This is a genomic window from Enterococcus sp. AZ079 (assembly GCF_050547255.1).
In the GTDB taxonomy this organism is placed as follows: domain Bacteria; phylum Bacillota; class Bacilli; order Lactobacillales; family Enterococcaceae; genus Enterococcus_D; species Enterococcus_D casseliflavus.
Map to the genome: position 1 here is coordinate 874557 of NZ_CP172955.1, position 56513 is coordinate 931069.

General features: G+C 38.5%; 67 protein-coding genes, 1 tRNA gene and 1 pseudogene (2 of these 69 cut by a window edge). 57 read left to right on the forward strand and 12 right to left on the reverse strand.

Annotated features, from left to right (window positions below; translation table 11 throughout):
• Positions 1–418, forward strand: the 3' portion of a protein-coding gene (locus tag IGJ15_RS04225; RefSeq protein ID WP_010749693.1) for a TetR/AcrR family transcriptional regulator. It extends 149 nt beyond the left edge of the window; the window shows 418 of its 567 coding nt (coding positions 150–567); its start codon lies off the left edge, out of view; its stop codon occupies positions 416–418.
• Positions 419–502: 84 nt separating this feature from the next.
• A tRNA-Ser gene (locus tag IGJ15_RS04230) sits at positions 503–590 on the forward strand.
• 142 nt (positions 591–732) lie between these two features.
• Here the strand turns inward: IGJ15_RS04230 and IGJ15_RS04235 are convergent.
• The 4 genes from IGJ15_RS04235 to IGJ15_RS04250 all read right to left on the reverse strand — a co-directional run bounded on the left by IGJ15_RS04235 (position 733) and on the right by IGJ15_RS04250 (position 3732).
• A complete protein-coding gene (locus tag IGJ15_RS04235) occupies positions 733–1866 on the reverse strand; it encodes a tyrosine-type recombinase/integrase (protein WP_154694574.1) in 1134 nt (377 codons plus the stop codon).
• Positions 1867–1975: 109 nt separating this feature from the next.
• On the reverse strand, positions 1976–2686 hold the full coding sequence (locus tag IGJ15_RS04240; RefSeq protein ID WP_154694573.1) for an Ltp family lipoprotein: 711 nt from the start codon (positions 2684–2686) through the stop codon (positions 1976–1978).
• Between the two features lie 93 nt (positions 2687–2779).
• A complete protein-coding gene (locus IGJ15_RS04245) occupies positions 2780–3256 on the reverse strand; it encodes an ImmA/IrrE family metallo-endopeptidase (protein WP_154694572.1) in 477 nt (158 codons plus the stop codon).
• An 8-nt stretch (positions 3257–3264) separates the two neighbouring features.
• Positions 3265–3732, reverse strand: a complete 468-nt coding sequence (locus IGJ15_RS04250; protein ID WP_154694571.1) for a helix-turn-helix domain-containing protein — start codon at positions 3730–3732, stop codon at positions 3265–3267.
• A 153-nt stretch (positions 3733–3885) separates the two neighbouring features.
• On the opposite strand from IGJ15_RS04250, the gene IGJ15_RS04255 reads away from it, so the two are divergent.
• From IGJ15_RS04255 to IGJ15_RS04315, 13 genes are all read left to right on the forward strand, one after another.
• Positions 3886–4149 carry a DUF739 family protein gene (locus IGJ15_RS04255; RefSeq protein WP_194186166.1) on the forward strand — a complete coding sequence of 88 codons (264 nt, stop codon included), beginning with the start codon at positions 3886–3888 and terminating at the stop codon, positions 4147–4149.
• Complete coding sequence (locus IGJ15_RS04260) at positions 4149–4475, forward strand: DUF771 domain-containing protein (RefSeq protein WP_041120560.1); 327 nt, start codon at positions 4149–4151, stop codon at positions 4473–4475. Before IGJ15_RS04255 ends, IGJ15_RS04260 begins: the two co-directional genes overlap by 1 nt.
• A 13-nt stretch (positions 4476–4488) precedes the next feature.
• On the forward strand, positions 4489–4626 hold the full coding sequence (locus tag IGJ15_RS04265; protein WP_170927549.1) for a hypothetical protein: 138 nt from the start codon (positions 4489–4491) through the stop codon (positions 4624–4626).
• Between the two features lie 4 nt (positions 4627–4630).
• A complete protein-coding gene (locus IGJ15_RS04270) occupies positions 4631–4885 on the forward strand; it encodes a hypothetical protein (protein WP_154694569.1) in 255 nt (84 codons plus the stop codon).
• A complete protein-coding gene (locus IGJ15_RS04275) occupies positions 4878–5171 on the forward strand; it encodes a hypothetical protein (RefSeq protein ID WP_430599301.1) in 294 nt (97 codons plus the stop codon). Before IGJ15_RS04270 ends, IGJ15_RS04275 begins: the two co-directional genes overlap by 8 nt.
• Positions 5172–5189: 18 nt before the next feature.
• Positions 5190–5411, forward strand: a complete 222-nt coding sequence (locus IGJ15_RS04280; RefSeq protein ID WP_201705190.1) for a hypothetical protein — start codon at positions 5190–5192, stop codon at positions 5409–5411.
• Positions 5412–5580: 169 nt separating this feature from the next.
• Positions 5581–6405 carry a rolling circle replication-associated protein gene (locus IGJ15_RS04285; RefSeq protein ID WP_230209406.1) on the forward strand — a complete coding sequence of 275 codons (825 nt, stop codon included), beginning with the start codon at positions 5581–5583 and terminating at the stop codon, positions 6403–6405.
• 14 nt (positions 6406–6419) lie between these two features.
• Positions 6420–6827 (forward strand): hypothetical protein, encoded by a 408-nt coding sequence (locus IGJ15_RS04290; protein ID WP_154694565.1) that lies wholly within the window; start codon positions 6420–6422, stop codon positions 6825–6827.
• Complete coding sequence (locus tag IGJ15_RS04295; protein WP_412059275.1) at positions 6802–7302, forward strand: Holliday junction resolvase RecU; 501 nt, start codon at positions 6802–6804, stop codon at positions 7300–7302. The genes IGJ15_RS04290 and IGJ15_RS04295 overlap by 26 nt, the downstream gene beginning before the upstream one ends.
• A gap of 4 nt (positions 7303–7306) precedes the next feature.
• Positions 7307–7609: a hypothetical protein gene (locus IGJ15_RS04300; protein ID WP_154694563.1), complete on the forward strand. Its 303-nt coding sequence runs from the start codon at positions 7307–7309 to the stop codon at positions 7607–7609.
• Positions 7569–7943 carry a hypothetical protein gene (locus tag IGJ15_RS04305; RefSeq protein ID WP_230209405.1) on the forward strand — a complete coding sequence of 125 codons (375 nt, stop codon included), beginning with the start codon at positions 7569–7571 and terminating at the stop codon, positions 7941–7943. Before IGJ15_RS04300 ends, IGJ15_RS04305 begins: the two co-directional genes overlap by 41 nt.
• Positions 7918–8916 carry a tyrosine-type recombinase/integrase gene (locus tag IGJ15_RS04310; protein WP_430599302.1) on the forward strand — a complete coding sequence of 333 codons (999 nt, stop codon included), beginning with the start codon at positions 7918–7920 and terminating at the stop codon, positions 8914–8916. The genes IGJ15_RS04305 and IGJ15_RS04310 overlap by 26 nt, the downstream gene beginning before the upstream one ends.
• Positions 8917–8953: 37 nt before the next feature.
• Positions 8954–9181 carry a hypothetical protein gene (locus IGJ15_RS04315; protein ID WP_154694561.1) on the forward strand — a complete coding sequence of 76 codons (228 nt, stop codon included), beginning with the start codon at positions 8954–8956 and terminating at the stop codon, positions 9179–9181.
• 96 nt (positions 9182–9277) lie between these two features.
• On the opposite strand, the gene IGJ15_RS04320 is transcribed toward IGJ15_RS04315, so the two are convergent.
• Complete coding sequence (locus IGJ15_RS04320) at positions 9278–9688, reverse strand: YybH family protein (RefSeq protein ID WP_154694560.1); 411 nt, start codon at positions 9686–9688, stop codon at positions 9278–9280.
• A 499-nt stretch (positions 9689–10187) separates the two neighbouring features.
• On the opposite strand from IGJ15_RS04320, the gene IGJ15_RS04325 reads away from it, so the two are divergent.
• Entirely contained in the window at positions 10188–10580 is a 393-nt protein-coding gene (locus IGJ15_RS04325; RefSeq protein WP_151196344.1) for a hypothetical protein, read from the forward strand.
• Between the two features lie 69 nt (positions 10581–10649).
• Here IGJ15_RS04325 and IGJ15_RS04330 read toward each other — a convergent pair whose 3' ends face one another.
• Positions 10650–11201, reverse strand: coding sequence for a PBECR4 domain-containing protein (locus IGJ15_RS04330; RefSeq protein WP_010749262.1), 552 nt, complete (start codon positions 11199–11201; stop codon positions 10650–10652).
• A gap of 443 nt (positions 11202–11644) precedes the next feature.
• Between IGJ15_RS04330 and IGJ15_RS04335 the strand changes: the two genes are divergently transcribed.
• From IGJ15_RS04335 to IGJ15_RS04450, 24 genes are all read left to right on the forward strand, one after another.
• A complete protein-coding gene (locus IGJ15_RS04335) occupies positions 11645–11836 on the forward strand; it encodes a hypothetical protein (RefSeq protein WP_154694559.1) in 192 nt (63 codons plus the stop codon).
• A 2-nt stretch (positions 11837–11838) separates the two neighbouring features.
• Entirely contained in the window at positions 11839–12081 is a 243-nt protein-coding gene (locus IGJ15_RS04340; protein WP_154694558.1) for a hypothetical protein, read from the forward strand.
• Between the two features lie 14 nt (positions 12082–12095).
• On the forward strand, positions 12096–12233 hold the full coding sequence (locus tag IGJ15_RS04345) for a hypothetical protein (protein ID WP_189372320.1): 138 nt from the start codon (positions 12096–12098) through the stop codon (positions 12231–12233).
• Between the two features lie 181 nt (positions 12234–12414).
• Positions 12415–12894, forward strand: a complete 480-nt coding sequence (locus IGJ15_RS04350) for a hypothetical protein (protein WP_142972060.1) — start codon at positions 12415–12417, stop codon at positions 12892–12894.
• Between the two features lie 285 nt (positions 12895–13179).
• Positions 13180–13359: a sporulation protein Cse60 gene (locus tag IGJ15_RS04355; protein ID WP_195907741.1), complete on the forward strand. Its 180-nt coding sequence runs from the start codon at positions 13180–13182 to the stop codon at positions 13357–13359.
• Positions 13360–13418: 59 nt separating this feature from the next.
• Positions 13419–13613 (forward strand): hypothetical protein, encoded by a 195-nt coding sequence (locus tag IGJ15_RS04360; protein ID WP_154694555.1) that lies wholly within the window; start codon positions 13419–13421, stop codon positions 13611–13613.
• Positions 13610–13957 (forward strand): hypothetical protein, encoded by a 348-nt coding sequence (locus IGJ15_RS04365; protein WP_142972057.1) that lies wholly within the window; start codon positions 13610–13612, stop codon positions 13955–13957. Before IGJ15_RS04360 ends, IGJ15_RS04365 begins: the two co-directional genes overlap by 4 nt.
• 33 nt (positions 13958–13990) lie before the next feature.
• Positions 13991–14323: an HNH endonuclease gene (locus IGJ15_RS04370; RefSeq protein WP_154694554.1), complete on the forward strand. Its 333-nt coding sequence runs from the start codon at positions 13991–13993 to the stop codon at positions 14321–14323.
• A 147-nt stretch (positions 14324–14470) separates the two neighbouring features.
• The gene (locus IGJ15_RS04375; RefSeq protein ID WP_154694553.1) at positions 14471–15712 is read left to right on the forward strand and encodes a phage portal protein; all 1242 of its coding nucleotides are present in this window, start codon (positions 14471–14473) and stop codon (positions 15710–15712) included.
• Positions 15705–16466 carry a hypothetical protein gene (locus tag IGJ15_RS04380; protein WP_154694552.1) on the forward strand — a complete coding sequence of 254 codons (762 nt, stop codon included), beginning with the start codon at positions 15705–15707 and terminating at the stop codon, positions 16464–16466. Before IGJ15_RS04375 ends, IGJ15_RS04380 begins: the two co-directional genes overlap by 8 nt.
• Positions 16467–16525: 59 nt before the next feature.
• Positions 16526–17935 carry a DEAD/DEAH box helicase family protein gene (locus IGJ15_RS04385; protein WP_154694551.1) on the forward strand — a complete coding sequence of 470 codons (1410 nt, stop codon included), beginning with the start codon at positions 16526–16528 and terminating at the stop codon, positions 17933–17935.
• A gap of 80 nt (positions 17936–18015) precedes the next feature.
• Positions 18016–18477 (forward strand): capsid assembly scaffolding protein Gp46 family protein, encoded by a 462-nt coding sequence (locus IGJ15_RS04390; protein ID WP_142964707.1) that lies wholly within the window; start codon positions 18016–18018, stop codon positions 18475–18477.
• A gap of 4 nt (positions 18478–18481) precedes the next feature.
• Positions 18482–19384 carry a phage major capsid protein gene (locus tag IGJ15_RS04395; RefSeq protein WP_142964708.1) on the forward strand — a complete coding sequence of 301 codons (903 nt, stop codon included), beginning with the start codon at positions 18482–18484 and terminating at the stop codon, positions 19382–19384.
• A complete protein-coding gene (locus IGJ15_RS04400; protein WP_154694550.1) occupies positions 19384–19710 on the forward strand; it encodes a hypothetical protein in 327 nt (108 codons plus the stop codon). Before IGJ15_RS04395 ends, IGJ15_RS04400 begins: the two co-directional genes overlap by 1 nt.
• Positions 19711–19714: 4 nt before the next feature.
• Positions 19715–20158 (forward strand): phage Gp19/Gp15/Gp42 family protein, encoded by a 444-nt coding sequence (locus IGJ15_RS04405; RefSeq protein WP_154694549.1) that lies wholly within the window; start codon positions 19715–19717, stop codon positions 20156–20158.
• A complete protein-coding gene (locus tag IGJ15_RS04410; protein WP_154694548.1) occupies positions 20100–20438 on the forward strand; it encodes a hypothetical protein in 339 nt (112 codons plus the stop codon). The genes IGJ15_RS04405 and IGJ15_RS04410 overlap by 59 nt, the downstream gene beginning before the upstream one ends.
• Positions 20431–20667: a hypothetical protein gene (locus IGJ15_RS04415; RefSeq protein ID WP_041120510.1), complete on the forward strand. Its 237-nt coding sequence runs from the start codon at positions 20431–20433 to the stop codon at positions 20665–20667. Before IGJ15_RS04410 ends, IGJ15_RS04415 begins: the two co-directional genes overlap by 8 nt.
• The gene (locus tag IGJ15_RS04420; protein WP_154694547.1) at positions 20668–21003 is read left to right on the forward strand and encodes a hypothetical protein; all 336 of its coding nucleotides are present in this window, start codon (positions 20668–20670) and stop codon (positions 21001–21003) included.
• Between the two features lie 11 nt (positions 21004–21014).
• A complete protein-coding gene (locus IGJ15_RS04425) occupies positions 21015–21596 on the forward strand; it encodes a phage tail protein (protein WP_154694546.1) in 582 nt (193 codons plus the stop codon).
• Positions 21593–21856: a hypothetical protein gene (locus tag IGJ15_RS04430; protein WP_154694545.1), complete on the forward strand. Its 264-nt coding sequence runs from the start codon at positions 21593–21595 to the stop codon at positions 21854–21856. Before IGJ15_RS04425 ends, IGJ15_RS04430 begins: the two co-directional genes overlap by 4 nt.
• 11 nt (positions 21857–21867) lie before the next feature.
• A complete protein-coding gene (locus IGJ15_RS04435) occupies positions 21868–22251 on the forward strand; it encodes a DUF5361 domain-containing protein (RefSeq protein ID WP_430599307.1) in 384 nt (127 codons plus the stop codon).
• Positions 22251–24620 (forward strand): phage tail protein, encoded by a 2370-nt coding sequence (locus tag IGJ15_RS04440; protein WP_430599309.1) that lies wholly within the window; start codon positions 22251–22253, stop codon positions 24618–24620. The genes IGJ15_RS04435 and IGJ15_RS04440 overlap by 1 nt, the downstream gene beginning before the upstream one ends.
• A gap of 3 nt (positions 24621–24623) precedes the next feature.
• Positions 24624–26129, forward strand: a complete 1506-nt coding sequence (locus IGJ15_RS04445; RefSeq protein ID WP_154694542.1) for a distal tail protein Dit — start codon at positions 24624–24626, stop codon at positions 26127–26129.
• Position 26130: 1 nt separating this feature from the next.
• The gene (locus IGJ15_RS04450; protein WP_430599311.1) at positions 26131–29916 is read left to right on the forward strand and encodes a hypothetical protein; all 3786 of its coding nucleotides are present in this window, start codon (positions 26131–26133) and stop codon (positions 29914–29916) included.
• Between the two features lie 64 nt (positions 29917–29980).
• On the opposite strand, the gene IGJ15_RS04455 is transcribed toward IGJ15_RS04450, so the two are convergent.
• A protein-coding gene (locus IGJ15_RS04455) for an IS3 family transposase (RefSeq protein ID WP_142429341.1) occupies positions 29981–31122 on the reverse strand; the annotation gives its coding sequence in 2 pieces (ribosomal slippage) (positions 29981–30894 and positions 30894–31122; 1143 coding nt in all).
• Between the two features lie 120 nt (positions 31123–31242).
• Here IGJ15_RS04455 and IGJ15_RS04460 point away from each other — a divergent pair.
• The 4 genes and pseudogenes from IGJ15_RS04460 (at position 31243) to IGJ15_RS04475 (ending at position 33359) form a co-directional block, all read left to right on the forward strand.
• Positions 31243–31713, forward strand: a complete 471-nt coding sequence (locus IGJ15_RS04460; protein WP_430599312.1) for a hypothetical protein — start codon at positions 31243–31245, stop codon at positions 31711–31713.
• A 13-nt stretch (positions 31714–31726) separates the two neighbouring features.
• On the forward strand, positions 31727–31930 hold the full coding sequence (locus tag IGJ15_RS04465; RefSeq protein ID WP_154694540.1) for a hypothetical protein: 204 nt from the start codon (positions 31727–31729) through the stop codon (positions 31928–31930).
• A gap of 113 nt (positions 31931–32043) precedes the next feature.
• Positions 32044–32412 (forward strand): annotated as a pseudogene (locus IGJ15_RS04470) (phage holin family protein); the annotation flags it as partial.
• A gap of 167 nt (positions 32413–32579) precedes the next feature.
• Positions 32580–33359: a peptidoglycan recognition protein family protein gene (locus IGJ15_RS04475; RefSeq protein ID WP_154694538.1), complete on the forward strand. Its 780-nt coding sequence runs from the start codon at positions 32580–32582 to the stop codon at positions 33357–33359.
• A 69-nt stretch (positions 33360–33428) separates the two neighbouring features.
• On the opposite strand, the gene IGJ15_RS04480 is transcribed toward IGJ15_RS04475, so the two are convergent.
• Positions 33429–34424, reverse strand: coding sequence for a glycosyltransferase family 2 protein (locus tag IGJ15_RS04480; RefSeq protein ID WP_154694537.1), 996 nt, complete (start codon positions 34422–34424; stop codon positions 33429–33431).
• 422 nt (positions 34425–34846) lie between these two features.
• On the opposite strand from IGJ15_RS04480, the gene IGJ15_RS04485 reads away from it, so the two are divergent.
• Positions 34847–36940, forward strand: coding sequence for a YfhO family protein (locus tag IGJ15_RS04485; RefSeq protein ID WP_230209404.1), 2094 nt, complete (start codon positions 34847–34849; stop codon positions 36938–36940).
• A 1000-nt stretch (positions 36941–37940) separates the two neighbouring features.
• On the opposite strand, the gene IGJ15_RS04490 is transcribed toward IGJ15_RS04485, so the two are convergent.
• Complete coding sequence (locus tag IGJ15_RS04490) at positions 37941–38600, reverse strand: Ltp family lipoprotein (RefSeq protein ID WP_231435413.1); 660 nt, start codon at positions 38598–38600, stop codon at positions 37941–37943.
• 228 nt (positions 38601–38828) lie between these two features.
• On the opposite strand from IGJ15_RS04490, the gene IGJ15_RS04495 reads away from it, so the two are divergent.
• Positions 38829–39017, forward strand: a complete 189-nt coding sequence (locus IGJ15_RS04495; RefSeq protein ID WP_016608598.1) for a hypothetical protein — start codon at positions 38829–38831, stop codon at positions 39015–39017.
• 59 nt (positions 39018–39076) lie between these two features.
• Here the strand turns inward: IGJ15_RS04495 and IGJ15_RS04500 are convergent, their stop codons facing one another.
• Positions 39077–39226 (reverse strand): hypothetical protein, encoded by a 150-nt coding sequence (locus IGJ15_RS04500; protein ID WP_005229155.1) that lies wholly within the window; start codon positions 39224–39226, stop codon positions 39077–39079.
• A gap of 466 nt (positions 39227–39692) precedes the next feature.
• Between IGJ15_RS04500 and asnB the strand changes: the two genes are divergently transcribed.
• Positions 39693–41588, forward strand: a complete 1896-nt coding sequence (gene asnB / locus IGJ15_RS04505) for an asparagine synthase (glutamine-hydrolyzing) (RefSeq protein ID WP_201689897.1) — start codon at positions 39693–39695, stop codon at positions 41586–41588.
• 54 nt (positions 41589–41642) lie between these two features.
• Here the strand turns inward: asnB and IGJ15_RS04510 are convergent, their stop codons facing one another.
• On the reverse strand, positions 41643–42446 hold the full coding sequence (locus tag IGJ15_RS04510) for a Cof-type HAD-IIB family hydrolase (RefSeq protein WP_005229159.1): 804 nt from the start codon (positions 42444–42446) through the stop codon (positions 41643–41645).
• A gap of 261 nt (positions 42447–42707) precedes the next feature.
• Here IGJ15_RS04510 and IGJ15_RS04515 point away from each other — a divergent pair, with 261 nt between their 5' ends.
• Together IGJ15_RS04515 and IGJ15_RS04520 are read left to right on the forward strand one after the other, a co-directional pair.
• Positions 42708–44147 (forward strand): NCS2 family permease, encoded by a 1440-nt coding sequence (locus IGJ15_RS04515; protein ID WP_005237180.1) that lies wholly within the window; start codon positions 42708–42710, stop codon positions 44145–44147.
• 101 nt (positions 44148–44248) lie between these two features.
• A complete protein-coding gene (locus tag IGJ15_RS04520; RefSeq protein WP_005231893.1) occupies positions 44249–45454 on the forward strand; it encodes a multidrug efflux MFS transporter in 1206 nt (401 codons plus the stop codon).
• A gap of 48 nt (positions 45455–45502) precedes the next feature.
• Here IGJ15_RS04520 and IGJ15_RS04525 read toward each other — a convergent pair whose 3' ends face one another.
• The gene (locus IGJ15_RS04525; RefSeq protein WP_008377814.1) at positions 45503–45685 is read right to left on the reverse strand and encodes a YjzD family protein; all 183 of its coding nucleotides are present in this window, start codon (positions 45683–45685) and stop codon (positions 45503–45505) included.
• 147 nt (positions 45686–45832) lie between these two features.
• Between IGJ15_RS04525 and dnaE the strand changes: the two genes are divergently transcribed.
• The 8 genes from dnaE to IGJ15_RS04565 all read left to right on the forward strand — a co-directional run.
• The gene (dnaE, locus tag IGJ15_RS04530) at positions 45833–49144 is read left to right on the forward strand and encodes a DNA polymerase III subunit alpha (RefSeq protein ID WP_231435415.1); all 3312 of its coding nucleotides are present in this window, start codon (positions 45833–45835) and stop codon (positions 49142–49144) included.
• Between the two features lie 161 nt (positions 49145–49305).
• Positions 49306–50268 (forward strand): 6-phosphofructokinase, encoded by a 963-nt coding sequence (gene pfkA, locus IGJ15_RS04535; protein WP_005229169.1) that lies wholly within the window; start codon positions 49306–49308, stop codon positions 50266–50268.
• An 83-nt stretch (positions 50269–50351) separates the two neighbouring features.
• Positions 50352–52136, forward strand: coding sequence for a pyruvate kinase (pyk, locus tag IGJ15_RS04540; RefSeq protein WP_005229179.1), 1785 nt, complete (start codon positions 50352–50354; stop codon positions 52134–52136).
• A 195-nt stretch (positions 52137–52331) separates the two neighbouring features.
• Entirely contained in the window at positions 52332–52892 is a 561-nt protein-coding gene (locus IGJ15_RS04545) for a YceD family protein (RefSeq protein ID WP_010749661.1), read from the forward strand.
• 56 nt (positions 52893–52948) lie between these two features.
• The gene (gene rpmF, locus IGJ15_RS04550; protein WP_005229191.1) at positions 52949–53128 is read left to right on the forward strand and encodes a 50S ribosomal protein L32; all 180 of its coding nucleotides are present in this window, start codon (positions 52949–52951) and stop codon (positions 53126–53128) included.
• Positions 53129–53313: 185 nt separating this feature from the next.
• Complete coding sequence (gene gndA / locus IGJ15_RS04555; protein WP_005229192.1) at positions 53314–54735, forward strand: NADP-dependent phosphogluconate dehydrogenase; 1422 nt, start codon at positions 53314–53316, stop codon at positions 54733–54735.
• 139 nt (positions 54736–54874) lie between these two features.
• The gene (locus IGJ15_RS04560; RefSeq protein ID WP_005229193.1) at positions 54875–55561 is read left to right on the forward strand and encodes a response regulator transcription factor; all 687 of its coding nucleotides are present in this window, start codon (positions 54875–54877) and stop codon (positions 55559–55561) included.
• Positions 55562–55575: 14 nt separating this feature from the next.
• Positions 55576–56513, forward strand: the 5' portion of a protein-coding gene (locus IGJ15_RS04565) for a HAMP domain-containing sensor histidine kinase (protein WP_034696083.1). It continues 568 nt past the right edge of the window; 938 of the gene's 1506 nt are visible here — the first part of the coding sequence; the start codon lies at positions 55576–55578; its stop codon lies beyond the right edge, outside the window.

The following is a 56513-nucleotide window of genomic DNA, read 5'->3' on the forward strand; positions in this document are numbered from 1 at the left end:
GCAGGACTTAAAAAATACCTTGGTGGAGGCTGTTTTCAAAGATTTATCGGAAAATGTTTTTCCAGTTGTTCGAACAGGAGACAAACTTGTTGATTTAGGCCTGAATTATATACGCTTCGCTCAAGAGCAGCACAATCTCTACATCGCCCTTTTTATCGACGACTATGGCGGGGGGAAATTGATGCATGATTTTTCATCGACCTATTTCAAATCCTTGATCAAATCAGAAGAAAAATATGCGGATCTTTCAGAAGATGCGGTAAATGCACTACATAATGGCGCATGGATCGTTGTGACTGGTTTGGCTTCCTTAATGTCGGCGGGTATCATCACACCCACCGATGACCAGATCATCAAAATCATCAACGAGACCATTGAAGGCGTAATCGAAAAGAAAGATAGCTACATCTTCGATTAAAGAACAAAAAATCTGCATCCCATTACTTATTGGGTGCAGATTTTTCTTGACATTTTTAATAAAACTAGCGAAAATAACTGTTATGGAGAGTTGGCAGAGTGGTAATGCAGCGGACTCGAAATCCGCCGACCCGGTTCATCCCGGCGCGCAGGTTCAAATCCTGTACTCTCCTTATGAAGAAACCAGAAGAACCCCTGATTATATAAGGAATGCTTATATATCAAGGGTTCTTGTGTTTTTTAATATATAAGAAAGTGGAAGAAAACTAGAGAAAATAAGATTATTTTGCACCGATTTTGCACGAGATTAAGGATTCATGCAAATAGCTCACCCATTGTCGTGCTAACGATTTGAGATTCTTTTTGTTCCATTTCATCAAGAATATGCTGATAAATACCTAATGTCGTTTCAATTTTTTTATGGCCCAAACGTCTGGAAACGTATTTTAGATTAACACCTTGATAGATAAGTATTGATGCATGTGTATGTCGAAGGCCATGAAAGTTTATAGGTTGATCTATTCCAATTTTCTTTTGATGTTTCTTCAACGTTTTGTTTACTGCAGAGTTTGATATTAACTCCATATCGTCATTTAAAAAAACTAGATTTTTCTCATTCTTTAGTATTCTGCCAAAGTAATATTCACGTTGATGTTTCTTTAATTGTTTCAGAAGATCAAGAGTGAAGTCGTCAACAGTAATAAGGCGCATTGATTGGTAATTCTTAGTATTTGAAAAGTCTTGTTTGTATACATAGTCCCATGTCTTCTCAACCCTAACAGTTTTATCTTCAAAATCTATACAGTTCCAAGTCAATCCAAGTATTTCCGCATATCGCATTCCTGTAGCAATACCTAAAAGAATCATATATCTGGATACGTATGTTGGTTTGATACCATCAATTAAAGAATTTGTGAGTTTTTTGGTTTCATTGTAGCTTAGGAATTTATCTCTATCTGATTTATCTGAAACACCACCACGAGATGAAACCTTATAAGTAGGGTCCTTGAAAATAATTCCTTCTTGCAGTGCATCTTGTATCGCTGCTTTCATATAGATGTGAATTTTTGAAACAGTGGAGGTTCGTCGCGTTTTAGCGAATTCATTCAACTTCTGTTGGTATATTTTCCTATTCAAATCTTTAAGTTTTATTCCTTTGAAATTTGCTTCCGCAAATTTTATAGACTTTTCTATATCGGCATCATTTGCTTTAGAAAACTTTCCTTTTCTATAAACTTCATACCATTCTCGAAAATAAACAGAAAACTCCTGGTCAGAATCAGAAATTCTAAATCCTTCAGTTAGTTTCTTTTCAATAGCAGCAGCAGCTAGATGCGCTTCTTTTTTTGTTGCAAATTTTCCTTTTGTTTTTGTTTTATATTTACCATCAGTATCTTTATAAGAGACACGATACTGCCATCCGTTTTCTTTCTTTTGAATACTAGCCATATTGATTCAACTCCTTAGTTTTGCTACAATAGGCATGACTAAATAAGCCTTACGTTTATTTGTGTCCAGCACGTCCTCGACCGCCAAGAAGAGGGACGTGTTTTTCTTATTAATCTAAATTATTAACAGCGTAATCAGCTTCTTCTTGTGTAAACTGACCTCCGTGTTCAGAAACTAATTGATCTCTAATACCTTCAGGAGACATTGACATGCTTTCTTGATAACTTTTCGCTTGTTCCAATGCATTAGCATTCCAATCAGCTTTAATGTTATCAATAGCGTATTGTGCCTCTTCAGCAGTAAACTGACCGCCATTTTCAGAAATTAGTTGATCATAAATTCCTTGTTTAGACATATGCATTGAATCAGAATAAGATTCAGCTTGTTCCAATGCGTTAGCATTCCAATCAGCTTGGATATTATCAATTGCATATTGGGCAGCATCAGGTTGAAATTGACCACCATACTCGGACACTAGCTGATCATAAATTCCTTGTTTGGACATGTGCATTGTATCTGAATATGATTTCGCTTGATTCAGTGCAGATTTAAATTCGCTAGAAACATTATCTTCTGGCTTAGACTCTTTTTCAACAACAGTAGATGAACTTTCTTCTTTAATTGATGAATCCGTCGACTTATCTGCGACAGAAGAGCTGTTTGAAGGTTTTTCGGCAGCAGAATCATTATTACCACCAGATAAACCGTTACCCACTATTGCTATAAAGATAATAGCTAATACCCAAAACCAAACCCTTTTGTAAAATGGTTTCTTAACCTTGTACATTTTACCATCTTCGCCTCTAACTCTTTTTGCCATTTTTCTTTCCTCATTTCTTTGATATAATATATTTGTACAGTCTCAGAAATGAGTAGATCTTTTGGGAGCGGGAACTTCCAAAAGATTTTTTGTTTATCCAAAAATTTTAATAGGTTCCACGAATATAAACTCATTGTCGAATGTAAATTTATAGTTGCGATGAAAATGGTATTTACCGTATTTATTGAAGTAGTGAATGAGGGTATCTTCAAAAAAATCGGGAGTTACGTTCAAGTGTTCGCTGCATTCATAAATGTTGTTACATCCATTCAAAGCACAGTCTAAGAGATCATCAAGTGTGATCAGAATTTCAATACCATATCTTCTAGCTTTCCATTCTTCTTTCCAAGCCTCGGGATCTTTATAATTAAGAATATTTCCAATAGTTCTTTTATGGTGACCGAATTCTTCAGCCAAAACAACCTTCTTTTTTCTACTTGATTTATTTTTATCTAAGTAGATCCGATTGTTTCTATAAAGACCTATATATCCAGTGTCCTGTTCTAAAGGTAATTCTATAACTGGAATTTCGGTCGTAACCTTTTTTAAAAGGTTTTCATAATCATCCATTTGCAACCCTACTTACCATCAAATTTTTTATCAGCTTCATCAAGGTATCGATTAAGTTCAATAAATTCTTTTTGACTAATCCTTTTGTTAGGATCGTCGGAGTGGGCAGCAATAGTGAAGTTTTCTTTATTCTGTTCGTGCATTTTGTATCTAGCAAAGTCGAGTACATCATCTTTTTTACTAGTATCTAGATTTTGGAAAATATCTATTAATTCAATTTGTTTAGGATCTAAATCATTCAAAAAAGTAGATTCATGGCTTTCTCTGGTCATTGGTGAGTCCATTCCCATGAGCCATGCTTCATTTACTTCTAAAACATTTGCCATAAGGAAGATGTTATCTTGTTTCGCTTCGTATTTTCCATTTATATAGTCGCTAATAGAGTTACGACCAATTCCAGTACGTCTAGCCAATTCAGCTTGAGATATATTTTTATTTTTTAAAGCTATTTTTAGCCGATCAGAAAAGTTGTTCATTATTCTGTACACCCCTTTACAATGATTATACTGTTAAGAATTCTGAATAGCAAGTAAAAGATACAGAAAACTGAACAAAATCTGTTGACATTCTTTTTTTTATAAACTATGATGGTTTTGTACAGAAAACCGAACAGTTTGGAGGGGAAAAGAGTGAAAAAAATAGACATTGTCTACGATTATGAATTGCTGAAGGATAAAATATCAGAAAAAGGACTTACCCAAGAAACGTTAGCGCCTAAACTCAATATGAGTAGAACATCGTTGAATCTAAAAATGAATAGCAAGTCAAATTTCACGCAAACCGAGATTAAAGTTATGGCTGAATTGCTAAATATTCCTTCAAAAGAACTGGGGAATTATTTTTTTAAAGGTTTTGTACGGAAAAATGTACAAAACATTGGGGAGGTGATTTAATGTCTCAAACTATTGAAATCAATACACCGATTCAAATCTTAATACCTTCACATTTAAAAGTTGTTGAAATTGAAGAATATGAATCATTAAAGAAAAAAGATTTGATGGGTCAAACATGGACAATGGATGATCTCAAGGAACGATTGCAAACTACTGACGAAGATTGGATAAAGGAAAAAATCCTTTATCCAAACAGAGAAATACTAGATGTCAGGAATGGCGGTTTTGTTCGTTACTCAAAAGGCAAAGGGAATCCTTGGAAATTCAATGCTTTAGAAATGGCGAAGTATTTGCAAGAAAACTGGGCAAATATCATGTCAGATTGAAAGGAGGGATTTTGTGAATAAAAAATGGTTAGCAACACTCCATAACAATCCATTGTATAAAGCACGTCAATTACAAGGGATTGCTTATGCCAGTTTATTGTTAAATGGTATTTTGTTAGCTATTTGTTTCCTATTAATGATTGGAGGGTAACTAGATGTTTAAAGAGAGAGAAATTATTTTCACAACCAATCGAATGTATGTTAAGCCATACACTCAAAAAATTAAGTCGATTATTTGGAATAAGTTTGAATCGTCATGTGAAGTAGAGGATCGTTCATTTGATAGCGATGAGGCACCAACGATTGCCTTATATTTCGTTGTTTCAGATGATCAGTTCCAAAAGTTACAAATGGCTATCCCTAAGTTGCTACCGGATTTAGTAAGTAAAGGAGGAATTCAATATGAATAATGACAAGTTAGCCCTATCTTTAGCCGATAAGTTGATGGCAAAAGTCAATAGTTTGCTAGATGCAGAAGTTCGAACAATTACTAACGATTTACAGGATACTCAAAAGGACATTGAAGCAAAACGCACGATCTCAATAAAGGTTGGAATCAAAGTCACTAGTGATCATCGGGGAATTACCATTGATGCAGAATCAAATCATGGATTACTGAAACGAGAATTGGAACCAGTTGTTTATCCAATTGATGTCAATAATTCTGGACAGATAAATTTGTTCGAAGATGAGTGAAAGCTGCAGGTGATGTAGATGTTATCAAATGCGATCGATTACTTGGAAAAAATGCCTGCAATTGTAATGCAGGTTCGTATGAGAAAACGTGGCGAGAATTATGTATACAGTATTGAAGCGAAAACTGAGCGAGGCAGAGTGGAGACGTTTCAGCTGCGTGGAAGGACTCTGTACCACCATATTTTTCATCTGGGAAAACCAACCGAAGAAAAGGTTCTTTTCCAGTTTTCAGAACAATAAAAAAAGCCGCCAAAATTGGCGACTTCTGAGAATGGTATAACTTATTCCCTGACAAGATAAGTATACCATCCTCAGACTATTTTTGCAAAAAACGCTGCTATTTCGGCGTTTTATCGTCCTTGTATTAGATACTAACTTAACGGACGTAGAAAATTCTGGGGTGTTTGTCATGAAGAAATCATTTGTAAGAGAACGCAGAGTGGAAGCAGGACCATATAAAGAAATCCGACTTTACAGTAGGACGATCGAGCAAGAACGAAAATGCAGAGAACCCAGAGGTAGGAGAAAGAAAGTAACTGGCTTATCTCAAGCAAGATGGAATCAAGCCCAAAGTAAAAGAAAGGCCGCATTGTTTCTATATGCAAATTTTGGAGAGAAAGATTACTATGCAACATTCACTTATTCCGATCAGTTTCTACCTGAAAAGCCTTCTGATGCCAAGCGTGATCAAGAAAACACTTTGAAAAAACTTAAAAGGCTCTATGAGAAAGAAGGGTTCGAACTCAAGTACATGTGGTTTACCTCTTATCAATACGATGAGGAAGTAGGCTATATCACTCGAATCCATCACCATATCGTTTTTAACAATGGACCATCAAGGGATGCAATCGAGAGTGTTTGGTCTAAAGGACGAGGAAAGAAGAAACAGCCTCTTGGTCGAAGGCAAGTGCAAAACATTCAATATGATTCAGATGGGATGCAAGGCTTGGTCAATTATTTAACTGGTCAAGAGAAATGGGAAAATCGCCAGTGGAAGAAAGGTCAAAAGCGATGGTCCAAGAGTCGAAACCTTAAAGAGCCACACGAAACAACGAACGATGATTATTGGTCATTTAGAAAACTAAATAAATTAGGTATGTCCAATGATGATGGAGCAGAGGAAATTCTTAAGAGGTTTCCCCAATACCGGATTTTAGGAGATATATTAAAAATTTACGATGAGGATCGTGGATGGTATTTCAAAATCGAACTGTTCAGAAATGATGATGGATAGAGAAAGAGGTAGAAATGGAAAGTAAACAAACGTATCTGGTCGCCTGCTTTGATAAATCAGATTGTATCGACACGATGCAGGAAGTCTTTTTGATGTTAAACATTGATGATCAAAACAAAGGGAAATTTTCTCCATGTATTAAAAAATTGGAAATCAAATCAGAAGCAAAGGAAATCCGGTTTCTTCACAATCAGCAAATTTGCGATGCTGCATCAAACAAATTAAATGATCATTCAGCATACACAGGAATAGTTAAGAGTGATCGGTATTCACAATTCGTATGCTTTGAAGATAAAGCACACTATGAGCGCTTTTACCGTAGAACACTGGATACATTTGGTCAAAATGACAAAGAAGGATTTATTACTAAACTAATGCAGAAAGTAGGTAGAAATGATGTCTTCAAGAAATTACCAAAATAGAGTCAACAATGATTCGGGCGATATCTTTGAAAAAATGATTGATCAAGGATGTTGGTACTACAGAACAAAAGAAATTGCTTTAATTGAAAAAACGCCTGAACCGTTTCGTGTTAAGAAAATAATCGGCGATGGCAGCATGATCGTTTATCCGATTGGTAAAGCTCAACCAGATTATAAAGGCACTCTCTGGGATGGACGTGCCATTGTTTTTGAAGCAAAGATGACCACAACGGATCGATTAAAAAAATCAGTGATCACACAAAATCAGGCGGCCTTGTTGGATCTCCATCAAAAATTAGGAGCGATGGCAGGTGTTTGTTGCATGATCAAAAAGACCGTTGGGTTTATCCCGTGGAGTGATTGGCAGAACATGAAAGCAAAATATGGCCGTCAGTACATTCTTGAAGAAGAGTTGGAAGAATATCAGGTTGCTACGCCGGGCTACATCGATTTTCTGAATAAAACGAATTGGTGATCCTATGGATCAAAGAATAACCAGTTTCAAAGTAGCGCGTGTCGAATTCACCATGTTTTGCAAGATACGAGGATGGACGGTTGAGTATTTTTCTAATAACCCCAAGAATTACCGTCAATACTATGCAAGATGTTATGTTCCAGAAAAGGCAGATACCTATCATTTTATTATTACGCTTTCAGGGAAATACTATCGCCTTCTTGGAAATAAGCAGTGGGAGCCTTATGAATATGTGTTTAAGCCAGCAGATGCAGGAGGTGATCAAGATGAAACAGAATCAGCGAGCGATGAAGCAGAAAGAACGTGAAAAAAAGAAGCGTCATCGAGAACGTGCTTTAAAACTACAACGATTGCTTTATCTTTCTAACCTTGATGATCGAGAGATTGATCCAGTAATCGAGGAAGAGCGAGAAGCATTGCGTGTTGAACTCTGGAGAGGGGAGCAATCCCATTTGCGAATTGTAGAAGTGCTGTACAAAGGCGAAGTTATTTTCACAGGTACTCGGAAAGACGTATGTCGGAAGTGTAAAAAAGCAAATCGAACGATGAGCGATTTATTACGTTATGGTCATGAAGATAAACAAGGACGAACATATCGCTATAAAGATTGGAGTGATGCCATTGCAAGAAAAGCTGATTAATAAGATTTTACTTGAAATTGAACAAGAATTCGATGGCTTACAGTTGAAGAGATTGAAAAATATTCTAACGGTTGAATGCTCTAAGTACTCAATTATCGAGCAACGAAATGAAATGGTTATCTATGATGAAACATCTGATGTTGCCGCTTATAAGCAATTTTTCGTCTCGAAAAAAATTCAAGGTCTTTCAAATGGAACCTTAAACCTTTACATGCAGACAATCAATCTTTTTATGAGGACTGTGCGAAAACCATATAAAGAAGTGGACACAAATGACATAAGGTTGTTTATTGCAAATAGGGAGATGATCGACAAAGTCAGCAAAGGCACCCTTGCTAGAGAACGGGGCTATATTGTCCGTTTCTTCAAATGGTTATATACAGAAGAGTATATTATTAGGGATCCAGGGGCGAGGGTAGAAAACATCAAGGTACCTAAGCGTAGGAAACAGGAGTTTAGTGAATTTGAAGTCGAAAAAATCCGATCATCGGCGATGAACCCAAGGGAAGTATTGATAATTGAGTTGCTATTAAGTACGGGCTGTCGAGTATCAGAATTGGTTTCACTAAGTTTCAAAGATTATAACAAGGAAAATGATTCCATCACTGTTATCGGGAAAGGTAATAAGCAAAGGGTTCTTTATCTCAATGCCAAAGCTAAAATGGCACTGGAAAACTATTTGCTAAAAGTACCACATGAGGTTGGCCCTATTTTCTATGGTAAATACAAAGGACGTCAGATGACTGTTGCAGGAGTACAAAAATTGGTTAAGCGATTAGGTGAGCGTGCAGGTGTAACAAACGTCCATCCACATAGATTTAGACGAACTGCAGCTACTATGGCCAGAAGGCATGGAATGCCGATCGAACTGGTTATGAACTTTTTAGGACATGAATCAATTGACACAACGTTGAAATATTCAATGATCGGCGATGAAGAACTCAAGTTGTCGCATCAGAAATTTGTGAGTTAGTAAGCGGAAGATATTACCAACTAGGAGGAGAAGAAAGATGGCGTTTAAATTTAAGTGTATTGAAACATTTGCAGTGCCAGAACTTGACGACTTTGAGGGAGATCGAACTGGTGAGGATTTTCAAATAGTCGAAGGTAGTATTTGGCAAAGTGAAGAGCCTATAAAAGATAATGCGAAAGAAGTTGTTCTGACTAAGGAAGATGGGGCATGGATTGACATTCATAAAGACTTATTTGATCTGATGTTCAATCCAGTCAGCAAGTGACAGAGATAAAGGAATTCAAGAGGAAATTAGTACATCTTTAAAAAAAATGCCCGCATTATAAAAAAGCCACTTTGTAAGTGACTATATATTTAAAATTTATTCAACTAAATTTGTTCCGTAAGAGTTATCAATAGCACAGAGCCATTGATTGTTCACAAGTCTAAACACATATGTTGCTCGACGTTCCATCGAAAACTCAGACTGTTCTTTCGCTTTTTCACTTGCTTCTAAAAAAGTCTGCGCAAGAATTAATGCGGTATCTCCAGAAATCAAATAAATCATTTTACCTTCGATAGGCTTAATAGAGTTATCAAAATATTTCGCAATCTTTATAAATGCATTTTTAATTTCTTCACGTCCATAAACAACAGTATCTGGCTTTACAACAAGAATAGCATTATCAGTGTAATAATTAACTAGCTCATCAAAACGTTCTTCGTGAATTAACTGGTCGCACGTATTGATTATTGAATAGATTTCATTTTCAATAGCTTTGTTTTTATTCATAAGTATTTTCTACCTCCATTGAGTATTTAGTTGAATTATAAAGATTTAAAATAAAATGTCAATCAATGATAGATATTATGAAAAGGTAAAGGAGATAATGACAGTTGCAAAACTGATTGAAGATCCAAAAACTACCCGCTTGATTCAAAAGTCACGGCAACAGTCGGTGGGGAAGTATGTGAAGTACCTTGGTTGGAATATAACGAAGAATATAACATTGTCGATATAGGTACTACTTGATTAAGTCAGCAATCCACCAAAATTGTGGAAATAAAAAAACTACCCTAAAAGAGTAGCAACAGAATCATAAATTATTTTTTTTGGAATCGGAAATTCCGTGTTTAACTGCCAATCTGATGATTCCATAAAGCATAAATCCTATAAAAATATACCAAATAAAAGCTAAAAAAGTTCCCAAAGCAATACCTCCTTTTAGGTATTGTAACATATTTTACATTTTACCAAGTCAGTTATCCGACGAAATAGCAGAAAGCGAGTGATGAATGTGAGTGAAGAACGCAAAATAACTGCAGGTACAATCAGTGGTGCGACTTTTAAAAGTATAGATATTGAACCGTCAATAATAGTTGATGGGAAAAGCTATACCGCTAGTGAATTTAATAAAGCCGTTGAAATGTTGAAACAACCGCAACTCAGACCAGTAGTAATTCGAGAGAAGAAAGAAGAGCATGCTTTTAGTGAAATAACGAGTGTACGGTATTGCGTTAGTTGCGAATACACAGACACAGAAATAAAAGGCAAATTTCATCAGTGGATATCCGAATATGCTGCTAACGAGTATGGAGAAAGATCCAACCTATACGCAGTAGTAGAAATGAACGATGGAACAATAGCGCTATATGAGCATGACTTGATAAGGTTTATCGATTAATTCCGCAATCGTCAGCGATAACGGAATTCAGGCATAAAAAAACCATCGCTTATGATGGTCTACTAAAACTTAAAAGAGTTGTATTTGTCTAGTTGGATTGATAAATTCTATTGTTTCCACCTTTGCCCTTTTTGAAGAAGGCATAACTGGATGCCGCCCTTTCTTAAAGACATAAAAAGTTACAGGTGAATAAATTGATTCTCCGGTTTCTCTCAGTCCTAAGTTCAGATATTTGTTTTTATGTGGATGGGCGAACACAATATCTAATTTCATTGAAGATCCATGACGATCTTGCTCAGAGACATATATCACCGAGGCGTTATAGTCTTCTAAAAAAATATTTAGTATATACGGAAACAATGTGATGCGATCTTTAATTTTCACGAAATTTTGATGACGCTGCAGTTTTTCGTAAGTTATGTCCTTGTTGCAGAGCATTTCGCATAATGTTTGTGGCGGATCGGTGTAGATGTATTGAAGACCCAATAAGTGAGGTAATTGCTTTATATCGAACTTAATATAAAACCTATCTAAAGGTTCAAACTTTGTTGTTAGGATAGCCATCTTTCCATCAAAGTTAGAAAGATACTGATTATAAGTGAGAGAGAAATCTGTATTCATTCTAACCTCCAAAAATGCACAAAAAAAATAAGAGTGCAAAGCATGGATACCGTCCCATGCAGACAAACGCTAGGCTAACCCGCCCGCGGGGGAACGTGGGTGCACTCAATTCCCACTTCGATCACGAATGATCCAGATTCTGGATTGGAGAGGAGTAAGATCTATATCCTCACCAATAATATAACAGCAATCCCCATTTTTGGCAAGAACTTGATTTAAAGATGACAAAGAACTAGAAGCCGTTAGAATATCATAGAGGATCATAGTGGTTCAAAAATAGGCGAAAGTAGCTTATAGAAGAGTGTCAGCGAATGTTTGGAAAATATATTAAATAACGAGAGGTGTTTGAATGAGAATAAGAATTATTGGTATTGTCGTATTTTTATTGGGGACTGTAGTTATTACCATGTCCTATACAATTGCTGAATTAGAGAGGGGAACAGATGAATAGTAAACGTGTGATTTATATCTTGTTAGCAATGCTTGCAGTGTCATGCTGGGGATCAACCTACGTGATTTGGTCCCAATCAAAGCAAATTGAGCAGTTACAAGAACAACTGCAGCATGAGCAAATGAAGTACAGGATTATTATCAATGATCCGCTTGTGCGAGATGCGATGGAAAGAGGAGGATGAAAATGGCATCAGATGAAACGAGGCAAAGGCCGCTTACTTGGTCCCGAGGATCAATTGAAGAAATAGTAAACAGTATATCGAATGTTTTTAGGCTATTCGGTGTATCAATGGATGAAGCTGTTCTAAATATCGAAATCAAACAATCAAGTGATCCAAGGGTCAAGAAATATCATCAAATTTATCGTAGGACAAAGAAACCAAGAATCAAGAGAAAGCAGCTGAAGAAAATTAAAGCTATCTTGTAATCGGAGGATAAATGATGGACTTTGCAGTGTTAGTAGCCGTGGCACTTTTTGCGGCAGTATTCGCAAGTGTAATTTTCGGTAAAGAATTAGATGAAAAGGAGAAGCAAGCCATTGCCAAAGAAAAAATCGAAAGTAAAAAAGAAGAAGCGTAAGTTACTAGAAAAAGCCAAGGCGAACGGAACCATAAATAAAAAAGTCCTTGGTAAGACTTTGAAGAGTTTGATCATTGATGAAGAACATCAGTATGCCTCACATTTTGATAAATAAAAAAGCCACTACCTTTTGGGTAAGTGACCTGTGACAAGACTATTTTACCATAAAGGGGTGGCGTTTGTGAGATTTCAATGGCTAAAAGATTATCAGGAGCTTGACGAGCAGATTGTTTACTTGAAATGGAATCTCAATAAATCCAGACTCGAACGCAATAGATGGGTTTATGGAGATCTACAAAATGTAAGGTTAGAAAAGAATTCTCGCGCGTCATCACTCGAAGAAAATATGGCAAGAATTGAACAAGAAATCGAATTGTTGGAAGAACAACGAACAGAAATGCTTGCGATAATTAATTCTTTCGCTGGTATAGACAACGAGATAATTAAGAAAAAATACATTGATGGATGTTCATTAGATGTTATTGCAGAAGAAATCGGATATAGCGCCTCTTACGTTCGTCAACGACATGCAGAAATAAGAAAGACTTTGGATTTCTTGGACCAATACGAAGAAAAAATGCAGGATAAACAAAACAAGTTGATAGAAATTGATGATTACAATAGAAACGCAAGTGAAGTAAGGCAAATATCATTATTTTGAATGTTCGATAAATGTTCGATTGTTTAAGCTATTCAGTTCTTGATTCAAACGGGTTATATTAATAGCGTAGAAGAAACGAGAGCGGCGGCTTGGACTACTCACAACATTCCAAATACCGAAAGGAGGCAATCTCCTTATCGCGAAACTTCTTTGACGAATACAAAAAGCAGCACATTACTTTGAATCGAGGTGAAACTCCTCATTTCAAAATTTGCTAGTGCTGTCTTTTTGTAATTGTTTTCATCTCTATCATAGAGTATGCTTATCTTGAATGGAGGTGATACTATGAAAGCTGAAGTAATAATAAGCTCAAACGTAAAAAATTTTGAGGACGATCTAAACGAATTTCTATTTGAATTAGCACAAAAAGAAAAAGAAATAGTTGATATTAAGTATCAGACGTTATTAGATGAAAGCAGTGGTATTTCGTGTATTAATCATTCTGCTCTAGTCTTATACAAATAATAATCAGGACATCCAGAAGGGTGTCTTTTTTTATACATATTTTTAAGGAGGACCCAAAAATGAAAAGTTTAATTATTTGGCTACCGGATGGGCAAACTATGAAGTTCGAAGATGTAAAAGATTTTAAAGAAGTTTCAACAGATGATCTTGATTCGCTGCAATTTAACTATTTAGGTGTGTCAACCGGAGTAAGACGTAATGCGATTTTCATTTATCCCAAGATTATGGGTTGGGCATTGGAAGAAAAATCATGAAGGAATTTAGCAAAGTAAATGTATTAGGAACAGAGTACACAATATACAAAGATACATCTGAAATTGATAAGCCTTTCATGAGTGGTGCTGACGGACTGACGGACTTCACTACCAAAGAAATATTCATTGCAACACTTGATGATGGTAATCCAGATAACATGCAGGCTATGGAACATTACGAGAAGAGAACAATAAGACATGAGATCATTCATGCAATCTTATTTGAATCCGGACTGGATCACAATAGTAAATGGGGAAGAGATGAAGAAATAGTGGATTGGATTGCTATTCAGTTCCCTAAGTTATTAGATGTCTTTAAATCCGTAGACATTGAAACGTTTTAGTACCCCCACCCCTAAGAAAGGACCCCCTCTATTATGGCACTAAGAGCGGATAGACAAGGACCCCACCGGGTAGCCTTTGAGAAGAACAAGAAGATACTGATGAAGACCCAGAACACTTGTGGGATTTGTGGTAAGCCTATTGATAAAACTATGAAGGCGCCGCACCCTTTGAGTCCAGTAGTTGATCACATAGTTCCAATCAATAAAGGTGGTCATCCATCAAGCATTGACAACCTGCAGCTGGCCCATTGGACATGCAACCGACAGAAGTCTGACAAGCTTTACACAACCAAGGACGAAGCACCGAAAGTTATCGGTAATAGAAACCTTCCACAAAGCGCTGATTGGGCTTCTTATGGCGGTTAAATAATTTGTATTAATCATACGAAAATATTTTTAAAACCTGATACGCGCAAAAGGAGAGGGGGGTGGGTACCCCTCCGGCCATGTGGCTGAGCTTCACGCCGTCACTGTACATTTTTTCTCGCGCGACTTTTTGAAAGGAGTGAAATAATGGAAATTTATGGCATTGATTACCTAAGAAACAAGCTAGCTACACATAAAATTCGTGTTGATTTAAGGTATAGACAATACGATATGAAAAAAAATGAATCAAGCTTTGGTATCACAATTCCACCTGAAATAAGAAAAAGATATCGATCAGTTTTAGGATGGTGTGCCAAAGGGGTGGATGCTTTGGCTGATCGTTTAGTTTTTCGTGAATTTGAACATGATGACTTTGAGGTAAACGAAATTTTTGAAGCAAATAATCCGGATGTGTTTTTTGATAGCTTGGTTTTATCATCTTTGATTGCTTCTTGTTCTTTCGTTTATATTTCAAGGGGTGAAGGAGAAATACCTAGATTACAAATAATTGAAGCAAGCAATGCGACGGGGATTATTGATCCAATTACAGGACTTCTAACCGAAGGGTATGCAGTTCTCGAAAGAGATAAAGATGGAAATCCATCTATCGAAGCATATTTTCTGCCTGGTATAACTTATTACTATTATGGTGATGAAGATATACCGGATGAACCTATCGAACATAGTTTTGATTATCCATTATTAGTGCCGGTAATTCATCGGCCAGATGCAGTTCGGCCGTTTGGTCGTTCTCGTATTACACGATCAGGTATGTATTACCAGTCGTACGCAAAACGTACACTAGAACGTGCAGATATCACCGCAGAATTTTACTCATTTCCGCAAAAATATGTTTTAGGAACAGATCAAGATTCAGAACCATTGAATACTTGGAAGGCAACCATTTCAGCGATGCTCGAATTTACAGTTGGAGAAGGTGGCAATGTTCCAACAGTGGGACAGTTCACGACTTCTAGTATGACTCCATTTACAGAACAATTAAAAACTGCAGCTGCTGGATTCGCTGGGGAAACAGGACTTACATTGGATGACTTGGGATTTGTTTCTGATAATCCCTCATCGGTTGAAGCTATTAGAGCTAGTCATGAAAATTTAAGACTGGCAGGACGTAAAGCGCAACGATCATTAGGATCTGGAATATTGAACGTAGCATTTATTGCTGCTTGTTTACGTGATGACTACCCGTATTTTAGATATCAGTTTGCAAAAACAATTCCTAAGTGGGAACCATTATTTGAAGCTGATGCCAATTCATTAACATTAATTGGAGATGGTGCGATTAAATTGAATCAAGCGATTCCAGGATATATCAATAGTGAAACAATCAGAGATTTAACTGGAATAAAAGGTGGCGATAGTAATGGATAACGACATTGTTCCCGCATTACTTGAAAAAATCAAAAATGATTTTAGTGAGCAGACAATAAACAGTCAGAAGTTGAAGTCTGCTTTTTCTTTGCTCAAAAATCGTAAGGCAACATACAAAAATGTAAATGAGTTTGCTATTGAAATCGGAGAATTATTAGCAAATGTATTAGGCAGCAATATAAGCATTGACATTCTTCCTGATGGGAAAATGTATTTTAATATTGCTGATCGGTTGCTTAATGAAACGCTGAAAAATAATTACGATTTGATTTCAAATTTTGCTATTGATGTTCAAGAGCAGTTAAACAAAGAAGCTGCAATTAAAATTAAAGGTCAGAAACCTGACTTCAACCAAGACAGGGTGAATGGCCTTGTAAACAAGATGTCAGCAGCAGAAGATTTCGATACTGTTAAGTGGGTATTAGGAGAACCAATCGTAAATTTTAGTCAAAGTGTTGTTGATGATGTTATTAAAGCAAATGTAGATTTTCATGCGAAATCTGGTTTAAGGCCAAGAGTCAACAGAACCTTAGTCGGACATGCTTGTGATTGGTGTAAAAGTTTAGCTGGCTCATTTGATTATTATGATTTACCAGATGATATTTATCGAAGGCATGAAAGGTGTAAATGTATAGTTGAATATAAACCCGGTAATGGTCGAAAACAAAATGTATGGTCAAAAGCTTGGACTGATCCACAAAAGGAACAGAAAATTCAATCTAGAAAAAATATAAATTTGAGAAAGGATGCGTGATCCAATATCTCCCAGCGACAGGGTTATCATGCATGATCGAGATTGAAAGGGGATTGTTTATGACTACTAAAGTGAAATTTGGTAATCAACATCCTACTCAATCGGTAATTATTCCATATGATAGATCTGTATCTCAAAGAGCGATTGAAAGATATCAAAGAACTGGTCGCAATTGTTATGATTGGCAAATTAGTATGCTTGAACCTATCTTGGCTATTGATGAAGATAATTTATGGGTTCATCAAAAGTTTGGTTTCTCAATTCCACGAAGAAACGGTAAAACCGAGGTTATTTACATTATTGAGTTAGATGCTTTAGAAGAAGGATTGAGTATTTTGCATACGGCTCACAGAATCAGTACGTCTCACGCTTCATATGAACAAGTAAAAAAATTACTTGAAGACACGGGATATATTGAGGGCGAAGACTTCAACTCAATCAAAGCCAAAGGCCAAGAACGATTGGAGTTATACTCAACTGGCGGTGTGGTTCAATTCAGAACAAGAACATCTAGTGGTGGGCTTGGAGAAGGATTTGATTTACTTGTAATAGATGAAGCTCAAGAATACACCACTGAGCAAGAATCAGCTTTGAAGTATACCGTTACAGACAGTCAAAATCCTATGACGATTATGTGTGGTACGCCACCAACGCCGGTTTCGAGTGGTACTGTTTTTACAGGTTATCGTGATACTACGCTATTTGGTAAATCGAAGTATTCTGGTTGGGCGGAATGGTCAGTTGAGGATATGAAGGATATCCATGATGTCGAGGCTTGGTACCATTCCAATCCTTCATTAGGTTATCATTTGACGGAAAGAAAGATTGAAGCAGAACTTGGCGATGACAAACTCGATCACAACGTACAGCGTTTGGGGTACTGGCCTAAGTACAATCAAAAATCAGCTATTTCTGCTAGTGATTGGTCAAGGTTGAAAGTAGTAGCTCTGCCTGTATTGAAAGGTCCGCTGTATGTTGGTATCAAGTATGGGAATGATGGCCAGAATGTTGCAATGAGTATTGCGGTTAAAACTTTATCGGGAAAAATATTCGTTGAAACAATTGATTGTGTATCTGTAAGGAACGGCAATCAATGGATCATTAATTTCTTGAAAAAAGCTAACGTAAATGCAGTGGTTATTGACGGAGCCGGCGGTCAAAATATTCTAACTAAAGAAATGGAAGAGTTTAAACTCAAAGCACCGATCCTTCCAAAAGTATCAGAAATCATTACTGCCAATTCATTATGGGAACAAGGGATATTCCAACAAATAATCTGCCATAAAGATCAACCTTCTCTAAGTTCAGTAGTTACGAACACCGAGAAGCGCAATATCGGTAGCAATGGTGGATTTGGTTATAAATCGCAATTTGAAGATAGAGATATCTGTTTGATGGATAGTGCACTACTAGCACATTGGGCTTGTAGTATTAAGAAGCCCAAGAAAAAACAACAAAAAAGGTATTAGACGACTATTTAGCGGTAGTCGTTTTTTAATACGCAAAATTACCGAACTGCCGGGCAAGCAGGAGAAAGGAAGTTTGTATTATGACATTCAAAGCAATTGAAACACAAGAGGAACTGGACCGTATTATTCAGGAGAGATTGAGTCGTGAAAAAGGGAAGTTTGCTGATTACGATGAGATCAAAACACGTAATGCTGCATTAGAAACAGAAGTAGATGCTTTGAAATCCACAATCGAAGAAACAAACAATGCCGCTAAGACTCATGAGCAAACAATAGCTGATCTTAATAAACAAATCGCTGAGAAAGAAACAGTTAATTTGCGTACAAGAATTGCATTACAAAATGGATTACCTATTGATTTAGCGGATCGTTTAATCGGTTCAGATGAAGAAAGTATCAAGGCTGATGCAGAACGGTTAGCTGGTTTAGTAAGTAAGAAACAAACACCGCCACCTTTGAAAAATACTGAAAATAATTTAGGAGAAGGCAAAGATGGTGCATATAAAAAATTAATCCAAGGATTAACACAAGAAGGAGAATAATATTATGCCAACATTATCAAGAGGAAATTTATTTGATCCAGAATTAGTTACTGATTTAATCAACAAAGTAAAAGGGAAAAGCTCATTGGCTATTTTGTCTCAACAAGAAGCGATCCCGTTTGATGGTACAACGCAATTTGTTTTCTCAATGGATTCAGAAATTGACATTGTAGCAGAAAATGGCAAGAAATCACATGGTGGTATTTCTTTAGCGCCAATCAAGATGGTACCTATTAAAGTCGAATATGGCGCTCGTGTTTCAGATGAGTTCATGTATTCTTCTGATGAAAAGAAGATTGAAGTTATTAAGGGGTTCAATGAAGGTTATGCTAAAAAACTAGCACGTGGTGTTGACCTGATGGCTTTCCATGGTATCAACCCAAGAACAGGAGCAGCTTCAACAGTTATTGGTACAAATCATTTTGACAGCAAAGTAACTCAAACGGTGGAATTTAATGCTTCTGATCCAGATACCAATATTGAAGCAGCTGTTTCTTTAATTCAAGGTTCAGAAGGAATTGTTACAGGGCTTGCTGCAGACCCTCAATTTTCAGCAGCTTTAGCAAATATGAGAACAGGTGGAGATACCAACATCCGCTTATTCCCTGAACTTGCTTGGGGTGCTAATCCAGGATCAATTAATGGATTGAAAGCGGATATCAATAATACTGTTTCAGCCAGCTCAAATGATGTGGCAATCATTGGAGATTTTGCGAATTACTTCCAATGGGGATTTGCAAAAGAGATTCCATTAGAAGTTATTGAGTATGGTGATCCGGATAATTCGGGAAATGATTTGAAAGGGTACAATCAAGTATATTTACGATCTGAAACATATTTGGGTTGGGGAATTATGGATCCTAGTAGTTTTGCTCGTGTGATTAAACCAGCAGGAGGCGGAGAATAATGAAATATAAAAACACAAAAACAGGGGTTACTTTTAGTAGCCCTTGTGTTGTTTCTGGTGGCGATTGGGTCTTAGTTACAGATGAGCCAAAAACTGATGAAGAACCAAAAGCACTGAATGAAGTAGAAATTGAAAATACTAACGATGAAGCTGAAACACCAGCTGTTGTTCCAGAACAACAAGCTGATGAAAAAGATGAACAAGTGGCTGGATTAGAAGGCATTACTAAAAAGCAAATCATGCAGGAATTAGATGCATTTGGCATCAAGTATAACCCTAGCTCTAAAAAGCAAGAATTGTACGATTTGATGATGCAAGGGAAGTGATTTCATGGGAGCCTTTGCAACTATTGATGATTTGTCAAACCTATGGCGTACCCTTAAGCCAGAAGAAATCACGCGAGCTACTGAATTGCTTAATATTGTTTCTGATTCTTTGCGAATGGAAGCCGATAAGGTGGGAAAAGATTTAGATAACATGATAAGCATGAAGCCTGATTACTTTTTGAATGTTGTCAAATCGGTAACTGTTGATGTTGTAGCTAGAACACTAATGACATCAACTGATCAGGAGCCAATGACCCAGTATGCAGAAGGAGCATTGGGTTATTCCGTTTCTGGATCGTACCTTGTGCCAGGAGGCGGATTATTTATTAAAAACAGCGAATTGAGCCGTCTTGGTTTAAGACGGCAACGTATGGGAGTGATTGAACCTTATGGTACTTTTGAAAGGAATAACAATTCAATTGGTGGGTTTGACCAAAACGGGAACTGATCCATTCGGGAATCCAATCTACGAAGAAGCAGATATTAATGTTGAAAATGTCTTAGTCACTCCTACTTCCACTGATGATATTGTCAACCAACTTACTTTAACTGGAAAAAAAGCTGTATATACGTTAGCAATTCCTAAAGGAAATACTAATGATTGGGAAGACAAAGAAGTAAAATTCTTTGGTAAACGATGGCGCACCTTTGGCTTTCCTACAGAGGGTATCGAAGACTTAATCCCACTTGATTGGAATAAGAAAGTGATGGTGGAACGTTATGGCTAAGATGAAATTCAAGTTGAACCGGAGTGGAGTAGCAGCTCTAATGAAGTCCAATCAGATGCAAGGTGTATTAGAAGAGAAAGCAACTGGTGTGAGAAATAGAGCTGGCGAAGGTTACAAACAAGATATTTATGTAGGTAAAACGAGAGCAAATGCGATGGTATATGCGGATACATACCAAGCAAAAAAAGACAATATGAAAAATAATACCCTCTTAAAGGCGGTGCGATAAATGATTGAAATTGTGATCAAGAATTTTCTCGATAGTCATTTATCTGTAACTTCCTTTTTAGAAAAACAAGGGAAAATGCCAGAAAGCTATGTTCTTTTCGAAAAGACTGGTAGCGGTGAAAACAATCTTATTTCGTCTTCAACATATGCTTTTCAAAGCTATGCATCTACATTGTATGAAGCCGCATTGTTAAATGCTGAGTTGAAAGAAGTTCTAAAAGATCTGATCAAACTGGATGAAATCAGCAGGATTAAGCTGAATAGTGATTATAACTACACGGACACAACAACAAAAGAGTACAGATATCAAGCAGTATTTGATATCACTCATTACTAGGAGGTAATAACATGTCAGATGCAAAAAATGTATCAACTGCTAAACCAAAAGTGGGAGGAGCCATCTATTCGGCTCCATTGGGAACTACATTGCCAAAAAATGCAACAACTGAATTAAATGCTGCATTCAAAAGCTTGGGATATATTTCAGAAGATGGTATGACAAACTCAAATACACCTTCTTCTGAAAATATTAAAGCCTGGGGTGGGGATACTGTTGCAAGTCCTCAAACAGAGAAAGAAGATACCTTTACTTACACTTTGATTGAAGCGTTAAATGCTGAGGTCTTGAAGGAAGTATATGGATCTACAAACGTAACAGGCACAATTGATACTGGAATTGAAATTAAAGCGAACGCAAAAGAACTTGAAGAACACGTCTTAGTTGCAGACATGATTCTAAAAGGCGGTATTCTTAAAAGAATTGTTATCCCAAACGGAAAAGTAACAGAAATCGGAGAAATTAGTTACACTGATGCTGATGCAGTTGGTTATGAAACAACTATTACTGCTATTCCGTCTGATGACGAAGGAAATACTCACTTCGAATACATTCAGAAACCAACAGCTAGTACGGGAGGTTCAGGACAATGATTAAAGGGGAAACAAAGTCAGGATTCAAATATTCTATCGAAGAAAAACGATTAGACAATTATGAACTCTTAGAAGTTATTGGTGAAATTGATGAAAATCCTGTGGTTGCGCCGAAAGCTTTAAATCTTCTCTTAGGAAAAGAACAGGCGGCAGCTTTGAAAGAACACGTTCGAGATGAAGATGGAATTGTTCCTGCTGCTAAAATGGTTGAAGAACTTGGAAATATTTTTCAGAATCAAGATCAAACAAAAAACTCCTAATCCTCGCCGGAATGATCAATATCGATGAGAGTTCATTGATATGCGATCTAGCCGAAACCTATAAAATATATGACTACAAACAGCTGCCAGCTTCTAAGGTAGCTGTTTTTTCATGTGGACTTAGAGATGAATCTAGAATAAAGCAAAAGCTTAGTGGGCAAAATATTCCGTTGAATATTCTTTTATTAGCGGGAATAAACGATAACTTAAGGCTTTTAGTTTGGGCAAAAACAAAAGATGGCCAAAAAGGAAAAAACCAGCCTGAATCGATTCTTTCTAAATTAGTCGGAAATAACATGAACGAAAGAGAGGAAGTTGTATTTGATTCTGGTGAGGATTTTACTCGTATGAGAAAACAACTGATTGGAGATTCAACGAATGGGGGTGAAGAATAATGGCAACAGAATTAGGTCAAGCTTTTGTACAAATCATGCCCTCTGCCAAGGGAATTAGTGGATCCATAACAAAACAATTGTCTGGTGAGGCTGATGCAGCAGGAACAAGTGCTGGAAATTTAATTGGCGGTAAGCTAGTTGCGGCGATTGGTGGAATTATTGCAGCGGCTAAAATTGGCGAACTTATAACTAAAGGCATTTCTGCTTCTTTGTCAGAGGGTGCCGCATTGCAACAGTCATTAGGAGGGATTGAGACTCTTTTCAAAGGCAGTGCTGATAAGGTAAAGCAGTACGCCAATGAAGCATATAAAACGGCTGGATTATCGGCGAACGATTATATGGAGAATGTTACTAGTTTCAGTGCAAGTTTGTTGCAGTCTATGGGCGGAGATACTGAAAAGGCTGCCGATAAAGCGAACATGGCAATGGTTGATATGTCCGACAATGCTAATAAAATGGGCACAAATATGGGTGATATTCAAAATGCCTATCAGGGATTTGCGAAACAAAACTATACTATGCTTGACAACTTAAAACTTGGTTACGGCGGAACTAAAACAGAAATGGAAAGACTTTTAGCAGATGCTACAAAATTAACAGGCGTTAAATATGATATTAACAATTTGAGTGATGTGTACACTGCGATTCATGCTGTTCAAGAAGAATTAGGAATTACAGGAACTACAGCTAAAGAAGCTGCAGAAACATTCAGCGGGTCTTTCACTTCAATGAAATCAGCGTTTTCTAATGTACTTGGAAATCTTTCTTTAGGACGAGACATAGTTCCTTCTCTTCAAGCGTTAGCACAAACCACCTCAACTTTTCTATTCGACAACTTCATTCCAATGGTCGGTAATATCTTGAAAGGTCTGCCGGTAGTGTTTTCTACACTATTTCAAGAAGCTGGTCCAAGGTTTCTCGAAGGTGGGGAAGCATTGTTGTCACAGGTAGGAATTGGGATCGATGGAGGTTTATCAACGTTGTTAGGAAACGTTCGAAGCGCAATCGATCCAATAATTCAAGTATTTAAAATAGCCTTTGGTCAACTTCCACAGCTATTTCAAACAGTGGTATCTACACTTACGCCAATAATTAACACAATTGCTACTGCCTTTACTAAGCTTGATTTTAGTGGGCTTCAAGCAGTAATCTCTGCAATCATTCCTGCTATAACGAATGCTTTCAGCACAATGATGACAATTGTCAGTCCTGCTATTGATATGGTCGTCAATTCTTTTGTAAAAATGTGGAATGCAGCTCAGCCTATCGTCACTGTGTTGGCTAGTGCGCTGATGCCTGTTTTACAAGTTGTAGGTGCATTTTTAGGAGGAGTTTTCAAAGGAATTCTAATGGGTGTTTCTGCGACATTCGACATGATCACAAGTGCAATCGGATTTTTAACGCCAGTTATTACGTGGCTAGTTGAAGCGTTCAAAGCCTGTGTACCGGCATTAACAACTGTTGCCGAATGGGTTGGAACTGTCATTGGGTACTTTACAAATTTAGGCAGTGCTGGGGGATCATTAAGTTCTATTCTTAGTAGTGCATGGTCAAATATAAAAAGTGCTGTCTCTATAGCAGGAAGTTTGATATCAGGTGCAATTAGCGGCATTCGTGTCGTATTTAGTGGCTTAGGAAGTGCTGGGAGTGTATTAAGTGGAGTTATGTCTAGTATATGGGGCGCAATTCGATCAGTCATTTCAGCTGCAGGAAATATCATTAAATCTGTATTATCGACAGTTGGTAGTGGATTCAGTGCTATGGGGAACATATTTTCAAGCGTTGGATCAAAAGTAACATGCATTATTGATAATGTAAAAAATGTTATCAACGGACTGAAAAATATAGATATCAGTGGTGCAGGGTCTGCGATAATGGAAGGCTTTCTAGGAGGTTTAAAAGCTGCTTGGGAAGGAGTAAAGAACTTCGTTGGAGGAATTGCAGATTGGATCAAAGAACACAAAGGACCGATTTCTTATGACCGAAAATTATTAGTACCAGCTGGTAAAGCAATAATGGGAGGATTTAACGAGACTTTAAAAGATAAGTTTAAAGATGTACAGGCAAAAGTAAAAGGTATGGCTGCAGGTATTTCTAGTAGTTTTATTGCTGATGAAATAGATGCATTTTCTAATAAAACACTTCAAATGGATGTATCTAAAACTATATCTGATGGAAACTATACCGCTAAAAGAGTTATTGCTGATGGCGCACTCGCTCAAAAGAAAAATGAACCTATGTATATCACTATAGAGGGTACAGTGTTATTAGATGGTCAAAAGACTGGAACTATCTTAGCACCAATGGTAAAAATTGAAAATGATCGTATAGAAATTATGGAAAACAAAGTTTATAGAAATAGGGGGTAAGTTATGAAAATACCGGTGTTCTTTGGTGAGGTTGACTTATCTTCTTTTATAGACGAGATTACCTCATTAGACAGAGGGATTGGACCTTCAACCACAATTGAATCAAAATCTTTTGGTGAGGCTGGTAACGCTTTTGTTTCCAGTACAAATGAGGAAGCCTTAATCAAGATGTCCTTTTTTATAAAAAGTAATGTGATAGAGAAGAGAAGAGGATTAGCGGGTGTTTTGAATACTAAAGTACCTCGGAAATTAGTATTTGGTGATGAACCGAATCTCTTTTATTATGCTATACCTCAAGGTGATAAAAGTTTTGATGATAAAAAAACTTATGGAACAGGAACTATAACTTTCCAAATTACTGATGGAGTTGCTCATAATAATTCACTGGATAGTGTAGTCGCGAAAGTTGATTCCAATGGAATTCTTGCGATGGATATTGATTATAAAGGAACAGAGAAAACCCCGCTAACACTTACGATCCATAATAATGCCGAAACTGGATTTTTAGGTGCTATTGGCATGCATGATGATGAAAATACATTTCTAACACAACTTGGTTATGTTGATGAAGCAGATGGCGAGATTCGAGAAAAAGCGCAGATCATTATCGGAAAGGATGGCGGCGTATTTAGCAATTGGACGGATGCGACGACATTCTATGAGAACCAAGAGAAGGCGATTGTTGCCAAGATGCCTGTAACGACTGCGTACGGCGGATGGATGGGTGGTATCCCAGCGGATGCCAAGAAATCAGGTACAAAAAAATGGTACGGAACGGCCAAGGAACTGATTCTTCCGAATCCGATTGAAAGTGCGTACTTGTGGGGAAGGGCATGGTTTGAAACAGGAAAAATGGGGCAAACCGGTCAATGGACATTAGCCTATGTTGACGAGAATAATCTCTTTGTGGCAGGCATGGCAATTTCCAAAGGAGACAAGAACGGAAATAGTGCTACTGTGTATTTTCTGATTAATGAAGGAGCTGGCACAAAGATTTATAAAAGTATCCCACTGACTCCTTCTTATTGGTTGCCTCCAAATCCGTATGGATCGCAAGCAAGAAATGATAATCGAAATATGTTTGATCTGAGAAAAGAAGGCGAGAAGATCACGTTTTTCTGGAATGGCGGCTATCATTCTGTCAATGTTCCCTTCTTAAAAGGAAAAAAAGTGAAACGAGTCCAGTTCTATACTGGTCAATATGCAGATCGTACACCGCAACAAGCTGTTCCTAATATGGGACTTAGGGATGTGTTGGTTGCAGATTTGAAATCACAGTATTGGGAGAATTTACCTAATCGATTCTCAGCTGGATCGGATGTGATTATCACCAAAGAAAATGGCATGAACATGATCTATCGAGACGGAATCCAAACACTTGAAGATTTTATCACTGGTAGTAATTTTCCGTATCTTGTACCTGGTAATAATCATATTGAATTTCCCTATTCTCCATTTACTACCGTTCCGCCGACAATAACCGGGACGTATGAAAAGAGGTTTGTTTAGAATGGAACGTCCATTAATCGCAATCTTAGATAATAAAGACCAATTGCTCTGTGTGACTGATGAATATGAAGGTGGGAATTTACATACCTATTTGTTAGGTACTGCTGCATTCTTTCGATGTTCCATCTTACAAAAATCTGCTATATCACCATTTTTTAAAGTCGGAAACAAGATCTCCTTTATTTATAAAAACACTGCCTATCATTTTGATATTACGGATATGGTCAAAAATGAGAAGTATGTTACCGTACAAGCTGACAGCCTGACGTTGGAATTGCGAAATGAAGATGCTTCTGAATATAAAGCCGCAAAAGCGATGACCTTTGAGGAATATCTCAAGGTCTTTTTGTTTGCTGGTGACAATCCATTGGTTATGGGGATCAATGAAGTAGCGGACAAAAAACTGCAATTAGAATGGGAAGGCAGCGAAGATGATCTTCTTGCTCGCTTGTTTAGTTTAGCAACGAGGTTTGATGCAGAGATTGAGTTTGTGACGCAATTGAATCAGCACTGGGGCCTATCTCAAATTGTTTTGAATGTGTACAAAGCGAATGATGATAAAAACCAAGGTGTAGGAAATAATCGACAGGATGTTCTTCTTGAGTGGGGGAACAATGTTGAAACAATCGATGTGAAAGATAACATTGATAACCTAAAAACTGCCATTAAGCCGATCGGAACAGATGGTTTAACAATAGCGGGTATTGAAATCGATGAACGAGATAAGGATGGCAATCAACTTTTTTACAGTCCTAAAGCTTCCGCGATAATTTATGCTGTTCAAGCAAGAAATATTTTTATGGCAAAAATGAATGGCGAAGGGTATATCAAAAAGAATTGGTCCTATGAAACTAAAAACCAAAACACCTTAGCAGGTCAAGCATTAGCACAGTTGAAAAAACTATCACAGGTGGAAGTTACAGTAACAATAAAGTCGTATGAATATCTTGGAATCGGCGATACAGTCAGGGCTTTGAATACAGAGTATCAGCCGGCGCTGAATTTATCTGTTCGAGTAAGTGAACAAGATATTTATTTTGATGAGTCGAATAGAAACCAAACAAAATTTACTAATGCTCAGATTCTACAATCAGAAGTGGATACTACTCTACTTGCTCGTGTTCAAGCATTGATAGAAGCAAATAAAGTCTTTACGTATGAAATCATTACTAGTGATGGGGTGACTTTTAAGAATGGATTCGGCAGTACCACATTAACTGCTCGTGTTAGAGATGGTATCAAGGATGTAACAGATACCTTTAGACTGAAATGGTATAAAGATGGCACTTTGTTTTCAAATACCAAGACAGTGACGATCAATGCTGCAGATATCGAAGAAAAGGCAGTCTTTCGTTTTGAAGTAGCAGACGATTCGGGGAATGTGCGTGGTGGTGCTGAGGTGACGGTTACCAATATTGATGATGGTAAAAAAGGGGAACCCGGTGAAACATACTATCCACATCGTGGATATTTGATGGCAGACGGTACCTTTACCAAGGTTTATCCGAATGAGAATTTGTTTAGAAATTCGGAATCACCTAATGCTATTGCTTATGCTGGAGCGACCTCAACTAAGACTGCCAACTTATCAGTTCCAGAATGGAATGCCGCGACAGCTGTAAAATATGCAATCAGTGGTGGTACTTCGACTCTAGCCTGTACGATGCCAGCTGGAAGTATGACCACTGCTGGGGTAAAAGAGAATTACGATATTTCTATTTATATTAAGAATACAGGTACAGTAGATTTTAATATAGGTGGCAATATCACTACTTCAACAAGAATTGAAGCAGGTGAAGCTAAATGGGTTACTTTCTTAGCTAAAGACTACTCGCACCCTACTGGGGCAGCTAGGCAATTTTCCATTACAAGATTGTCAGTAGGAGCTGCTATTGAATTTATTGTATGGAGAGCTAAATTTGCATATGGAACCTACAACTCTATTTGGACCCCAAGACCAGATGAAGATTACGAAAATGCCTATCCAAAATACGAAGGATTCTATTCAGATACGAATCAAGTTGGGTCTGATAATCCTGACGATTACAAACCATGGACACCATTCATGGGACCACAAGGAAAAGACGGCTATACACCGGTAAAAAATGTTGATTATTTTGACGGACAACCCGGTCAAAATGGGAAGAGTGCTTATCTATGGATAAGATATTCTCAGAATGCCGATGGATCAGGAATGACTACAGTTCCGGCAAATGCTAAATATACTGGTTATGCTACAACGGAAACGAACGTTGCACCTACCAGTCCAAGCGTTTATAAGTGGCAACAAACGAAAGGTGATCCCGGCATAGGCATTCCCGGAGAACCCGGACCGGACGGAAAGACATCATATCTGCATATCAAATACTCGAATGATGGTGGACTTACTTTTACTGGAAATGGTGGAGAAGACGGCGGTGATTATATTGGCCAGTATGTTGACTTTACGGAAGCAGATAGTAAAAAGCCAAGTGATTATACGTGGTCATTGACGAAAGGTTCCAAAGGGGACAAAGGTGATCCTGCACCACTCATTTCTTTGTCAGGAACAACACAAGCGATCACAGTTGATAAAGATGGAAAGATCACTCCAGCTTCTAGTTTTTCTGTGACCGGAACTGCAGTGAATACCGCTATATCAAATTGGACGTATAGTCTAAACGGTGGTAATTTTGGTTCAGCTGTTCCTACAGGAGTTACTCGAGCAGGCAACACTGTTACGATCGATCCTACAAAAGCTGTATTTGATACATTCACCATCAAGGCGGCAGATGCGACTGTGAGCGATGTATTCACTATTTCTAGAATCAAAGACGGTGGAGAAGGACCTCCTGGATCAGATGCTTATACTGTGTTTCTTACGAACGAATCCTACACCTTTGCTGGATCAACAACTGCAGCATTGGCTGGATCAACAACAACAGAAGTGATCATATATAAAGGCATCAATAAAATTACACCTACTAGCATTACTGTAGGAACTAAGCCGACAGGACTCTCCTCCAGTGTGAGTGGATCAGTAATCACATTAACAGCTACAACTGCATTAGTATCGAAGAGCGGTACTGTACCGATCACAATCACAGCTGATGGCAAGACTTTTACGAAGCAGTTTGCCTATTCAATTTCTTTTCAAGGTGGAAAAGGTGACAAAGGAGACAAAGGAGACAAGGGAAACACAGGGGATAAAGGCGATAAAGGTGATACAGGAGATACTGGTAAAGGGGTTACTGCAGAGGAAATCAGCTATGCTATTTCTCAAGATGGAACAACTCCGCCAACGTCTGGATGGTCAGGGGCAAGACCCACACCTAAAGCGGGCTGGTATATGTGGACAAGAACAAGGTTCAAATATACGGATAATACCTACAGTGTTTATTTCTATCTTGTCGCTCAACAAGGGAAAGATGCGATTGTTATCTCTGATACAGCACCTGCCAATCCAACAAAAGGAACTTTATGGCAAGACAGCAGCGTCACTCCTCAAATCATTAAAGTGTTTAACGGAACTGTTTGGAGTATGTGGGGGATGCCTATTGATAACTTACTTGCTACCAACATTCTTTCTGAGAATGGGGTGTTCAAAAGGTTAGAAGGAGCAGAGATTGTAAATACATTTTCCTATACAGATTCTGGTGTAACTTATACTGGAACTACTACTATGAAAGATGGGAATGGATTTGAGTCAATACCTCGGACACGATTTGTGAGAATTTTTTCGAGATTCCAGCGGGTGAGTATCTCATCGTTTCGACCAGCCGTCAAACCAAAACCGTTTGACCGCTGATCGAAGCGATGAAGTTGAAGCCCTGTGGAAATCTCGCAAAAAAAATGTAGGTGGTAGCTAGGAACTAAGCTTGCAATGCCAACTCCTCCATCTGATTTGGTGTTAAATAGTTGATACTACTATGGATTCGCTTGCGATTGTAAAATCCTTCAATGTATTGAAATAACGCTAAATGAGCAGCTTCAAAGTTTTCATACGCTTTTGATGGATAGACTTCTTCTTTTTTGAGTGAGGCGTGAAACGATTCGATGCCGGCATTATCGTAGGGACAGCCCTTACGACTGAAGGAGTGCCGAATGTTCAATTCATTCAGCTTTGCCTCATAGGCTTCGCTAGTGTACTGAGAACCCAAATCTGAGTGGATGATTAAGTTCTCGGAGGGTGTTTGGTGTAAGAGCGCATGGTCAAGGGTTTCGATAACCAATTCTTTCGTCATCTGCTTGCCAAACTTCCAACCGATGACTTTCTTTGTGTGGAGGTCTTGGATAGTGGAGAGGTAGGTCCAGCCATCTTTTAGGGTATGAATATAGGTAATATCTGTCACCCATTTTTGATTGATCGACGTAGTGGTAAAATCTTGGTTTAACAAGTTTTTACGTCCTTCACTTTTAACTTTCACTTGTTTGCCAGGCTTGTACTTCTTGAGGGTGACTGAACGCAAGCCTAATTTTCTCATCAGTATTTGTACTTTCTTTAGGGACAAGCTCTCGCCACGGCCAACAAGAATCTTATGAATTTTGGGCGCACCATAGATCCCCTTGTTTTCAAAGTAGATTCCTGAAATCAAGCGGTTTAAGCGTTTGTTTTCTGATTGGCGCTTGGAAGGCTTCTTTTTCTTCCAGTCATAGTAGCTGGATTTCGGTGCTTCCAAAACGGTACACATTTGTTTTACGTCATGATCATGAACATTTGATTGAATAAATTCGAAGACATCACTCATTTTTACTTTTGAGCGAATATGGTTAAAGCCTTTTTTAGGATGGTGTTTTCCTCCTGCATGCGGGCCATTTCCTTTTTCATTGCTAGGATTTCTGCCTCAGTCATGCCGGTTGCTTCATTCTTTGTATGAAGCTTCTTCCAACGATAAATCGTTTGTGTAGCGATACCATATTGCTCTGCCAGTTCCTCGACCGATTGGCCAGACTGGTTTAAATCTAAGATCGTCTTCTTAAAGTCTTCATCAAATTTTTTATTGGCTTTTGCCATCGTGGACACGTCCTTTTCTTAGTAGTTAGATTCTACCAAATCGTGTCCATGAAATCATCCTAACATCAGAATGTGACTATTGCACGAACCGGTTCGGACGGGTCAACATGGACGACCACAATGGATCGTGTCCAAGGATTTGTTGATACCTACAAAGCTAGTTCTTCTGCACCGGCTAGAACAACACAGTTAGGACAAGGGAAGTTATACATGGTTGAAAGTGGAGTCGGTGGTTACTTGCCAGCGGCCGCTTTAAATCCGGCACCTTGGGTAAATATTCCATTAGCAAGTGGATTTGTCACAATAGAAGGGGCCACTCCTCAATATCGGAGAATTAGACTTATAGATGGTAGTTATGAAGTCCAGTTGAGAGGTCGTGTGGGACCGTCCAGTGGGAATTTCGATTTAACCGGACGAAGAATCGGGTCGATTCCTTATGCTGCTTCAATGCTTGAACTTTTTTTATGTGGGGCAAATTCTGGTCGATCTGGTCGTATACAAGTAGAATTAAATGGTGATTTGATGGTAGCTTCCGCAGACAGTGGTGTGACTTATATCTCACTATCAGGGATTAGATTTGTTAGTATATAGGGGAGGTGAAACGATGAATATTGCAAGTATTACATTTAATTATGACGCGCAAAAACAAGTAAAGGGATATACTGTTTATGTCGACGGAAAGGCAGGAGATGTACAGTCTTTTTCTGGTCAAGTGAATATTGGTAAAGATGAATTGGATCTATCTTTCATTCTGAATCTAGTTCAGGAAAAAATCGGAGAAACATTTACGAAAGAGCAACCAGAATAGGTTGCTCTTTTAATTTATTGGAAAGTAGGTGGCATATGTTCAGTTGGGGGAAAACAGAATGAAAGAGTTTTTGGAACGCGGACTTTGTTTAAATAATAGAAAAGGTGGTATATATGGTGATTATTGATAATGGTGTGTTACTGAATGAATTTCGGGGGTTGCTGACAAATGGATATGTGCAGTTGTTCTTGTGGGTAGTGATAGGAGATATCGTGACAGGACTTTGCAAAGGGGTATTTATCAAAGACGCTAATAGTACAAAAGGATTACTTGGCATTGTTAAGCATATGCTAGTTGTGTGCTTAGTGATCATTGCTTATCCGTACCTAAAGATTATGAATCTCGAGACGTTTGCGACCGCATTCGTCTTTTTCTATATCGCAGTTTATGGAATCTCAATTATTGAAAATCTTGGACAACTGGGGATTCCAATTCCAAACTGGGTAAAAGAAAGACTAACTAAATTACAAGATAGTAATGAAAATCCAAAATCTAAAGTAACAGAAATCAAAATCGATTATGGTGATGGTCAATCTGAAACCCAAGCTCTGGATAGTAAAAATGTTCCAGAATATGGCGATGGCCAAGAATTTACAGAAAAGAAGGAGTAGCCGATAGGCTGCTTCTTTTTTTAGAGAGGATGATTGATATGAGTTTCATCAAATACGAGTATATCAATATTAATGAGTACTCAAGACCAGGTATCAGGAATAACGGTATTGATGGTATCGTTATGCACTACACCGCCAACAATGGTGGCACCGCACGCAATCACAAGAACTATTTTAATAATCTAAAAGGAATCTATGCTTCTGCTCAACTGTTTGTAGATGATATTGAAGCACTCTGTATCATTCCCTTGAATGAAGTTGCGTATCACGCCAACGAAATTAGCAAATACAATGCAGATGGTTCACGCTATCGTCCGCTGTATTCTAAGATAGGCAACGCCAACTATTCAACGATCGGTGTTGAAATGTGCCTAGACAAGAATGGAAACATTACGGAAAAGACATTCCAAAATGCTGTGAAGGCCGTTAAAGAATTGATCGCCATTTATCCTCATATTACGAGAGAGAAGATTTGGCGCCACTTTGACGTAACAGGCAAAAACTGTCCAGCTCCTTGGGTGGCAAAACCAAGCGAGTTCGAACGATTCAAGAACGCAGTTTTCAGCAATACAAGCAACAACACACAAGCAAACACACCACAAATTCAACCAAAGAAAGTAGGAGAAACTATGTTACTATTTAGAAATCAAAATGATCCGAAAGTTTACTTTTTGACAGGAAACAAATTTACTCATGTGAAAACAGAAGGTGACTTGAAGAAAATCCAAGCGATGATGGAAAAAGCTGGCTACGACACTTGGATTCACACAGATCCAGTTCAAGTTGCGTATCTCCGCAAAGTAGCAACAGAAGCATAAAAAATCGCCCACTCAAAATAAAAGAGTGGGCGATTTTTTTATTATTAATAGGACAAAGAAAGTTTTCAATTAAATTATTTGTTTTGATTTGTAGTCGATAGTTCCTTTACAATAAAACTTAGAAAAAAGAGGAATTAGATACGATTTTTCGAGTAAACGGAAAGCGAAAATTATTAACCTGTTTTTTATCCCCTCACCTTTTAGATCATTAGATAAAGGGTTGAGTGTACTATCAAATTTCCTGTCAGAAATCCATTTCTTTATTCGTTTATGTTCAATTATAAAATCATTTCTATGAGCCTGTCTTCCTGAGAATAGAAGGAACCAAACATAGTAACGCTTAATAAAGTATTTTAAGTAGGCATCTGATTGACCATGTGCAGCTTCAATTAACTTATCTAATAAGAAAAGAATATCAATATCTTTATTAAAACCTTTTTGACAAGTATTTGAGATACTGTGGCCATTAAAATACCAATTATATCCGACATAATCAATTGACACTATTTTTTTGGTGTTGCTGAATACTTTTAAATTAAAGTAAACATCTTCACCAATTGGATAATCTAAGAATAAGATATTGTTGTCTATCAAAATCTGGCGATTATAAATTTTTGCCCACGGCGCAAGAATAACATACTTTCCCCAATCACAATCCCGTGGAAAATCAGAAAACATGATTTTGCTTTTGTTCACACGCTTATAACCACCGATTACCAAATCAGCATCGTTCTTGATACAATTATCAATAAACGTCTGAATATAATCCTTCTCAATATAATCGTCATTATCTATAAACATTATGAATTTCCCGGTCGCTTCTTTTATTCCAAGATTTCTAGTTTTAGATACACCTTCATTGATTTTTGTAATAACTCTTATTCTTGAATCTTCTCTTTCTTTTTCTTTTAGGATCTCTAAGCTATTATCAGTTGATCCATCATCAATCAATAGTAACTCAAAGTTTTTAAACGTATTCGCAGTAATTGAATCAATGCATCGAGTCAAATGTTCTGCAGCATTATAAATAGGGACAACAATTGTGAGTGCGGTTACGGTCGACATTTTTTTCACCTTTTATTCTGAAATAAGTTTCTTTTAATAAAAAATAGCACTCAGGGTAAAAAAATACAACTTACAGAATTGTCACATAACGATCAGGTAAAAGGTGAGGTAATTTAATTGATTTTAGAATTGCTCATGCAAAGAGTGGATTTTTTTATCTACAAAAATAGCCCACTTCGGCGGGCTTGTACATAGAATCATAAAAAATAAGGAGTAGATTGATGGGACTGTTAAAGAATTAAAAGCATTGTGGAAGATGCTACTAACATTCTTACTGAAATTGAAAAATGCTCTCATACTTTAAATCAGTATGAGTTTTTTTTATATTTTTAGTTTAATAATAGAATTGAACTGTGTTAATTTTACTGATATTATGTGTTAGGGAATATTCATGTACCAATATGATAAAAGGAGTACTACTATTGAAAAAAATTAACAAGTCACGTATGAGGTATCATGATATTATTGTGTATACAATTTTGTTTGTTATGATAATTCTTATAGGTTACTATCCTCTGTGGAGTCAAAACTTATCTTTGGTTTGGAATATAGATGGTTTAGGACAGTATTATCCAGCTTTCATCTATACTGGAAAATACCTCCAAGAAATATTTTTAGGGATTTTTAATGGACAATTAAAGTTTCCAAGTTTTGATCTTGCAATTGGTATGGGAGAAGACATAATTGGTTCCTTAAACTACTATGGTTTTGGTGATCCATTAAACATATTTGCGATTTTAGTAAATGATAGAAATGCCCCATATTTATTTTCTTTTATGATTGTATTTAGGATGTGGTTGTCAGGTTTATCACTTATAAAGTATCTATCGAACTTTAATCTTGATAAAGTAGCTGTTAATATAAGTGCTTTGGCTTATGTATTTTGTGGCTTTTCCGTAATGGGTGGAACAAGGTACGTTGAGTGGTTGTCCGTATTAATTTTTTCTCCGATGATTTTGTTAGGTGTTGAAAAGATTATTTATAATAAAAAGTTTACTCTTTTTATTGTATCGGTAATGTACGCTGCCCTATGCGGATTTTATTTTTTATTCATGATTTCAGTTGTTCTAGCTTTTTACCTCCCTATAAGACTTTTGTTTCAGAAAAAGAGTTTTAGAATAATGATTTTAGAAATAGTAAAATCTATTTTTGCTTATACTGTTGGTATACTTTTAGCGGCACCATTTTTCTTTCCAACTCTTCAAAGTTATTTTTTAAGTGAAAGAAAAAGCGAGCCAATTCAAAATATAGTTTTTAATTCAAATAATTATATTCCTAATGTTTCAATAAAATTTGATAAATTAATTAGTCTACAAGCAGTAGAACCACCAAATTTTTTGTCCGGAATTATCATACTGGAATTATTGGCAGTTGTATTATTGTTGTTTTTACCTAACAATAGAAGAAAATTACAATGTTTGATTTTCTTTGTAATTACTTTTGTCGCTTATTCATTACCAATTACTGGGTATCTATTTAATGGTTTTGGTCAGACAAATGATAGGTGGGTATTTATTGTTCATTTTTTATTGTCCGGAATTTTAGCATATGTATTGACCGAATACAGAAAGATTTTGGAGAAAGCGTTTGCTCAACATAAAAGTAAGGGCAAAAAAATAAATATTATTTTTTCTCTAACAGGATTGATGGTATTTGTGAATATTATTATCAATTTATGGGGTGTTTATAGTAGCTACGGTTATGACTGGACAAAAGAATTTATTGCATATGAAAATTCTGAAGTTTATACCAACTCACCCGTAAACTTTTCAACTAAAGTACAAAAAGATTCTGAGTTGTATAGAGTATCAAATGATATTCTTACGGGTATAAATGGACGACCTGAAAATGTAGCAATGATTAACGATTATTATGGATTGTCTTATTGGTTTAGCGTTATTAATAATCGTTCGCAAGAAATTGTTGATCAATATAGTCAATCATCATTAAAGTGGCGCTCCTATGGTTTTGCCAGCCATAATACGATGAATACATTAAGTGGCGTCAAATACTATTTTTCAAAAGAACCTCTAGTTGATCCTACAGGATACCAACTTATCGAAAATGTTTCTTTTAATAATCAGAACTGGTTTGTTTATAAAAATGTAAACTTTCAGAGCATTGCGTTTGTTTTAAGTGAGGGAGAACAGGGAAGATTTGCAATAAACAATCCAGAAGACAGGGAATTACTCATCAAATCAAGAAATGACGCAGATGGAAAAGTGGAAGATATAGTTTATAGTGGAAACACATTTGAAATAAAAGCATCTGCTTCTTTAGGAGAAAAACTTTTGCTACTAGTTCCATATCATGAAAACTGGAATGCTTATGTAAATGGTAAAAAAGTTGATCCCAGAATTGGACCTATGAATTACATGTATGTGATCTTAGATAATGGAGAAAATAGTGTACGATTTGTTTATTCAAACCCATTTATCAAATTAGGTTTGATATCGTCAATTATAGCTTTGATCATGTGTATTATATTTTATATTTATTTTAAAAGAAGTTTCTAAAAAACTAACGTATAAATTTCTATGAAATTAATAATAGAGACGTTTAATTCATCTATAAATCGTAAAGTAGATAATGAAGAAAAATAAAATAGTCCGCTACGCGGGCGTTTGCATAAATCCTATTCATTTTACTTGCAGTAACTAAGTTTATCCTATAGATTAGTAGGTACGTGCAATACTCTACGAGGAGTATTAGGCGGTAATGCTTGGGGAAGTGTGCCTAGTACTCTTCGATTTTTTTATTTTAGCATTATTTCAATGTAATAGATATTATTGATTAGAAAACCGTCATAAATTGGTTGAGTTTGATTAATAAAAGATGTATCTTATACTCATACCCAAAATGTTTATTTTTCGTTTACTCTTTCGAGATCCACTCTATCATAACTAGGGTGGATTTTTTGTTGAAATAAAAACTATGTTCTTGTAGAATGGAATCATAGCCTTGACCGGGGCTATTTCATTTTATATCTTTTTTCAGGCCCACTCTCCTTGAGGGTGGGTTATTTTTGAGCATAAGGTTTGAATAAATTTTAGATTGCTCATAAAATTAATTTACCATATAAAAAAACTTTTTTATCTAATTGAGCCACTCCTCCCCGAGAGTGGTTATTTTTTGTAAAAAAAGCACAGCATATTCTCATATGCCGTGAAAGAGTGACAAATAAAAATGTGAAAAAACAGTTCTCACTAAGAAAATTTATTTTGCATCAATTTTGCATTAACTCTGAAAATTGGCTTCTAAATCAATGTTTATAATGGGGGTTTTAGGCTTGTACTCTCCTTATATCAACGCTTTGGAGCGTTTAGCCTATCTTTTGAGATAGGCTTTTTTGTTTGTTGTGGGCAGAAAAATGGGCAGAGAAGCTAACTGACTGCCGAGCTTGCTCGATGACCATCTGAAAAACCCTCAGCCTAGACTCGAGCTGGAAATCAACAGAAATGTACACTAATTCGTCGAACCCTTTTTTGCTTGTGGTCCTGCAACAAACGAAAAGAATCAATCGGGCAAACGCGCTAAGGCGTATTCAATTTGTTCAGAAGTAAAGCCTTCAAAGGAAAGTTGGCTCGCCACACGCTCATCTGATAAGGATAAATTTTGCGAGTAGCGAATTGCTTTTTTCAATGCTTGCTCATTCCAATCGGCATCCACAGTGACTACGGCAAAGTCTGCTGCGCTCTCAGAAAAATCTTCATAGAGTAGTTGGCGTTTCAAGCTCGACTGAGAAAACGCATTGCTGGATAAGTATCTTTCTGCACGATTCAGTGCATTTCTTTCTTCACGAGAAAGTTGAGGTGTATGTTGCTCGTTGTTTGCGGGTTCTTCTTGTTGCGCGCTGCTTGCTTCGTTGTTGCCAGCTGTTTGTTCTCCTTGTGGTTGTTCCATGGAAGCAGCGGCATCGCCAAAGGACTCATTTTTCCCTGATTCGTTACGTAAAGAAAGGCTTAATTGCGCAGTGATGCTATCGAAAGACGTCACATCTTGGTAGAAGGACAAGCCACCATACGAAAACAAGACAATAAAGGCGGAAGCGACAATGAGAAAAACATTTCGATCTCGTTTGTTTTTTTGAGTTATCAACCCAATATAAAATAAGATAATGCCAAAAATGAAACCGATCAAACCGATAAAAAACAAACCAGCGAAAAATGTAGCCATAAGCATCCCTCCTAATAAAACAGTTTCCTAAAGTTAATAGTACTATGTCTGGAATCAGAAAACAGATTTGTCTTTTCATGAATAGAGGAAAAGAATGATTTGACAAATGTAACGTGTATGCCATTAATGGATCATTCATATGTATTAAAGAAGTGACGCTCAAGAATTACTGGTGAAATCGCTGGTAAACGAAATGAAAGTACAGTTGTATCAGTAGGAGGGAAGAAGATGGATTTTCAAGAAAAAGATTACTTCATGCGTTACACAAAAATTGCGGCACAGGGATTGAGCAAGTTTATTACGCAAGGATCTGTTGATGAAATCTTACAGCTGGATGAACAGCAAAGTGGACAGAAGCAAGAAGCGGATACTGCAAAAGACAAAAGCGAGCCAAAAAACAAGAAAGCACCTAGCTAATTTTTTCCTTAGCGAGGTGCTTTCAGTACGAATCGGTATCCTTCATTTGGATAAACTCCTTATGCAGTTTTTTTCAATTCTTGTACAGCTTGCTCGATCGTAATTCCAGTCGCAAAATGATTCGCATCTTTTTTATCGAAAACGATAAATAAATTCAATTTGGTATCCAGAGTTACACGATATTGTAGATCTGTGTTATAGAATGTCATAGTCATTCTCCTTTCTTAAAACTTGTCATTGAAAGGCAACGGTTAGTTGATAACGAAATTCCATAGTTAGAATAACACTTTTTTTCACATTCGTCCAATAAAACTATCAAACGAACGAATCTGACTGATCCTTTTCAAGAAATCAATGCCTGAGAATGGCAGCAAAAGAAGTTTCCTGGAGTCAGTAAATTCGGGAAAAGTATCTTTGTATATTTTCAGAAAAATAGAATTCATAAAAAATTTCTTAAGAATTTTGAGGATAGCTATTTTCTTAGATAACAAATTTGTAAGATTGAGAGTATGAGATGGTTGGAAACCTTGATATCATAAGGTTTGTCTCCAAATTATGTTTTGTGCAAAAATATATTGATTGTATTTTTTTGAAAAAGAGATCGTATCTCTTGAATTCTATGGTATGATTTACTTTAGAAAAATGAAAATGGATTATGAAAACGGATGTGAAAATATGTGCGGAATTGTCGGCTTTGTCAATTCAAAAGACCAAAAAGAAATCATTATTGAACGCATGATGGACCGGATCGTTCATCGCGGACCAAACAGTTCAGGAAAATTTACCGACGACCAAGTAGCGTTAGGGTTTCGTCGTTTATCGATCATCGACTTAGAAGGTGGCTCACAACCGATTTTTAACGAGGATCGAACAAAAGTCATTATTTTTAATGGGGAAATCTATAACTTTCAAGTGTTGCGGGAAGAATTGATCCAAGCGGGTCATGTTTTTTCTACCCATGCGGATACCGAAGTAGTCTTACATGGCTATGAGGAGTGGGGCATTGATGTTTTGCAGCGCCTGCGAGGAATGTTTGCTTTTGCCATCTGGGACACAGAAAAACAAGAGCTTTTCGGCGCGCGGGATCACTTTGGGATCAAACCATATTACTATGCGCAAATGAATGGCAGTTTTATGTTTGGTTCTGAAATCAAGAGCTTTTTGCCTCATCCAGATTTCAAGAAAGAGTTGAACCAAGAGGCGTTGAAACCTTATTTGACCTTCCAATACTCGCCTTTGAACGGAGAAACCTTCTTTAAAGGTGTTCATCGTTTGCAAGAAGGGCATTATTATTTGTTTAATGAACAGGGATTGACGATCAAGCAGTATTGGGATGCAGATTTTTCAGTGAAAGAAAATCATTCAAGAGAAGAATGGGTCGACAAAATCGATCAAGCAGTCCAAGAATCAATTGCCGCTCATCAAATCAGTGATGTTGAAGTCGGCTCATTTTTATCCAGTGGTGTCGATTCAAGTTTCGTAGCTTCTGTCTTGCGACCAGATCGCTCGTTTTCAATCGGGTTCGATGACAAAACCTACAACGAAGCGATCGAGGCCCGCAAATTGACGGAAAAACTTGGTTTGAACAACACAGCAGCGGTCATCGATGGTGAAATGTCCTTTGAGGCATTCCCGTTGATTCAGTATCACTTGGACGAACCAGATTCTAACCCAAGCTGTGTCCCTTTGTATTTTTTAGCCAATCTGGCAGCACAGCAAGTGCGAGTCGTTCAATCTGGGGAAGGGGCAGATGAATTATTTGCCGGTTATGCTGCTTATGGCTTCCACACAAACTCTAAAGCGGTGCGCGTTTTTGCCCAAGGGTTGAAAAAATTGCCACAAAACATCCGCTTTCGTTTGGGACGTCAAATCGGCAAAATGAAAAACTTCCATGGTCGAATCCATCTTTATGAAGCAACGGCACCTGCCCAAGACTTCTTTATCGGGCAAGCACTGGTCTTTGAAGAAGAGGAAGCACTGCAGCTTTTAAAACCAACGTATCAAAAAGGACCCTCTGTTGCTGAAATCGTTGCGCCTCATTACGAGAAAGTCAATGGTCTCAAAGACGAGGTCAATAAGATGCAATATTTAGATCTTCATCAGTGGATGCCGAAGGATATCTTGTTAAAAGCAGACAAAATGTCCATGGCGAGTTCCTTGGAATTACGTGTTCCTTTATTGGATATCGAGATGCAGAAGTTGTCGCAAACGATCCCGACGAAATATTTGATCAATCAAAACAACACCAAAGATGTGTTTCGACAAGCGTCAAACCGTCATTTGCCAAAAGAGTGGGCAAACCGTGAAAAACTCGGCTTTCCTGTACCTATCAAGGCATGGCTGAAAGAAGGAACAGGGTATGAAGCAGTCAAGAGCCTTTTTGAGTCAGACTTTGCGGCAACCTTCTTCGATCAAACAGCAATTTTACAAATGCTTGAAGACCATCGCCAAGGAAAACCGAATCTTCAGCGAAAAATCTGGACGATCTTTACGTTCTTGACCTGGTATAAAGTATTCTTTATTGATGAATCGATTCCAGAAGCCAAAGAAATCGTTTATGAAACACTTTGATTTGAATATGGCAGCAAAAAAAAGCTGATGCGGACATCCCGCATCGGCTTTTTTTTATAGACCTAAATATTTTTCCAAGTAATCGACCATGCCATCTTCCGCATTGGTTTTGTCGGTAACATCATTGGCGATCGATTTTAATTGTTGCGTGCCATTCGCCATGGCAACGCCCCAGCCCGCATAATCCAGCATCTCCAAATCGTTGTGTTCATCACCAAAAGCGATGATATCTTGTCGATCCAAAGACAAAGAATCCGCGATCACCGAAAGACCAAGTGCTTTATGGACCCCTTTTGGTACGATCTCTAAGATAGCTTGAGGTCCACCCCAGGTTCGAACATCGACTGCATCGTCAAATTGATCCTTGATACGTAAAGAAACAGATTCTGCTAATTCATTTTCGGTTTTCACCAGTAATGAAGTGGGGTCCGTTTTTAAATTTGCTAATAGATTTTTTTCGGAAGCATTGCCCGAAAAGAAAAAGTGCTGATCAAATCCGCTTAGGTCATCGATGAAAAAGGTTTCGCGATTTTCTGCTGCCACAAACGTCAGCCCCAGCTGCTCTTTTTGCGCCATGAGCTCAAACGCAATTTCTCGAGAGATCGAGTGCTCCATTTCATTTGCCCAGACTTGTCGAGGTTTATGGACTAACCCACCGTTAAAATTGACCATTGGTGTTGTGAGCGCCAATTCTTTATAGAATTGATCGCTCATACGAAAAGGTCTTCCTGTAGCGATGGTAACAAAGTGTCCCGCTTTGGTGGCGCGAACCAGTACCTCACGTGTGCGAGGGGAAAGTTGGGATTCAGTATTTAAGGTTGTGCCATCTAAATCAATGGCGATGATTTTTGGTTTCAAAAGACTCGCTCCATTCTCTTATGGTAGTGGCTTAAGTGTAACATATTTCTGTCATTTCACAATACAAGTAAGTTTTCGATAAGTTTTCATAATATTTACAAAGCAAAACACGAACATTAAACGTTTTTGGTTCGTTTTATTCGGAAAAAGGTTTGAAAAGCGAAAATTATTCCCTTATAATTTGTAATTGTTCGATGAAAAGCGCAATTATTCATTTTTTCTTTTCATAGAAACGATTAAAGTTCAGGAGTGAAACATAACATGGAAAAGTTTTTCAAATTAAAGGAGAATAAAACGACGGTTTCCACAGAAGTGATGGCTGGGGTCACCACCTTCTTCGCGATGAGTTATATTTTGTTTGTGAATCCGACGATTTTATCTGCTGCAGGCATGCCGTTTCAAGCTGTTTTCTTAGCAACGATCATCGCTTCAGTGATTGGTACCCTGATCATGGGCTTATTTGCAAATGTGCCTTACGCGCAAGCACCTGGAATGGGCCTTAATGCATTCTTCACCTTTACCGTCGTTTTTGGTTTGGGGTATACGTGGCAGCAAGCATTAGCGATGGTTTTCATCTGCGGCTTGATCAACATTTTTATCACGGTCACTCGTATCAGAAAAATGATCATCCATGCGATTCCAGAAAGCATGCAGCATGCAATCGGCGGCGGGATCGGGATCTTTGTGGCTTATGTAGGGATCAAAAATGCCAACTTGCTAAACTTCAGTGCAGACACTGCGGCAGTGACGGGTTCAGTTGTCGACGGTGAGACGATCGTGAGTGCCAATTTTAATGGGGGGATCGTCCCAGCTTTGGCGAATTTCAATAATGCACCTGTTTTGTTAGCAGTGATTGGTTTAGTAGTGACTACTTTATTAGTGGTGAAAAATGTTCGTGGGGCAATTATTTTTGGTATTTTAGGAACGACGATCATCGGTATTTTGATGGGTGTGGTGGATTTAAGTGCCATTGATTGGCACGGGAATTCATTAGGAAGTTCCATCAGCGAACTAGGCATCACATTTGGCGCTGCGTTTGGCTCTGAAGGAATGGGCTCACTATTCAGTGATTCTGCCAAAATCCCTCAAGTAATCATGACGATTTTAGCGTTTAGCTTATCAGATGTCTTTGATACGATCGGTACCTTTATCGGGACTGGACGTCGTACAGGGATCTTTTCGAAAAAAGATGAAGAAGCGGTTGAAAACAGTAACGGATTGAACACGAAGATGGATAAAGCCCTTTTTGCAGATGCCGTAGCCACTTCTGTAGGTGCCATCGTAGGGACCTCAAATACAACGACTTATGTGGAATCAGCAGCTGGTATCGGTGCTGGTGGACGCACGGGCTTGACTTCTGTTGTAGTGGCAGCACTCTTTGCAATCAGCAGTATCTTTTCTCCACTGATCTCAATCGTTCCCGCACAAGCGACAGCACCAGCGTTGATCTTAGTTGGGGTAATGATGATGGCTTCGTTTGCAGACATCAAGTGGACCGATCTAGAAGAAGCAGTTCCCGCTTTCTTCGCGTCTATTTTTATGGGCTTGTCTTACAGTATTTCCAATGGGATCGCTGTTGGTTTCATTTTCTACGCATTAGTGAAAGTAGTGAAAGGAAAAGCCAACGAAGTGTCTCCGATCATCTGGGTCGTCAATGCGTTGTTTATCCTAAACTTTGTCATTTTGGCTTTGATCAGTTAAGTTTAATGAAGAAAATCTTTCTGTATGTTACCTGCAGAAAGATTTTTTTATTTGATTATTACTCACGATACGGTATAGTATTTGTGAAAGAAGGTTTGTAAATGAAGATTGATTGGAAACGAAATCTACTGATTTCATGGGTAGGTTGTTTTTTTACGGGTGCCAGTTTTAGTCTTGTCATGCCATTCATTCCCTTATATATAGAAGAGTTAGGCGCTCCAGAGAGTCAAATTGAGTTGTTTTCTGGATTAGCAATCTCAGTAACGGCGTTTGCGGCGGCTATCATTGCTCCAGTATGGGGAAATCTAGCAGATCAAAAAGGTCGTCGCTTAATGATGATTCGCGCGGCTGCGGGGATGACAGTGACGATGGGGTCTTTGGCTTTTGTACCGAATGTCTATTGGTTGTTGATCATGCGTTTCTTTACCGGAATTTTATCGGGGTATATTCCCAATGCGACTGCATTGATTGCTTCGCAGGCGCCTCGAGAAAAAAGCGGTTGGGCGCTTGGGACATTGGCTACAGGAGCCATCGCAGGGAATTTGATCGGTCCATCGATGGGTGGGGCGTTGGCGCAATGGTTCGGCATGAAAAATGTTTTTATCATTACTGGTGTTGTGCTGCTAATTACGCTCTTGCTTACGATTTTTCTCGTTCAAGAAGATTTTGAGCCGGTTGAAAAGGGCGATTTGCTGTCCATCAAAGAAATTTTTGGTCAAATCAAAAATATGCAGTTGCTTGTCGGTTTGTTTATTACGTCACTGATTTTACAGCTAGGTGTAACGAGTATCAGCCCGATCCTTACATTGTATATTCGTGATCTAAGCGGGAACAGTGGCAATATTTTGTTTGTCAGCGGATTGATCGTCTCTGTTGCTGGTGTTTCGGCAATCATCTCTTCGCCATTTTTAGGCAAAATCGGTGATCGTTACGGCAATCACAAGGTATTGTTAGGCGGTTTATTGCTGTCATTTTTCTGTTTCATTCCGATGGGCTTTGTCTCCACACCGTTTCAGTTGGGCGTGCTGCGCTTCTTGCTTGGTTTTTCGACAGGTGCGTTGATGCCGTCGATCAACACACTGATCAGCAAGATCACCCCGATGGAAGGGGTCAGCCGTATCTACAGCTACAACCAAATGTTCTCTAACTTTGGACAAGTGTTAGGTCCGATGGTCGGCTCAACGGTGGCAGCTGGCTTTGGTTATCCCGCCGTCTTTTGGGTAACTAGCGGGTTTGTACTGATCAATATTTTTATCTCAGGATTTAATTTCCGTAAAAGCTTGCGTAAAACGGACATCAGTGAATAGTTGAAAAGAAAAAAAAACCAGTTACAATAAAGGTAACTGGTTTTTTTTTTAATGGCTTGTCTTTTCAGGCGCTGGTGCGATAATACCAACAAGAATGATCACCACACCTGTGACCAAAGAGATGATTGAAGTTAATTGAAAATCATAAGTTGCTCCAGCAAGTGAGCTGCCTAGATAGCCAACGACTTGACCTAATACAAAAGTCCAAAATAAAGTGACTAAGTAACGCATGACGACACCTCTTTTCTGCGTATCTTCCATTTCGACTTTAGTTTATCACAAAAATATTTATTGTAAAGATTTTCACTTTTTCATTTTGTTTTTCAAATCTAATTACTAGCAGAAAGAAAGAGAATTTTCATTTTTGGAGGGATTTCAATGTATTCACAGCTCACCACCTTAAGCGCCTATTCGTTGCTGCAAAGTACGATCAAAATTCCTCACTATATAGAGCAAGCCAAAAAGATGGGCTATCAGACGTTGGGTCTGACCGATCATAATGTTCTCTATGGCGCGGTCGAGTTTTATCAGCAATGCCTAGCACAGGGCATCAAGCCGATTTTTGGCGCTTTGTTCGACTGTACCTTCGGAGAGGGATCAATGTCCTTTCCGTTGTACGTATTTGCAAAAAACCTCAAGGGCTATCAAACCTTGATGCGTTTATCAAGTGAAAAAATGATCACCGAGCAGTTGAATTTAGCTGCTTGTGATTCTTTGCAGGACCTCTTTGGTTTGCTGCCTGAAGGCGAGGGATTTCTGCCTTCTCAGCACGATGATCTAGAAGCCAATCAAGAAGCACTGCGAGCAATCAGCCATAAATTTGATTCTGAGAGCTTGTTTTTAGGTATTACTAGCAAAGGGTTAGATCCAGAAACGATCGCTTGGTTTAACGAGCAAAACATTGCACCATGTGCCTATCAACCAATCGCGGCTTTAGCACAAGAAGAAGCCTTTGCAGTCAAAGTGATGACGCATATCAAAGAGGGCTCGCAAATTGAAGACTTTCGTCAGGCTAAAGAGCAAGGGGCTGCGCAGCTTTTTCTACAACCAGCAGACCAACTGACCGCGGCATTTGAAGAATGGTCGCAGGCATTGATGAATAATCAGCGGATTGCAGCTGAATGCGCCGTCGAGCTGCCGCTGCATCAGCGGCTGTTGCCTCATTACCCGCTACCAGCCGAAGAAAGCGCTGCGGACTATTTGCGGAAAATTTGTTTTGAGCGTCTGCCTCAGCGTGTTGCCCACGTTACATCGGCGTACGAACAGCGTTTGGATTATGAGTTGTCCGTCATCCATAAGATGGGCTTTGATGACTATTTCTTGATTATTTGGGACGTCATGGACTTTGCCCACCAACAAGAGATCGTTACCGGCGCTGGACGGGGATCGGCTGCTGGCGCACTGGTGGCATATGTTTTATCGATCACCGACGTAGATCCAATCAAATACGATCTTTTGTTTGAACGATTCTTGAATCCAGAACGTTACACGATGCCTGATATTGATTTAGACATTCCTGACAATCGCAGAGACGAGATTTTACAGTATGTGCGCCAAAAATACGGGCAAGAATATATGGCACAGATTGCGACGTTTGGCACCATGGCGGCCAAAATGGTTCTGCGAGATGTTTCTCGTGTCTTTGGTCTTTCGCAAAGTGAAGCCAATCGCTGGTCAAAAGCCATCCCCAATGCCTTGAAAATGACCTTAGATCTTGCTTATGAACAATCCAATCAGCTGCGAGAATTGGTGTCGTTTAATGAGCGAAACCAAGTAATGTTTCAAGTCGCCAAAATTTTAGAAGGCTTGCCACGTCACGTATCGACTCATGCCGCTGGTGTGGTGATCAGTGACAAGAATTTGCTTGATCTGGTTCCCTTACAAGAAGGCAGCGATGGGATCTGGCTGACCCAATTCACCATGAATGACGTAGAAGCCATCGGCCTATTGAAGATGGACTTTTTAGGCTTGAGAAACTTATCGATCATTGATAATACCTTGAAAGGCATTAAACGAATCAGCCAACAAATCGTTACCCAAAAGGAGATTCCTCTTGATGATCCAGCAACATTGCGCTTGTTTCAAAAAGGCGAGACCGCAGGGATCTTCCAATTTGAATCAGCGGGGATACGCAATGTGCTGCGTAAGTTAGGACCAGAAAGCATCGAGGATATTGCCGCAGTCAATGCCTTGTATCGTCCAGGACCGATGCAAAATATCGATACCTTTATTAAGCGGAAAAAAGGACAAGAGCGTGTCTCTTATCCAGATGACAGCTTGATTCCGATTTTGCAAAACACTTACGGAATCATTGTCTACCAAGAGCAGATCATGCAGGTAGCTTCCAAAATGGCTGGTTTCAGCTTAGGACAAGCAGATATTTTGCGTCGAGCAATCAGTAAAAAGAAAAAAGACGTCTTGGATGAGGAACGTCGTCATTTTGTGCAAGGCGCCTTAGCCAATCAGTACGATGAAAAGACCGCCAATTTGGTCTATGACTATATCGAGCGGTTCGCCAATTACGGGTTTAATCGATCCCATGCGTTTGCCTATTCCTTTATCGGCTTTCAAATGGCCTATCTGAAGGTACACTATCCCGCACCATTTTTTGCTTCGATCCTACACTCGGTACGCAACACCGCCAGCAAAATGAAAGAATATTTAAATGAAGCCGCACGTTATGGCGTAGAAGTACTGCCGCCTTCGATCAATGCCAGTGGGTTTAGTTTTCAACTGCAAAATGAAAAACAAATTCGTTTTGGTTTCAGCAGTATCAAAGGAATCCGACGCGACATGATCCAAGACATTTTGGCAGAAAGAAAAGAGCATGGTAATTTCACGTCTATGGATCAATTTTTGCTTCGCTTGAATCAGCGGAACAGCAAATGGTTAAAATTGGATTATTTATTGCCGCTTTTGAGCATCGGCGTATTCGATGTGATCGCACCCAATCGAAAACAAGCACTGATCCAGCTAGAAGGAAAGATCCAAAACATTACTTATAGTGGCGGCAGTTTGGATCTCTTAGAAACTATGGCATTAAAAGAAGAAGCCGTTGCCGATTACAAACTAGAAGAAAAACTGGCTTTGGAAGAAGAATACTTAGGTGTTTATTTGTCTGGCCATCCCGTGGAACAGTTTCAAAAATTGCACCAATTAAAACAAATCACTGATATTGCCGATCTGGTTCCGAATGAACGGGTGCGTATCCTTTTATATGTGCGCAAGATTCGAGAGATTCGAACGAAAAAGGGCGAACAAATGGCGTTTGTCGAAGGAACAGATGCCAGCAAAGAAGTGTCAGTAACGATTTTTCCCATCATTTATCGACAAGTACGTTCCTTGATTGAAGAAAATGCTGTTCTCTACATCGAAGGAAAGGTCGAGGTAAGTCGTTACAATGGTGAAATCCAACTCATTGCTGATAAAATAGACTTAGCAGAAAACGTTCAAAATAAAATTGCGTCACAAACTTGTTACTTAAAGATTTCTGCTGAAGCTGAAACGTCGCACCTGCAAGCATTGTCGAAGGAAATGAAGCAGCATCACGGAAATATTCCAGTGGTGATGTTCTATGAAAGCAGTGGCAAAAAAGTGTTATTAGCAGAAGAAAACTGGGTGACGGATGAGCCGAACTTTGTCAAACAACTGATCGCATTATTAGGAAATGGAAATGTAATTTTCAAGTAATTTTCCGAAAACGGTAATTCAACTTACACTTTTTTCAACTTTTTCCCACTATTTCAAGACATTTTCATGGAATAATGGTAGAATATGTCTCGTGGTTATTACTTGAAAACTAGCAAACAGGGGCTTCCCTAAACAAAATCTTTTGATGAGGTGAAAGAATAATGAAACGCATTGGAATTCTAACCAGTGGCGGCGATGCACCAGGAATGAACGCAGCGATTCGCGCAGTTGTCAGAAAGGGTATTTTTGACGGACTTGAAGTATACGGAATCAACTATGGCTACGCCGGACTAGTCGCAGGTGACATTCGTCGCTTAGATGTTGCTGATGTTGGTGACAAAATTCAACGTGGTGGAACATTCTTATATTCAGCACGTTATCCAGAATTTGCGACACAAGAAGGACAATTAAAAGGAATCGAACAATTAAAGAAATTTGGCATCGAAGGGCTAGTCGTGATTGGTGGAGATGGATCTTACCATGGTGCGATGGCACTTACTCGTCACGGTTTCCCAGCGATCGGGATTCCAGGAACGATCGATAATGACATTCCAGGAACAGATTTCACGATTGGTTTTGATACAGCGATCAATACTGTCTTGGAATCGATTGACCGGATCCGTGATACAGCGACATCACATGTCCGCACATTCGTGATCGAAGTAATGGGTCGTGGTGCTGGCGATATCGCTTTATGGTCAGGTGTGGCCGGTGGTGCGGATGAAATCATCATCCCAGAACATGATTTTGACATGCAAGTTGTTGCTGATCGTATCCGTGAAGGACGTGACCGCGGGAAAAAACATTGCTTGATCGTTTTAGCCGAAGGTGTGATGGGCGGAAATGATTTTGCTGACAAACTTTCTGAATACGGCGATTTCCATACCCGTGTATCCATTCTAGGACATGTTGTCCGTGGTGGTTCACCAAGCGCTCGTGACCGTGTGTTAGCAAGTAAATTTGGTTCATATGCCGTTGAATTATTGCAACAAGGCAAAGGCGGTCTATGTATCGGTATCGAAAACAATGAAATGATTGCTTCTGATATCATCGATACCCTTGAAAACAATCGTCACAAACCAGATCTTAGCTTGTATAACTTGAACAAAGAAATCTCATTCTAAAGAGATTTTTAAAGCAACGCAACAGTAATTTTGTAAAAAAAGCTTATTAGCTATTTTAAATAAATGAATAGGAGCGTTTAGTAATGAAAAAAACAAAGATCGTAAGTACATTAGGACCAGCAAGTAACAGTGTGGAAATTATTTCTCAACTGATTGAAGCCGGTGCGAATGTCTTCCGCTTTAACTTCTCTCATGGAGATCATGAAGAACAATTAGCGCGTATGACAATGGTTCGTGAAGCCGTAAAGAAAACTGGTAAAGATGTCGGTATCCTTTTAGATACAAAAGGTGCTGAAATCCGTACAACTGTACAAAATACGACAGAAGCAGACTTTGGTCGTGCTGGATACATCCAATTCAACGTTGGCGATGAAACACGTATTTCAATGGATCCAGAACACAAAGGAACAAAAGAAAAAATTGCTGTAACTTATCCTGGTTTATTTGAAGATGTTCATGTGGGCGGACACATCTTGTTTGATGATGGCTTGATCGACATGGAAATCAAAGAAAAAGACGAAGCAACCCGTGAATTAGTGGTTGTCGTTAAAAATGCTGGAATGTTAGGATCACGTAAAGGGGTCAATGCTCCTGGCGTATCAATCAGCTTACCTGGTATTACTGAAAAAGATGCAGAAGATATCCGTTTTGGTCTTGATAACGATATCGACTTCATTGCCGCTTCATTTGTACGTAAAGCGCAAGACGTTTTAGAAATTCGTGAAATTTTAGAAGAAAAAGACATGACTCATGTGCAGATCTTCTCTAAAATCGAATCACAAGAAGGTATCGATAATATCGATGAAATCATCAAAGTTTCTGATGGTATCATGGTTGCCCGTGGTGACATGGGTGTTGAGATCCCTGCTGAAGAAGTACCAATGGTTCAAAAGAGCATCATCAAAAAATGTAACGCTGCTGGTAAATCAGTTATCACAGCAACACAAATGTTAGAATCAATGCAACAAAACCCACGTCCAACTCGTGCAGAAGCTTCTGACGTTGCCAATGCTGTCTTTGACGGTACTGATGCAACAATGCTTTCTGGTGAGTCAGCAAACGGTGACTACCCTGTTGAAGCAGTAGCAACAATGGCACGTATCGACGTGGAAGCAGAAAAAGCTTTATCAGAAAACAGCACTTTCCAAATCAACCAATTTGATAAAACAGATGTAACGGAAACAATCGGTTTATCTGTTGCGCGTGCAGCGAAAAACTTAGGGGTTAAAACAATCGTTGCTGCCACTGAATCTGGCTACACTGCGAAAATGATTTCTAAATATCGTCCAGATGCTGACATTTTAGCTGTTACATTTGACGAACGCACAAAACGCGGCTTGATGCTTAACTGGGGTGTGTACCCAACCGTTGCTGAAAAACCATCAACAACTGATGAAATGTTTGAATTAGCAGCAAAACAAGCAGTTGATTTAGGCTTTGCTAAAGAAGGCGATCTAATCTTGATCACAGCCGGTGTTCCTGTTGGTGAACGCGGAACAACCAACGTAATGAAGATCCAATTGATCGGATCAAAATTGCTTGAAGCGCAAGGAATTGGTGAAAAATCAGTTGTTGCCAATGCCGTGATCGCTCACAGTGCCGAAGAAGCAATTGCGAAAGCAAAAGATGGCATGATTTTAGTTGTACCAACAACAGATAAAGAATATATGCCAGCAATCGAAAAAGCAGCAGCTTTAGTTGTTGAAGATGGCGGCTTGACTTCTCATGCAGCAGTTGTCGGAATCGCGAAAGATCTACCAGTGATCGTTGGTGCCAAAGACGCAACAACAACCATCAAAGATGGCGAATTGGTTACTCTTGATTCTCGTCGCGGTATCGTTTATCGTGGAGAAACAACAGCGATCTAATGATTTTTAACGATTGATCAAGCAACAGGCAAGTGCACGTTGTGCGCTTCCTGTTGTTTTTTTGAGAGTGTCGAAATCCCTTGAGAAAAGGCATTAAAATGACACGATCAAAAATGAAAAAGGTGTCAAGAAAATTTCATTGACAAAGCCTCAGAAGCCCTGTATAATTGCTTTTGTTGCTTAGGGGTGATAAAAATGAAATGGTCTTTATTGGAATTAAAAAAATACCAAGAGACACCGCTGATGTTTGAAGAAACACTTGACCTAAAAAGTCAACTGATAAAACGCGATGGACAGATCATTGATTTGTCTCCTGTAAAAGTAAAAGGGCTGATGAGTGTTGATAAGCAAGGATACTTGCTGCACTATCAAGTGGAAACGACGATGACATTGCCATCTACTCGTTCTTTGACACCTGTAGCGATTCCTTTTGATTTTTCAGTGGATGAACAATTCATGACACCAGAGCAATTTCAGCGTCGCGATGAAACGATCGTCGAAGAAGAAGTTTTGATCATTGAAGGTCAAACCATCAGCTTAGATGAATCGGTCGCTGATAACCTATTACTTGCGATTCCTTTGCAAGTCCTGACAGAAGAAGAAAAACAAGGTTCAGCAATGCCATCTGGCAACGATTGGGCTGTTTTGTCAGAAGAAGACTTTGCAAATCAAAAAGAAGCGCAAGCTCAACAAGTTGATCCTCGTCTTGCAAAATTATCCGAATTATTCAATGAATCAGATGACGATAACGCGTAGGATTGGAATAAATTGCAGCCTCAAGGTTGCGTTCATTAACAAGGAGGTGTAGCAAAATGGCAGTACCAGCTAGAAAAACTTCGAAAGCGAAGAAAGCAAAACGTCGTACACATTACAAATTGACAATCAACGGTTTGAACGAATGTGCAAACTGTGGTGAAATGAAAAAAAGCCACCATGTCTGCTCTAACTGTGGTCATTACGATGGCAAAGACGTAGCAACAAAAGAAGCATAATTCCTTTTTTTCAGAAAGAGGATTCTAAAACCTTAGGCTAACCATGGAGCCTGAGGTTTTTTTGTTTTTTTTGGAAAAGACGGAACTTTTCAGAAATATTTTTTGTCCATCGAAAGAGAATAGTTCAAAAGCAGGTACATTTGCGCTATAATGAAAAAGATAATTGAATCTTAGGAGGATGAAAGATGACAAAACAACAAATCGGCGTTGTCGGTATGGCTGTTATGGGCAAAAACTTAGCGTTGAACATCGAAAGCCGCGGTTATTCAGTTGCCTTATTTAACCGTACTGGTTCAAAGACAGAAGAAGTAGTAAAAGAACATCCAGATAAAAATTTTAAAGCAACTTATACGATAGAAGAATTTGTCCAATCAATTGAAAAACCACGTCGTATTTTATTAATGGTAAAAGCAGGATTTGCGACGGATGCTACGATCCAAGAACTATTGCCTCATCTAGACAAAGGCGATATTTTGATCGATGGCGGAAATACCTTCTTTAAAGATACCGTTCGTCGTAACGAAGAGTTGGCAAACTCAGGAATCAACTTTATCGGTACGGGTGTTTCTGGTGGGGAAGAAGGCGCCTTGAAAGGTCCTTCGATCATGCCTGGTGGACAAAAAGAAGCATATGAATTGGTTGCACCGATCTTAGAACAAATTTCAGCAAAAGCTGAAGATGGTACACCTTGTGTAACTTATATTGGACCAAATGGTGCAGGCCATTACGTAAAAATGGTTCATAATGGGATCGAGTATGGCGACATGCAGCTGATTGCGGAGTCTTATGACTTGATGCAAAACATTTTAGGTCTATCTGTTGATGAAATGGCTGATATCTTTGCCGAATGGAACAAAGGTGAATTGGATAGCTACCTAATTGAGATCACAGCGGATATCTTGACACGTAAAGATGATCAAGGAACAGGCAAACCGATCGTTGATGTCATCTTAGATGCTGCAGGCAATAAAGGAACTGGGAAATGGACGAGCCAAAGTGCCTTAGACCTAGGTGTTCCATTGCCATTGATCACTGAATCTGTTTTTGCTCGCTATATCTCAGCTTACAAAGAAGAACGGGTCAATGCCAGCAAAGTATTACCGAAACCAGAAGCGGTTGCTTTTGAAGGAAACAAAGAAGAATTTATCAATAAGATCCGTGAAGCCTTATACTTCAGTAAAATCATGAGCTATGCACAAGGTTTCGCGCAATTACGTACAGCATCAAAAGAGTACGATTGGGATCTTCCTTTTGGTGAGATTGCCAAAATTTGGCGTGCAGGCTGTATCATCCGTGCGCAATTTTTACAAAAAATCACGGATGCTTATGACAAGAATGCTGACATCGAAAACTTATTATTAGATGATTACTTCAAAGACATCACGAAACGCTATCAATCTTCTGTACGTGAAGTAGTTGCGCTAGCTGTCCAAGCGGGTGTCCCTGTGCCGACGTTCTCCTCTGCGATCGCGTACTTTGATTCGTATCGTTCTGATCGTTTGCCAGCGAACTTGATCCAAGCACAACGGGATTACTTCGGCGCGCATACGTATGAACGGACAGATAAAGAGGGAATTTTCCATTATTCATGGTATGACGAAGCGTAAGCTTTAAGAGAATCCAAAAGAGAAAGGCCGAAAGTGAGAACTTTCGGTCAATCTCTTTTTTATTTTTTAGATACATGATAAAATAAGACAGATAATGTCTATTTTAAAGGCAGAATAATCAATAAAGGGGCTATCAATAATGAGTAATATTCTAATCATTGAAGATGAAAAGAACTTAGCTCGATTTGTGGAATTAGAATTGAAGCATGAAGGGTATAATACCGAAGTTCATTACAACGGACGGACGGGACTGGATGCTGCGCTGAATAATGAATGGGATGCAATCTTATTGGATCTAATGCTTCCAGAGCTAAATGGGTTAGAAGTTTGCCGACGTGTGCGTCAATCGAAGAACACCCCGATCATCATGATGACCGCGAGAGATTCTGTGATTGATCGAGTATCAGGTTTGGATCATGGTGCTGATGATTATATTGTGAAGCCTTTTGCAATTGAAGAATTGCTGGCACGCTTACGTGCGTTGCTTCGCCGTATCGATATCGAAGGGGACAAAAACGTCGCAAAACAAACCACGATCACTTACCGCGATCTAACGATTGAAAAAGAGAACCGTGTCGTTCGACGTGGAACAGATGTCATTGAACTAACAAAACGCGAATATGAGCTATTGTTGACTTTAATGGAAAACGTCAATGTCGTTTTAGCCAGAGATGTTTTATTAAACAAAGTCTGGGGCTATGAGACAGAAGTTGAAACCAACGTTGTCGATGTTTACATCCGCTACTTACGAAATAAAATTGATGTACCAGGGGAGGAAAGCTATATCCAAACCGTTCGTGGTACAGGTTATGTGATGCGGTCGTGAACCTTAAAAAAAGAATGAAAAAATTAAAAGAACTGAAGGGGCCTTCTTTAACTGTAAAGTGGGCCTTCGCAAGTTCTTTCTTTATATTCGTCGTATTTACGATCTTTGCTGTGATCACCTATAAAACATCGGTGAATTTGATCGTCGCTAAAGAAGAAAACAATGTGGAGCGAACGATGTCAGAGGTCGCTTCTCGTTTAGCCAATTCGGATCAAGAACTAACATTGGTTCGAACATATCGTAATTTAACCAAAAATGATGCGGGGACGACGAGCATTTATGATCGCACTTCAACGATCGATGGCAACTTAATGAAAATCGATTCCTTTATTTCGGAATTAGGCCAAGCGCCGTTGAGCTTGTTTGTTTATAATTTGAATGAGGATCTTGTGTTTAAAACCCATGAAAATGATTTAGCACTGATCGACACGCAGCGCAAAGCCCCAACCATCGTAACGCTGGATGGTATCACAGGCTTTCTCTCGATCCAACCCATCTATTCAAAAGGCACCAGAGAGCGGATTGGCTATGCACAAACCTTTTATGAATTGACTTCTTTTTACGAAATACGCAGCAAACTGCTGCTGACTTTGATTATCTTAGAAGTCGTTTCTCTGATTCTTAGTAGTGTGCTTGGGTTCTTTTTATCAGCGTATTTCCTTCAGCCGTTAAAGGTCTTGCGAGATACGATGGAAACCGTTCGGAAAAACCCACAGTCAACGGTGCATATGCCAGAATTAAATACGAACGATGAACTGTCTGATTTAGCAGATATCTTTAACGAAATGCTGGATCGCATGCGCCTATACATTGAACAGCAAGAGCGATTCGTCGAAGACGTTTCTCATGAGTTGCGAACGCCTGTGGCGATCATTGAAGGACATATGAATCTGTTGCAGCGTTGGGGAAAAGACGATCCAGAGATTTTGGATGAGTCTCTGGCAGCCAGTAT

Bases quoted from the DNA above. Each gene is read 5' to 3' on its own strand.
- IGJ15_RS04465 (WP_154694540.1), top strand. From the start codon at position 31,727: ATGAATATTGCAAGTATTACATTTAATTATGACGCGCAAAAACAAGTA.
- IGJ15_RS04435 (WP_430599307.1), top strand. From the start codon at position 21,868: ATGATCAATATCGATGAGAGTTCATTGATATGCGATCTAGCCGAAACC.
- IGJ15_RS04320 (WP_154694560.1), bottom strand. From the start codon at position 9,688: ATGAATAAAAACAAAGCTATTGAAAATGAAATCTATTCAATAATCAAT.
- IGJ15_RS04525 (WP_008377814.1), bottom strand. From the start codon at position 45,685: ATGCGTTACTTAGTCACTTTATTTTGGACTTTTGTATTAGGTCAAGTC.
- IGJ15_RS04345 (WP_189372320.1), top strand. From the start codon at position 12,096: ATGGACTTTGCAGTGTTAGTAGCCGTGGCACTTTTTGCGGCAGTATTC.
- IGJ15_RS04315 (WP_154694561.1), top strand. From the start codon at position 8,954: ATGGCGTTTAAATTTAAGTGTATTGAAACATTTGCAGTGCCAGAACTT.
- IGJ15_RS04430 (WP_154694545.1), top strand. From the start codon at position 21,593: ATGATTAAAGGGGAAACAAAGTCAGGATTCAAATATTCTATCGAAGAA.
- IGJ15_RS04475 (WP_154694538.1), top strand. From the start codon at position 32,580: ATGAGTTTCATCAAATACGAGTATATCAATATTAATGAGTACTCAAGA.
- IGJ15_RS04390 (WP_142964707.1), top strand. From the start codon at position 18,016: ATGACATTCAAAGCAATTGAAACACAAGAGGAACTGGACCGTATTATT.
- IGJ15_RS04340 (WP_154694558.1), top strand. From the start codon at position 11,839: ATGGCATCAGATGAAACGAGGCAAAGGCCGCTTACTTGGTCCCGAGGA.
- IGJ15_RS04275 (WP_430599301.1), top strand. From the start codon at position 4,878: ATGAATAATGACAAGTTAGCCCTATCTTTAGCCGATAAGTTGATGGCA.
- IGJ15_RS04400 (WP_154694550.1), top strand. From the start codon at position 19,384: ATGAAATATAAAAACACAAAAACAGGGGTTACTTTTAGTAGCCCTTGT.
- IGJ15_RS04330 (WP_010749262.1), bottom strand. From the start codon at position 11,201: ATGAATACAGATTTCTCTCTCACTTATAATCAGTATCTTTCTAACTTT.
- IGJ15_RS04380 (WP_154694552.1), top strand. From the start codon at position 15,705: ATGGATAACGACATTGTTCCCGCATTACTTGAAAAAATCAAAAATGAT.
- IGJ15_RS04325 (WP_151196344.1), top strand. From the start codon at position 10,188: ATGAATGTGAGTGAAGAACGCAAAATAACTGCAGGTACAATCAGTGGT.
- IGJ15_RS04425 (WP_154694546.1), top strand. From the start codon at position 21,015: ATGTCAGATGCAAAAAATGTATCAACTGCTAAACCAAAAGTGGGAGGA.
- IGJ15_RS04295 (WP_412059275.1), top strand. From the start codon at position 6,802: ATGTCTTCAAGAAATTACCAAAATAGAGTCAACAATGATTCGGGCGAT.
- gndA (WP_005229192.1), top strand. From the start codon at position 53,314: ATGACAAAACAACAAATCGGCGTTGTCGGTATGGCTGTTATGGGCAAA.
- IGJ15_RS04250 (WP_154694571.1), bottom strand. From the start codon at position 3,732: ATGAACAACTTTTCTGATCGGCTAAAAATAGCTTTAAAAAATAAAAAT.
- IGJ15_RS04460 (WP_430599312.1), top strand. From the start codon at position 31,243: ATGGATCGTGTCCAAGGATTTGTTGATACCTACAAAGCTAGTTCTTCT.
- IGJ15_RS04240 (WP_154694573.1), bottom strand. From the start codon at position 2,686: ATGGCAAAAAGAGTTAGAGGCGAAGATGGTAAAATGTACAAGGTTAAG.
- IGJ15_RS04420 (WP_154694547.1), top strand. From the start codon at position 20,668: ATGATTGAAATTGTGATCAAGAATTTTCTCGATAGTCATTTATCTGTA.
- IGJ15_RS04365 (WP_142972057.1), top strand. From the start codon at position 13,610: ATGAAGGAATTTAGCAAAGTAAATGTATTAGGAACAGAGTACACAATA.
- IGJ15_RS04410 (WP_154694548.1), top strand. From the start codon at position 20,100: ATGGTACTTTTGAAAGGAATAACAATTCAATTGGTGGGTTTGACCAAA.
- IGJ15_RS04285 (WP_230209406.1), top strand. From the start codon at position 5,581: ATGAAGAAATCATTTGTAAGAGAACGCAGAGTGGAAGCAGGACCATAT.
- IGJ15_RS04360 (WP_154694555.1), top strand. From the start codon at position 13,419: ATGAAAAGTTTAATTATTTGGCTACCGGATGGGCAAACTATGAAGTTC.
- IGJ15_RS04490 (WP_231435413.1), bottom strand. From the start codon at position 38,600: ATGGCTACATTTTTCGCTGGTTTGTTTTTTATCGGTTTGATCGGTTTC.
- IGJ15_RS04520 (WP_005231893.1), top strand. From the start codon at position 44,249: ATGAAGATTGATTGGAAACGAAATCTACTGATTTCATGGGTAGGTTGT.
- pfkA (WP_005229169.1), top strand. From the start codon at position 49,306: ATGAAACGCATTGGAATTCTAACCAGTGGCGGCGATGCACCAGGAATG.
- IGJ15_RS04235 (WP_154694574.1), bottom strand. From the start codon at position 1,866: ATGGCTAGTATTCAAAAGAAAGAAAACGGATGGCAGTATCGTGTCTCT.
- IGJ15_RS04335 (WP_154694559.1), top strand. From the start codon at position 11,645: ATGAATAGTAAACGTGTGATTTATATCTTGTTAGCAATGCTTGCAGTG.
- pyk (WP_005229179.1), top strand. From the start codon at position 50,352: ATGAAAAAAACAAAGATCGTAAGTACATTAGGACCAGCAAGTAACAGT.
- IGJ15_RS04495 (WP_016608598.1), top strand. From the start codon at position 38,829: ATGGATTTTCAAGAAAAAGATTACTTCATGCGTTACACAAAAATTGCG.
- IGJ15_RS04290 (WP_154694565.1), top strand. From the start codon at position 6,420: ATGGAAAGTAAACAAACGTATCTGGTCGCCTGCTTTGATAAATCAGAT.
- IGJ15_RS04545 (WP_010749661.1), top strand. From the start codon at position 52,332: ATGAAATGGTCTTTATTGGAATTAAAAAAATACCAAGAGACACCGCTG.
- IGJ15_RS04385 (WP_154694551.1), top strand. From the start codon at position 16,526: ATGACTACTAAAGTGAAATTTGGTAATCAACATCCTACTCAATCGGTA.
- IGJ15_RS04405 (WP_154694549.1), top strand. From the start codon at position 19,715: ATGGGAGCCTTTGCAACTATTGATGATTTGTCAAACCTATGGCGTACC.
- IGJ15_RS04560 (WP_005229193.1), top strand. From the start codon at position 54,875: ATGAGTAATATTCTAATCATTGAAGATGAAAAGAACTTAGCTCGATTT.
- asnB (WP_201689897.1), top strand. From the start codon at position 39,693: ATGTGCGGAATTGTCGGCTTTGTCAATTCAAAAGACCAAAAAGAAATC.
- IGJ15_RS04260 (WP_041120560.1), top strand. From the start codon at position 4,149: ATGTCTCAAACTATTGAAATCAATACACCGATTCAAATCTTAATACCT.
- IGJ15_RS04395 (WP_142964708.1), top strand. From the start codon at position 18,482: ATGCCAACATTATCAAGAGGAAATTTATTTGATCCAGAATTAGTTACT.
- IGJ15_RS04305 (WP_230209405.1), top strand. From the start codon at position 7,569: ATGAAACAGAATCAGCGAGCGATGAAGCAGAAAGAACGTGAAAAAAAG.
- IGJ15_RS04415 (WP_041120510.1), top strand. From the start codon at position 20,431: ATGGCTAAGATGAAATTCAAGTTGAACCGGAGTGGAGTAGCAGCTCTA.
- IGJ15_RS04480 (WP_154694537.1), bottom strand. From the start codon at position 34,424: ATGTCGACCGTAACCGCACTCACAATTGTTGTCCCTATTTATAATGCT.
- IGJ15_RS04355 (WP_195907741.1), top strand. From the start codon at position 13,180: ATGAAAGCTGAAGTAATAATAAGCTCAAACGTAAAAAATTTTGAGGAC.
- IGJ15_RS04375 (WP_154694553.1), top strand. From the start codon at position 14,471: ATGGAAATTTATGGCATTGATTACCTAAGAAACAAGCTAGCTACACAT.
- IGJ15_RS04245 (WP_154694572.1), bottom strand. From the start codon at position 3,256: ATGGATGATTATGAAAACCTTTTAAAAAAGGTTACGACCGAAATTCCA.
- IGJ15_RS04310 (WP_430599302.1), top strand. From the start codon at position 7,918: ATGCCATTGCAAGAAAAGCTGATTAATAAGATTTTACTTGAAATTGAA.
- IGJ15_RS04370 (WP_154694554.1), top strand. From the start codon at position 13,991: ATGGCACTAAGAGCGGATAGACAAGGACCCCACCGGGTAGCCTTTGAG.
- rpmF (WP_005229191.1), top strand. From the start codon at position 52,949: ATGGCAGTACCAGCTAGAAAAACTTCGAAAGCGAAGAAAGCAAAACGT.
- IGJ15_RS04280 (WP_201705190.1), top strand. From the start codon at position 5,190: ATGTTATCAAATGCGATCGATTACTTGGAAAAAATGCCTGCAATTGTA.
- IGJ15_RS04440 (WP_430599309.1), top strand. From the start codon at position 22,251: ATGGCAACAGAATTAGGTCAAGCTTTTGTACAAATCATGCCCTCTGCC.
- IGJ15_RS04500 (WP_005229155.1), bottom strand. From the start codon at position 39,226: ATGACATTCTATAACACAGATCTACAATATCGTGTAACTCTGGATACC.
- IGJ15_RS04445 (WP_154694542.1), top strand. From the start codon at position 24,624: ATGAAAATACCGGTGTTCTTTGGTGAGGTTGACTTATCTTCTTTTATA.
- IGJ15_RS04270 (WP_154694569.1), top strand. From the start codon at position 4,631: ATGTTTAAAGAGAGAGAAATTATTTTCACAACCAATCGAATGTATGTT.
- IGJ15_RS04515 (WP_005237180.1), top strand. From the start codon at position 42,708: ATGGAAAAGTTTTTCAAATTAAAGGAGAATAAAACGACGGTTTCCACA.
- dnaE (WP_231435415.1), top strand. From the start codon at position 45,833: ATGTATTCACAGCTCACCACCTTAAGCGCCTATTCGTTGCTGCAAAGT.
- IGJ15_RS04300 (WP_154694563.1), top strand. From the start codon at position 7,307: ATGGATCAAAGAATAACCAGTTTCAAAGTAGCGCGTGTCGAATTCACC.
- IGJ15_RS04450 (WP_430599311.1), top strand. From the start codon at position 26,131: ATGGAACGTCCATTAATCGCAATCTTAGATAATAAAGACCAATTGCTC.